Source organism: Bacillota bacterium, assembly GCA_009711825.1.
Lineage (GTDB): Bacteria > Bacillota > Proteinivoracia > UBA4975 > VEMY01 > VEMY01.
Genome location: VEMY01000021.1, coordinates 1 through 57,305, shown reverse-complemented (window position 1 = coordinate 57,305; position 57,305 = coordinate 1). Strand labels below are relative to the sequence as shown.

Here is a 57,305-nt window from a genome sequence, read left to right as displayed (position 1 = left end):
GAAATGCAATATCACGTCGACCAGGGACTTGCTCAAGTTGGGCGCCAGGTAATGCGTTATGTTGATACTGCTCGAGATGAGGCCCTACGGGCGTCCGGGCTACTGACCAGTGGCGAAAAGGTTGCGGCCGGCGCTACCACCATAGACATGAAGAACCGGCTGATTGAGAAACTGCAGGCCGAAGGCTTTATGACAGTCCAGTATGGTCAGGGGCCGGGGGCTTATCAGGTGCCTCTGGATGTTTACGCTAACATGGTCGCTCGGTCTACAACCCGTGAAGCCGGGAACATCGCTCGAGAGAACCAGCTTATAGAAAATGGCTACGATCTGGTTGAGATGTCCACCCATTACCCCACCTGTGAAATCTGTGCCCCTCTTCAAGGGAGGGTATATAGTATTAGCGGCGATGACCCTCGCTTCCCTCCCCTTTCCGTTGCTTTTAGTAGTGGCTACCACAATGTTCACCCTAATTGCCGGCATGTCATCGTGCCGTTCATTGAGAGCCTGCAAACACCAGAAGAGCTTGAGGCGGCTACCGTCAAGAGTAACCAACCAATGAAGGATACCCGGAGCCGCCAGGAGGTGGAGCTCTATAAAAACCAGCAGGCGCAGCATCGCCAGGCCAGGCAAGACCTATATCAATATGAGCGGTATAAAGCTCGTCTAGGTGACCATGCCCCGAAGGGTTATGTTGCGTTTCGGCGAATGAAAAACACAGCAGGTGCAAACTGGGAGCGCCTTGAAAAAACATATAGAGCGGCCAACCCAAAATATGATCGTGTTGAACTTAATGGCATTGTAATATCTAAAGACAGCCTGGCTAAAATATACCCAGATGCCGATATGCTTGAAATCCACTATCTGATGCGTGCACATGAGGAAGCACTCAAGCATGGTTTAGGCACAGGAAATGAAAAAGCAATCGCGATTAATATCAAAACCGGGGATAACCTATTTGCTATAGGCGGGACGTCGAATAGTGCTGCCATTGATGTGGACGCATTGCAGAATTCTCCGAAAAATAGTATAATATTTGTGCATAACCATCCAGGTAGCTCTAGTTTTTCTGGTAGTGACCTAGAGGTTCTCAATGTCTTTCCATCAATAAAATTTATGGGAGTGCAGGCTCATGATGGCACAATATATAGTGCTGCAGTGGGCAGCGGTCGACGGGTACGCTACCGTGAGGTAAATTATCAGTATGCCTCAATAGGTCCTAAGCATAGCGGGGTTACTCCCTGGAAGGAGCGATCGCATAAAATCATTGAGGAGTTATGCAATCATTTTGGTTGGCGTTATAGGAGGGAATTGCCATGACAAACAAAAAACCTCACTTTATCAACGACTTGGCGGATGAGGGGCCCCGTCCAGGAGAAACTTTTGATGGTTTCATAAAGAGAATAGAAGACTACGACGCAGAGTTGGAGCAAAAACACAAACAACCTGATGATTAGGCGCTAAGTGAGCTTTCGCTAAGCGCTATTTTTATGCCAGGAGGTGAAGATGTGGAGGATAAACAAGGATTACGGGGATTGAGTGTCAATGTATCCATGAAAGACACTTGGCATTTCCAACGGCTTTTGGAGCTGTTGGGCAAAGTGCTTACCAACGATAAGATTCCCAAGGAGGTGCGACAGGAGCTGTTCGAGGAAATTAACGTAACCTTTGAATCTGAATAATCGTCCTAAGCATGACGGTAAAAGGCTTATTTTTGTTACCTAAATTGCCCTACCTTGCCGGGCTTAAAATGCAAGGTCCCGCGGCCGGAGTAGACCGGCGATTAAACTAAATCTACGGGACAGGAAAGGAGCATCATGGATTTCTTAAAAGAACATCTTGGCGAAGAGCTGTATAACAAGGTTACCGAAAAGCTTAAAGGCAATGACAAAGTAAAACTCGCCAACTTGGCCAGTGGCGACTATATTGGCAAAGAGAAGTTTACATCTCTTGAAACCGCCAAAAAGAATCTTGAGGGCCAACTTAAGGATCGTGACACCCAGTTGGAAACCCTGAAAAAGTCTGCTGGCGATAATGAAAACCTAAAGGCTGAAATCGCAAAGCTTCAAAAGGCCAATACAGACGCTCAAGCAGATTTTGACGCTAAGTTGAAAGCCGCTCAGCTTGACTATCAGCTGGAGAACCGGTTATTGAAAGAGGGTGCCATCAACACCAAGGCTGTCAAGGCGCTGCTGGATCAATCCAAAATCAGTCTGGATGGTGAGAACCTGATAGGAGTGGATGACCAGCTGAAAGAACTGAAGGAAAAGGAAAAATGGGCTTTCGTTGAGCCTAAGACAGATGTCCCGGGCGCCGGGGGAAACCCTGCACCTGGTGAGCAAACAACTTCAAACCCGCTCCCGAAGGGAGTAATTTCATTTTAGGAGATGATTTAATTGGCAAGAACCAAGGCTATTTCCCTGCTGCAAGCTGTAGATACAAAGGCTGATCTGGCCGAAATCTACGGCATAGTCATTGACGGAGTCCGTAAGGAGACTCTGTCTGGGTTCCTTAAAAGCGATTTGTATCGCGGTAACCCTGCAACCGGCTCTGTGGAGTTCCGCAGATTCGTCAACGCACAGGCGAAAAACTACGGTACTGCGCGGACTGCCGGCAAAGGCGATGCAATCACTGCGCCGCCCGTCACTGTAAACCTGGACCAGAAAAAAGAGATCGTTGAAGAGGTTGCAAAGTTTGACCTGGATACCTTCGGCGTCACCTCTATTATGGCCCGCAGGGCAGCTAATCACATCGACACCACGACCACTGATTTGGAAACTGCATTCTTCACCGCCGCCGCTGCTGCTGCAACCGCCGCTGAGCCGGCCGGCAGCACAATTGCGGCCAGGGTTGAGGCGTTGATTCAGACGCTTGAAACTGTCAAAAATGATTACGTTACTGGCGTTCCGCGTAACCTAATCAGCATCATTGCCTCCCCCGCCTTCTACGGAGAATTGCGGACTTCCCTGGACAGCCTACCCGCATCTAATGTGGATACGGCTGCCGAAGAGTTTGCCATGTTCCACGGCGTCAGGGTCTACAGCAGCATCTACCTGCCCGCGGATGTGCAAGCCATTGCCATGGCCCGGGGCGCCGTTGCGCTGCCCGTGGTCACCTATCCGTACACTGACCCCGAGAAAATCCAGCTGTCTAACGACTACGCTGTCCAGTTGTTCTACAACTACGGTGTGAAGGCGCTCACTCCTGACCTACTCTTCAAGATCGTAGCTGAGGGAGGCGGCGAGGGCTAATGAAATACCAGCATAAGCACACCGGAACCATTGTGAACCCCGTTGACCCAATAGCGGCAGAAACCTTTAAACGCTCGACAGCCTGGGAGCCGTACAGAAAGCGGGCCGGCAAGAAGGCTTCAGATGAAAAGAAGTCTGAGCCTGTGAAGGAGGAAAAACCCAATGACGTTGGAGCAGGGGAAGAATAGTTATGTTACTGTAGCTCAGGCAGACGAGTATGTCACCGGCCATTACCGGAGTAATAGCAAAGACCGGCAACGATGGGTTGCCTTAGATGAGGCGGATAAGGAAGTCTTGCTCCTAAATGCATGCGCTGAAATGGAGCAGCTACCTTTTCAGGGACGGAAGGCTATACGAGACCAGGAGCTGGCCTTCCCTCGTCTCCCCTTTCAATATGGGCAGCTACTGGAGCCGCCTAAGAAAGTCCTGGCAGCTCAGATTGAACTGGCCCTCTGGATGAGTGATGATGATACGCAGGCGGAGACCTCGAAGCGGCAAGAGCTGCAGGATCAGGGCGTTACTGGCTTTAGCCTGGGCGATCTATCCGAAAGCTACGAAAGCACAGGTGCCCGCAAATCTGCCCTCCTCTGCCCTAAGACAAAGGCTCTACTCTCTTCCTACTTGTCCGGGGGGTATGCTACATGCTGACCGGCTATTTAACAGCTACGGCAATCCATAAGCCTCAAACTGACACGAATAACCGGGGGGAACCGGTATACGGCCCCCCTGTTAGTATCTCCTGCCGGTGCCAAGTAAAAACCCAGGAGATCCGCACTCCGGACAAGCAGGTTATTAAAGCTGACTATGTTTATTATGTCCGGGATGCTGTTGTCCCGGGGGATCTCTTAGACGGGCGTCTGGTTCAGCTGGTGGAGGAATGGGCGATGTTGGGCGGCAGAATCATGGGCTTTAAGGCGGTGGTCTGATGGCTAAACCGGGATTTATCAAGGTGGAGATGCATAGCAAAGAGTTGGACAGGCAGATAAAAAAAGCTCTGGCCCGTAGCCCTCATGAAACGGCTAAGGCTGTTACAGAGTGTATTCTAGATTTATCCGCGGCCAGCGCCAAGGCGGCCCCTATCGAATCCGGGGATTTGCGGAACAATTGCCATGGGCAGGTGCAGAGAGCTACTGTTTTTAAAGACCAACAGCCGGCTGGCGGCTACCCTAGTCCAGGCTTACACATTCAGGGAGAGGTTAGCTACTCCCTCCCCTATGCTTTACGCCAGCATGAAGATTTAACTCTTCGCCATGATCGCACAGACGGCCACAAAATCATGACCGGCAAAAATGCCGGCAGAACGATCAACATGGTTGCGGGCGGGCAAGCTAAATACCTGGAACAGCCGTTTGAGCAGCGTCTGCCCCGCTACATCAGGCGCGTACAGCGGATTGTGACGGATATACTGCGATGAACATTTTAGATCATGTTTTCGCGGTGCTCGGAATGCCGGATGTTGTCTTGGGTGTCTTGCCAGATGCCCCGGATGGGTGCATAGCCCTGTTTGAGTATGAACCAACGCCGCCGGTACATTACTTCGGCGGTATGCATATAACTCATGGTGTCCAGGCCAGGTGCCGCGACATCGATTCTGCATCCGCTTATGCCAAGGCAGAGGCGGTTGCTGCTATTCTAGGCCGATATTCAGATGATGTCATAAGCTCAACCCAGAGCACCCCTATTCTGGACATCGGTCAGGACGAGAAAAAACGCCGTGAATATACGGTGAACTTTACTGTTAGGAGGTACTAGCAATGGCATGGTATACAGGAGTTACAGGCAAAGTTGCCATAAAAGAAGGCACTGGCGATATCGAGGATATCGCTAGCATGAGCACTTGGAGTGTGGAGCTGACCAAAACCATGGTCGAGGCCAGACATTTTGGTCAAACGTCTGCGGAGAATAAACCTGGCCTAAAATCATGGTCTGCCTCTGCTGACGGCAGTGCTGATTTTGCCGATGACAGCGGCCAAAAGAAGCTGCTTGACGCATATAACAACGGCACACCCGTGGAGGCGTATTTTTATATTACGTCGGAGTTGTTCTTATCAGGAACAGCCTACATTGAATCGTTAAGTATCAGTGATGACGCTGATGGTAAGGCAGATATTTCTATCAGTTTAACCGGCACTGGTGACGCAGAACTTACTCTGCCTGTGGAGGTTTAGAAGATGATTATTGCAATTGGCGACAACAGCCACGAACTAAAAACCAACCTTGGTATTGCTAAAAAGATTGAACGGGTATTCAACCTGTCCCTGAACCAAATGTTTAGCAACCTGGACACAGCCACAACTGAGGAGCTTATGAAGCTCTTGGCAGTAGCTGCGGGCAAGTATCCTGGCGATAAAGATGGCTACCGCGATTTCTGTAGGGATCTAGAAGAAGTGTGGGGAGTTGCCAGACTGCAAATGGCAGTTGGCGAACTCATTGCTCACCTCATGTTCAGCGGCACACCTGAGGAAATGGAACGCCAAATACAAAAAACCGAGATCCCCGATGCGAAAAAAAACGAGCTCAGGGAGCTGCTGGGGCTCCCGATTGTGGAGCTGGACGAGGAATAAACTGGACCCAGCTGGTAGAGGATGCTTTCTTTATTGGCATCATGCCTGCAGAATTATGGGAGCTTGAATTGTGGGAATTCAACCACTGCATAAAGGCTTACAATCGAAAACAAAATGCTGCAGAACGGGAACGGGTTGCCACTGCATGGCAGACCGGCGCCTTCGCGGGCGCGGCCTTTAATGGAAAGCTCCGCAAGCTTAATAACTACCTTAAGGACAAAGAGTCAGTGAAAGCGCCTAAGGTTAGCAAAGAAAAATTTGAGGCGGCCGCGAAGGCTGCTGAAAGGAGGCGGCACGGTGGCACTTAAAGATGTCAGCGTAAAATTCTCCGCGGATACTACACAACTCAACCGCGGATTAAAACAGGCACAAGGTGGCATCTCCCGTCTGAATGGTGGTCTTTCCCGACTAGTGAAAACAGCTGCAGGCTTGGCCGGTATTTCCGTTGGTGTCGCCGGCCTTGTCTCGCTCATGAACACCTATCGGGGCATGAGAAACGCTGTGCAGCGCACCAATGAGCTGTTCCTGGACTCTGTCAAGTATGTGGAACACTGGGCCAGCAACACATCTCGCTCCTTTGGTATGGCCGAATCAACGGCTTATGAATATGCCATGACCTATGGTAACCTGTTCAAATCCATGACCCGGGATACAAACGAAAATGCCAAGGTGACTATCGCCATGATGGAGGCAACTGCAGTTGTGGCATCCAAGACAGGACGCACCATGGAAGATGTCGGGGAACGTATTCGTTCAGGGATCCTTGGTAATACCCAGGCCATTGAATCTCTCGGAATCTATGCAAATGTGGCGATGCTCCAGACAACGAATGCCTTTAGAAAGATTGCCGGCGATAAGAGCTGGAACCAACTAACGTATCAGCAGCAACAGCAGATCCGGACGCTTGCAATCTTAGAACAGGCCCAGAGTCAGTACGGAGACAGCGTGACCCATATTGCCGGCATGAGCTTGCCGAGACTTGGGCAAGCGTTTAGAGACATGACCAGCTACGCGGGCATGTTGGTAACCGCAGGGCTGCAGCCTGTGATAAACGCCTTAGGACGTATTGTGCATGCTGCGACCGCTGCCTTTAGGGCCTTGGCTAACCTTTTAGGTTTGGATTTGGCCGGTAATATAGTACCAGCCACTGCGAATGCTGCATCGGGCCAGGTGGCCTTAGGGGATGCAATAGATGATACAACCAAGGCGATGGAGAAACAGCAGAAAGCCCTGAAAGGGCTGGCAGGTTTCGATGAACTGAACATTGTCGGCACGCCCGACACAGGTGCTGGTGCAGTGTCTGCCGGAGCGGGCTTGTTTGGCCCCTCTCCCTTTGACTCCATCCCCATGCCTGAACTGCCTGAGATGGACGCTCCGGAGGTAAATACCGGCAAGCTTGAGAAGTCCCTCAAATACTTTACGGGGCTTTTTGATTTCACGAACATCAAGGAATCCTGGGCAAACCTAAAAACCTCTCTCACCCCTTTGGGTGAAAACATCGGTGCCGGCGCCCTGTGGCTTTTTGATAATGTCCTGGTGCCTTTTGGCGCATGGACTATCAATAACGCTGCGCCTGTTTTTTTAAACTTACTGGCAGGAGCTTTGGATTTTCTAAGTCCGCTGGTTGAAGGTTTCATGATTGGTGGGGCATGGTTCCTAAAAAATTTTCTTGGACCTATTGCTTCTTGGACTGGCGGAGTAATACTCGAAGTGCTTAATGATTTGGCCATTGTGCTGTCCGTCATCGGAGGTTGGATGTCAGATAACGTGGTAGTTGTAGGCTCATTGGTTGCCATACTGCTGAGCGCGTACGCAACCATCAAAATCCTTACAGCCGCGCAATGGCTTTGGAATGCAGCGCTTAGCGCAAACCCCATAGGACTAGTTGTCGCCGCGATTGCGCTTCTAGTTGCCGGGTTTATTGTTTTATGGAACAAATCTGAAGGCTTCAGAAACTTTTTTATTGGCTTTGGTAAGGTTTTAGTCAATGTCCTGAAAGGAATCGTAAACGCCTTCACGGGCTTGATCAACATTGTTACCGGTGGTCTTAACTTGCTTATGAAGGGCGTGCTCGCTCCGTTTAATGTCCTGATTAAGGGGCTGAACAAGATTCCGGGAGTAAAAATACCTACCCTCTCACTAAACATCCCAAAAATACCTGCCCTGGCTGACGGCGCCCATGTTACAGGGCCGACTATCGCTGCAATCGGCGAGACCAACCAGGAAGAAGTTGTAATCCCGCTTGAACGCGATTCCGGCTGGGCAGAAATCTTAGCTCAGAAGATTGACGAAGCCAAGGCCTCCGGCGGCGGCGGTGCAGAAGATGGCGGCGGCACTTGGATTTTCCCGTTGTACGTAGATGGCAAGAAGCTGTTTGAGTTTATCGTGGACGAAGCCAAACGCCGCAACATAAAGGCGGGTAAGACCGTAATGGTGGGGGTGTAAGCTTTGAGCGAGCAATATAAGCCGATTCGTAGCATCACCCCTGCTAACTTCCGTGGGAACGCCACTGGACCTGCTGTCACTGAGTTTCTACAGCCAAACAAATACGAGTGGTCAGAAGCCGATTTGTCGGCGCCGGACGCTGGCCGGACTGAGACGGGTAAACAGGCTAAGAAACGCATCGGTTCCATTGCGAGGCTGGATCTTGAATGGGTGATGGTCTCGCCTGCTGAAGCTGCCGCGATTCTTCAGGCATTCTACCCGGAATACCTACTCATAGAATACCTGGACGCAAGGTCAGGCCTTTGGCAAACCCGTCATTTCTATGTTGGAGACAGGAACAGCCCGCTTTACAATCTCAAAGAAGCAGCCTGGGAGAAAATCGTTTTCGGTGTCATTCAAGCTACCCCCTAACCCGTAAAGAAGGTGATACCATGCAGAACTTAAGCAGTAGCCAAAGAGAGCATCTAGAAAACGTTGGTGCGCTTGGTGTTACAATCACCGTTGACCCGACCGAGGGTAGCCAGGTGATAATCGAGACCGGAGACCTGATTCAAAACTCTCTATCCATTGAGCGTGGCTGGACAAGTAGTGACAGCTTAGAGATAGGTTGCGCCTACACCTCTGAGCTAAAGTTTACTCTGGACAACCAGGACGGCCAATGGAACAGCATCCGCTGGGAGGGCGCCAGGCTAACTGTTGTCCTAGACATCGGGGGGGAACCTCTCCAGACCGGTATATTTACGGTAGATGAGCGCCCGGGGAAGCTGACCACAATGCAAATCAGGGCACTGGATGATATGGCCCGCTTCAACCGGCCATACAACTCCACACTGCCCTTCCCTGCCACTTTGCAGCAGATCCTGGTGGACGCCTGCGCCCGGTGCAATGTCACGCTCTACACCCAGAGCTTTGACAATGATGATTACGTTGTAACTCAAAAGCCTGAGGGCGATGACTTCACCTACCACCATATTGTCAGCTGGGTGGCTGAGCTGGCTGGGTGTAACGCCTGGATAGATCACCTGGGCCGTCTGCAGCTCAGCTGGTATGGCGATAACCAAAGTGATGATCTGGAGATTGGGCCGGAAGACCGGTTCGATTATGAGTTGGCCGAAGAGGATGTTGAGATAACCGGTATAGTTTACCGGGCTCCGGCGGAGGGTGATGAAGAAGATATTGACTATGTCGCCGGCACCGACGATTATGCGCTGGTTATTGAGGATAACCCGTTGCTTCAAGAGAACTACGAAGCCATTCTATCGGCCCTGTATAACAAGATAGGCGGGTTCAAATACCGGCCCTACTCTTTCTCAGTGTTGGGATACCCGCATCTTTGGCCGGGCGACGTTATTACCAAACTCATTGATGCCGATGGCGACGAACTAAGCAGCGTCATCACGAACCATACCTATACTCTCAATGGCAACAGCCAAATAGACGGCAAAGGCGAGACAGAGACAGTTCGGGGCTACGCTACCGGTGCCCCTTTCACTAGTAGCCAAAAGCGTGTTCTTCAGACAGTCGCTCATGTGGAAGCGGAGCGCCAGGCGTCTGCAGTAGAACAAACAACCCTGCAGCTCAACCAACTCATGGCTAACTCTCTAGGCTATTACGAGACTATAGTCCCCCAGGAGAGCGGCGCAGCTATCAAATATATCCATGACGTAGCAGAGCTGGAGAACAGCCAGAACATCTGGAAGTATTCCGCAGATGGCTTCGCTTGGACTGATCAAGGCTGGCAAGGTGGGAATCCATCTTGGCAGTATGGTGTGACTGTAGGCGGAGGGATGGTTGCCAAAACGCTGGCGGTTACAGGTATTCATGCTGACTGGATTCAAGTAGGAAGCGCCGGTCCATATATTACTGGGCAGATAGCTAACGCGGAACAGTCTGCAAAGGACTTCGCTGAGCAAGAAGCTGGAGCAGCGTTCAGCAGTGCCCAGGCTTTATTGAATTCTCTGGCTGATGGCGACTTGCCTGGCGGTTCGTTTATCAATGGGCGGGAAATTTACAGTCCGGTTATTTATGGGCTAACAATTGCCGGGATGAATGGGATGTTTGACCAGCTTTGGGCTGGCGACACCCAGGGCGCGCATCTTCACATGGGCGATGATGGAGACCTCCCGTTTTTAACCATGTATGACGGGGAAGGGGTGGCTGTCACGGAGTTCAACCCCTCGGGCCTACTGATGTGGGAGCGAGGAGCTATACGGTTCCCCTACTTTGGTTCAGCCGAACGAGCAGAAATCCGGACACTCAATACAGCCAACCGCCAAGTCTTGATGTTAAAAGGGAACGCTGGTTCCGGCGTAAGTCCGGACAGCGGAGGAGTCAATATCTATGGTCCGGACGACACAACTAACCCAGGACAGACTATCCTTTATGGTGGCGGGTCGGTCGCACTAAGAGTTTTAGACAACCAAAACGTAGAAATCCGCGGACGACTGGATATGTCTGGGAATAGTATCGACAACATCGGCTACCTTAACGGAGAAGGTTCCCTGAATATGCGACTGGACAGGTCGGACTATATCTTTATGAGAGAGGGAACAGCATCCCCCACTATTCGGTTTTGGCCAGGCAGCGGAGATGTGCAATTTGCCGGAGACCTAGCGGTCGGAGACATGGAGCTGAACAGCAACCGGAGCATAATACTGCCTTATTGGAATGAGACGGACATGGCCGCATCCCTACGGGTCGTCCGGACAACCGGTAGGCGTTATGTGATGCTACACGCATCCGAGTGGGGGAGTGGCGGTTCATATATGTATCTTTACCATGGAGACGACCCCAACAACCCGGGTCAAATACGTATGTATTCATCGGGGGGATGGACGGAGATTCATCATCCGGATAGGTCCGTTGAGTTTAATAGTGGAATTGGACTCGGACGAAGTGCTTATCCAGGCTATTCAATCGACGCGAACAGCATGATTCGAGGACGAGGCGCAGGGCTGTTTAACTCATATGTTCAGGCCGACGGCGGGTTTAGGTATGGGAGTTATCAAGGGGTAACAAACACATCGGCTGTATTTTTACGCAACCTGCAAGGTGGCTATTGGACGGTGGATGTTCGCGGCGGAATCATCACTCGGATGCAGGCAGCCGGATAAGGAGGGAATAAAATGTTAGAAGCAGCACTAAGAATCCAGGAGCTCCGAAAAATCCGAGAGCAAACCCAGGAGCGATTGGCCGAACTGGATGCGGATATATCCGAGGCCGAGCAAGAATTTATAAACGACCACGGCCAGGAATTGCCGCGTAACTTTGTGGTCCGGACCGAAAACAACACTGTCATTATCGAGGAGGGATAACATGGCTAAAGCAGAACCAAAACCGAAGCCTGACGAGGCGAATCAAGAGTCCCGCTGGGTTGACCCTTATGAAGCTATTGATGTGTTTCGTAAACGCTTGGGCGCATTGTGTTACGAGTTTAAGGATGTTGACCCGGCAGTGCAGGCAGAAGTACTGATGCACACCGGGCTACGTCTGCAAGATAGTGCCCGGCAGGTTTCTGAGGACAGGAAGCACGCCAGGGCGCTCAGTCAACTGCAGGCGCAGAAAAAGGAGCAGCCGGATCAGGATAAGCCTAAGTCCAACGGCAAACCTGATTCTCGGAGACAAGTGCCTATTGAACCAAACTCCCACGAAATCGAAAAAAAGCAGGATCAGCCGGATCAGGATAAGCCTATCCCCGAGGAGCCAAAGCCCCGGAGGCAAGTGCCGGTAAAACCCAAACCGGACGGCAATCTGAAGGCCAATGCTAAGGACGGCCAAAACAAAGATAAAGGAGAGGATAACAGTGGCAAAGGTAATGATTGACCCCGGACACGGTCCCGGAAGCGCAAACCGGGGCCCTACCGGATACTACGAGTACCAAGGTATGTGGGCGCTGAGCAATCACCTTAAAGCCGCCTTGGAGCGTTCTGGTGTTAAGGTTGGTTTGACTCGTAAAGAGAACGAAAACCCGACTGTGGCCAACCGCGGGAAAGCCGCCAGGGGTTACGATCTCTTCATCAGCGAACACTCGAACGCCTTCAACGGCAGCGTTCGGGGCTGCGAAGTGTTCTATTCTCTGCAACGTCCAGGTGACAGGAAGCATGCAGCCGCTTTGTCTGCAACAGCTGCCAAACTCATGGATAATAATGACCGGGGCCCCAAAACCCGCCGGTATTCTGACAGCCAGCCGAATCTTGATTGGTATGGCGTGATTAGGAATGCTGTAGCTGTGGGATGCAAGCATGTTTTTATCGCTGAGTCCGGGTTCCATGACAACAGGCAAGATGAGGCGTGGCTGAAGCAGGAAAGCAATCTCCAAGCTCTCGCAGAAGCTCAGGCAGAAGTGATCTGTGGCATCCTTGATGTTAGGTATGTTGCGCCGGGTGAGGATGGGGACAAGCTCTTCCGCGTCCAGGTAGGAGCCTTCGCGGTCAAGGCCAATGCCGACAGCATGTTTCATCGGCTAAAAGCCGACGGCTACGATGCGTATATGGTCAAAAGCGGGCTGCTGTATCGAGTCCAGACCGGGGCTTTTGCCGTTAAATCTAACGCTGATAACTTGGCCAAGAAGCTAAAAGCTGATGGCTATGAAGTCTATATCACTACCAAGGCGGGCAAGCCTGCTACGCCTGGCAAAGCGAAGCCCGAAGAAATGCGGGTTGGAGACAAAGTAAGAGTCAAAAAAGGGGCCAAGACCTACACTGGCGGAGGTTTGGCCGCTTTTGTGTATACCACTGTTTACGATGTGATTGAGGTGCGGGGGGATCGCGTAGTAATTGGCCTTGATAAAGCTGTAACGGCCGCGATGCATGTAAAGGACTTGATTAAGCAGTAAGTTGCTGAAAGGACGTGGCCAGATGGACCCATGGATGAACGCCCTGGGCACAGTGGGATTCCCGATCGTTATCACTTTCTATCTGTTGACGAAACTGGAGCCTGCAATCCGGAGCCTGGAAAAAACCGTTACTGTGCTGACAGTTGTTGTTGCCAAGCAGAACAACATTGATTACACCGACGCCTGCAAAATGGTTGGAAAGGAGGAAAATTAAATGTTGGAGTTTGTATTGAACTGGTGGGGATTGCTGGTTCTCTTCATCGCCGGAATCGTTTGGGCAATTCTAGATTGGCAGTCACTCAAGAAAAAGATTGTCAGCCTAATCTTTGTAGCTGAAGAACAGGCCCAGGCAAAGGTTCTTGTATCCGGAAAAGATAAAGCCGTATGGGTTAAGAAAAATGGATATAAGTATATGCCTGGTTGGCTTAGATTTTTCATCAGCGAAGATGCTTTCGGGGCAATCGTCCAAAAGGTTTTTAACGAGCTTGTAAAGTGGGCTGAACGCCAGGAACTAAGTAAAGAGCATAGCTAAAGAAAAGGCCCTCTCTCGCTTTTAACCGCGCGGGAGGGCTTTTTTCTTAATAAGAAGGAAATTATTTCATTTATGACGAATATTTTAACAAAGGAGGGGGTTACTTGAGTTCAAAAGCTGTTACCTTTGAATTTTTTCAGCTAGTTTCACCAAACGGAGCGGACATTGGAAATGTGTTTCAGCGATTATCGAGAAGTCAATCTACTGTTACCTACAGACGATACAAAATCAGATTGGAAAATTATACGGTAGATGAAGACGGGTACCACATTGGGACAGGAGCGCTCGTTAATGCTATTGCGTTGCCACCCAAAGCGAAAATTAACAACCCCGGCATCCAGCCATTAGGTCTTGCCGATGATGAAGGTGTTGCAAGCCTCACATCTTTTCTATTTGCGCCAGAAAATAACACACTTGTTATTCAGCGCAATAACAACGGCATGAGAATCGGGAGCTTTTTGCATTTAGTTCAAACAGTAACGGGGCAAACACTTGAAGCAAATATGTACTTAGCAAGGGATACAATCGCAAAATTGAACAGGTTTAATTCAATCACCAACATACTGCTTAAGGTTGTACAACCTCGTTCACCAGAAGCATATGAACACACATCTCTTAAATCAGCAAGTCAAATGGCTGGCGATTACAATGCTAAATCTATTACAGTTACGTTAAGTATGGGGCGAACTAGACATACTCATGATATACTTAATAATATTTTCGCAAAGATAAGAAGCATACCTCGAGAGGAACAAACCATTGAAAGATTAGTGGTTTCAGGAAGAGAAAATGATGACGATGTTTTGTATCCGCTTGACCTTCTTAAAGACAGGTTAAAGGTTGTTATTGATGTGTCGCTAGAGGACCGTGAATTAAAAATGCATTCCTTAGAAGAAGCGGTAAAACTGGCTTATCTTGCCAAACAAGAAGATATGGCTTATTACCACGCAGGGTAATCATACCCGTAGAGGAGGTGCTGTTGAGTGATCTCAGGTAAAACTGAAGCGATCTGGGAAAAGTGGTATCCCTGGATATTTGCGTCCATCTCGGCGATGTGTTCTTATTTTTTTAATCTTAGCACGAATATAATAACGGTTTTTTTATCTGAGATAACAACCGTGGCAGCCATTTTTATAGGCTTTTTAGGGACTTTAGCTGGTATTCTGTTGACCACACAAAGCAAGGCAGTATCATTTATGAAAGAAATAGGAAAGCTTGAACCTGTGCTGGGTTATATTTGGGGTTCAATCAGGTTGCTGTTCTTACTTATTATTGTTTCGGTAGGATTGCAAGCTATAAAACTTCCAAACGGGTCTCTTTTTAGTCTTATTTGGGTTTTTATCTTTACTGTTGCAATTATTTCAGCATACAGAGCTCTGGATATTTCTTTGTCGCTGCTTAGATCTGTGTCAAAGTGTAAAGATTAGATTACCAATGGTGTGCCAGTCCCAGGAAGTTACTAGTTAGCGCAATGCCTGCAACGATTGGACAAGAATATATAAAGGATTAAAGAAAAAGCCCTCTTCCAGTTACGGAGGAGGGCTTTACGTGTTTACTTAGCCATTATAACTACACCAAACACTTTATCAGTAACAAAAAGGTTCGGATTTGAACTGATTGGTGGAGGCGGCGGGAGTCGAACCCGCGTCCGAAGGTCAAACAACAGAAGTATCTCCGAGCGCAGTCCCTGCATTAGTTTCGTCAGCCGCGGCTTCCAGGGACCGAATCCGCTTCGACAAGTCTCCCTAAATTTCCCGCAAACACCGGAGACAGGTGTTGTTGGTAGCCTGCATTAGCGTCGCCCTTATCAGTCCCCGCAGACAGGAGACAGACAGGACGGCTGCTTTATCTAAGCAGCGAAAGCGTAGTTATCGTTGGCAGTTAAAGCCGTTTCCAGTTTTTAACGAGGCCCTGGCCCTCGGCTCGCTCCTTCTGCCATTTCAAACCCCCGTCGAATCCAGTACGCCCCCGGATTCAAGCAGGCTAAATGGCCTGGACAATTATTATAACATCTTTTTGACGGAAAATCAAAATCAAGTATAAACTGTTAGATTATTTTTCCAGAATATCCAGTAGGTATTTCTCCTTAAACTTATAGGGGAGGAATACTGGTGACTATTGATGTGATTCTCAATAACTGGGTAGTTTTACTGGTGTATTCTACAGCGGGCATTATTGTGCTTCGGCTGGCAGGCCGTCAATTTGCCTTTATTGCGCCTTGGTTAGTATTCTTGACACATTTGTTAGGCATCGGTTTAGGTGTTGGCGCCGCAGTCAACGAAATAGGCATCAGTCTTACTCTTGCCTATGTTATACCCCATGGCATATTTGAGCTCACAGGTTTAGCGCTTGCTTGTTTCGTAGGCAGCAGAGTGGTGGAGCACCGACAAGTTTGGCGGCCATTGCTACCGATCGCCGCCGCCCTTATCGTCGTCGCTGCTTTCATTGAAGTTCATATAACTCCATACCCGATTATTGCCTGGGTACGCTAAGACCCGCCGGAACAAGCCGGCGGGCCAACTGCAGCCGGCCCAAGGGCTAGCGCAGTATCTCCGTACTGATATAGTTTATTCGATTCCATAAAAATTATGCTACCGCTTTATGCCAACACCCCAAAAAATTTTTTTAGGATGCAATTTAAATCCAATACCGGTGGATAACGTTCGAGATGCGATATTGTCATCGAGAATATGGACAAGCGGTATTTTGCCTGTTTCCAGGACCTTCGCTGCAAGGTCTAAAGCCAGTTTGCGTCCAAAACCCCGTTTTCTATACTGGGGCAGTACTTTCAGCGAACCCAGATTAACAAAGTCATCGGTCGCATTATAACATACCGACCAACCGGCCAACTGGCCATCCACCCGAATGGCACTGCTGGGAAAACGGTTGATGATGTCCTGAAAAAAAGGCAGACTATCATCGGAACGGTAGGTCCAATGCTCATTGACAAATTCGGCATCAGCCTGGGTGAGACTGTCCAGGGTCTCAACCTGGTGGGCAGCAAAATCTTCTTTTACCAATGTGTAGACGCCACAATCCTCTTCAATTTCGATATCCTGAAAATGTTTTTCGACTTGCGGAAGGTTGTCCACAGGGACCCCAAAAAAATGATATTTTTTCTGGGATGGCAGCTGGGCCAAGAGCTGATCGAGGTCGTCCGCTTCACCATAGAAACGCAGCGCCCAATCTGTCATTACCAATGCGTTGGGGCGATAAAGAATCTTTGTTCCGGTTCCCAGTTGTTCAAAGAACAATTGCTGTCGTAACGTATATGTTAATTCCGGTTCCTGTGACAACCAATTGTTGATTTCGTTAAAATCCAAATAATTCATTGCACTTCTTCCCTTCCCAGTATCTTGAGTCTGGTGTATACTTTTATCGACACTATTATAAAGGATGGACTGCTATGAAACAATATGCGCCATATCTGGCGGGCATTGGCTTCGCCAGTATTTTTGGTTTATCGTTCATGTTCACCCGGGGCGCTCTGGAACATCTTGCCCCTTTTCATCTTCTCGGTCTGCGCTTCGCGATGGCAATCACCTTTTTCACGCTTTTGCGCTTGACGGGTCTCATTAAGATTTCGACCCCGCCGCAAATTTACAAAGACTTGCTGCCCCTGGCCATTTTTCAACCCCTGATCTATTTTTCCGCTGAGACCACCGGCGTGCTGCTCACTTCCGCTTCCTATGCCGGCATGATGATTGCAGTAATCCCCATCTTTGTAGCGATTCTTGCCGCCACATTCCTAGGGGAACGCCCCAGCCGCATCCAAACCTTGTTTATCCTCACATCGGTTGCCGGCGTGATCTTCATAACAACCATGGACAACCAAAGTAATGTTGATGCCAATCCGCTGGGAACCCTTGCCCTATTGGGCGCGGTCTTAGCCGGCGCCTGCTACAACATAACATCCAGACGCGCTTCAGCAAAATATACACCTGTTCAAATAACATGGGTGATGATGTTGATTGGCGCTGTTACATTTAACACCATAGCAATCATCCAGCATCTTATCGGGGGCAATTTATCGGCATACTTAACACCGTTACCACTAATCTGGCCAGCAGTTCTCTATCTTGGCGGCCTTTCCTCTGTGCTTGCTTTCTTCCTGATTAACTTTAGCCTCAGTAAGCTCACAGCGGCCCAAAGCTCAGTCTTTGCCAATTTAGTAACTGTCATTGCAATCACCGCCGGGGTATTGTTTAGAGGCGAGGCATTTTACTGGTACCATGCCCTTGGCGCCGTTGCCATCCTTGCAGGAGTTTGGGGCACCAACCGGCACGCAGCTTCCCGCTTCCGGAAACAAACCACAAAAAGTGCATAGGCGCCTGCAGGCGCCTATTTTATAATTTGAGGATGTAGCGCCACATCAACAGAAAGTGGCTGAAACTACCGGCCATCACAAACAGATGAAATATTTCATGGAACCCGAAATGACGATGTAGGTTAGGCTTTTTCACGGCGTAAATCACTGCGCCGATGCTGTATAGAATACCTCCAAATACAAGCCAGAAGATGCCGCCGATGGGAACAGAATGAATCAGAGGATAAAAGGCGACGACGGCCAACCAGCCCATGAACAGATAGAAAGAGGTCGCAAGCCAGCGCGGGGCGTCCAGCCAAAAAATCTTCAGCACAATCCCGGCAATTGCCAACCCCCAAATGCTGCCGAACAAGCTCCATCCCCAACCGCCCCTTATTGCCACCAGACATACCGGCGTATAAGTCCCGGCAATCAACACATAAATCATCATATGGTCAATCCGGCGCATGATGGCACTACCTTTCTCTCCCAGGGGCAGCCAATGGTAGAGAGTACTGGCGGTGTAAAGTAAAATCATGCTGGCGCCAAAGATTGCAAAGGACACTACATGCCAAGCCGTTCCCTCCATATAGCCGAAGACAACAAGCAGCACTAAACCCGCAACGGCCAACAACGCCCCCACAAAATGGGTCAAACCGCTAATAGGGTCTTTCAAAGCTAGCTTCATATTATTCCCCCTCATACCCCTGCATGTCCCGGTAATTTATTATTCAAAACGGGAATAAACTTTTACAGGGGGTGTCTGTGTGTATTCACTATTACTATTAACCGCTTATCCTGCCGCCAGTTCGGGCGGTCTCAGATTACTTATTGTGTTTCTATTAGTATCACTCATTGCAGCAGGTATTTTGCTAATTGCCGCTATCTTTCGCAAGCAGCGGACTAAACACTATTATCTGGACATCTCGGTATTACTAGGCGTGTTATTATTCCTAGGCTTTGCCTTGCTGGGAACATGGTTCCTGACCTCATTGAACGTGCTCTATTAAGCCGGTACACCGTACCGGTTTTATTTAAATTGGTCAGGCGCCGGGTGGCCGGAGGTAAGTAAAAACATACCAGCCGACAAGAGCGCCAACCAGCACAAAGGCGAGTTTCTGTTTTTTGTTCTGTGCCCGGGCAAGTATTAACATCAGCGCGGTGGGTAGTCCCAGCGGAAGCAGCCAGCCCGCAAAACGCAAGGGGACTATTCCCAAAACAAAGTAGAGCAGATTATCAGAAAACCCGCCTTTCTCAGCACGATCAAACCAGAAAACTGTAACCGCGGCCACAACCAGTGCAAAGAAGTTCAGCATTGCTACCAGCGCTCCTTGTCCAATTTATTGACTTTGATATTCCGCATATTCTGTTCCAGCTTCGCCAGGGCGGACTTAACAACCGCCCTGGTTTCCGCGGAAACAAACAAGCGCCGGCGCTCTCTTTTCAACAATTTGATAATCAGTGTTTTTTCCTTGAGACTAAGCATCTCCGGACAGGATTTCCTCTATCTCAGTGAGGGTATCGTCAGTGAGCTTGACCTGTAAAGCCCCGATATTTTCTTCAATTTGCTCAGGACGGCTGGCGCCAATGATACAACTGGTGACATTGGGCTGTCGCAGAATCCACGCCAGCGCCAGCTGCGGCAATGAACAGTCCAGACTGTTGGCAACGCTTTGCAGTTCTTGGACCTTCTTCAAATTAGTATCCGTCAGCAGCTTGGCAAAAGAACTGCTGACTTTTCCTTCAGCGGCCCTGCTGCCAACCGGTGGCTGCTGACCCGGTTTATATTTTCCTGTAAGCACGCCCTGCGCCAGTGGAGACCAGACCACCTGGCCAACACCTTCCCTTTCGCACAGGGGAATGATTTCCGGTTCAATATAACGCTCCAGCATGCTGTACTGGGGCTGGTTGGAGACAATTGGATCAAGATTGTATTTTCTGGCTAGATGCAGCGCCTGTTGAATCTGAAGCGCTGACCACTCGCTGACACCAGCGTAAAGAATTTTCCCCTGAGTAATCAAATCGTCAATCGCCCGAAGGGTTTCTTCTATTGGTGTTTCCGGGTCAAAGCGGTGGCACTGCCAGAGGTCGATATAATCGACCTGTAAGCGCTTCAATGATGCATGGACCTGCTCAAAAATATGCTTACGGGATAACCCGCGGTCATTTGGTCCATCTCCCATGGGCCAGAAAGCTTTAGTGGCCAGGACAAATGAATCCCGGGGATATTTTTTTAACGCCCTGCCGACCACAACCTCCGCTTCTCCATGACGGTATACATTGGCAGTGTCAAAAAAGTTGATACCCGATGCATACGCCTTGTCGATACAAGCCTCGGCGGTTTGGTCCTCAACAGTGCCGCCGTACGTAAGCCAACTGCCGAGGCCGATGGCACTGAGCTTCACTCCTGCTTTACCTAGTTTGCGATATTCCATAGAAATCCTCCTTTCTCTGATATAGTAACAAAATGAAGCCGTTACTACAAATGAAAAACAGCCGTGAACGGCTGCTCTAATATTTCTGGTTGTCCCGAAAGGCACGTTCCATTTCCCGTTTTGCAGAACGCTCCGCAAGATCCTGGCGCTTGTCATATAGCTTCTTGCCCCGGGCTACCGCCAGCTCAACCTTGACCCGTCCACGGCGAAAGTACAGCCGTAATGGAATCAGGGCATAGCCCTTTTCCCTGCTGACGCCAATCAGACGCTTAATCTCCGACTTGTGCAATAATAATTTACGGGTGCGCAGGGGATCGTGATTAAACCGATTGCCCTGTTCATAAGGGCTGATGTGCATGCTATGCAAGTATACTTCGTTATTCTCCACCCGGGCAAAACTATCCCGTATATTTACTTTCCGACCACGTACAGATTTTACTTCTGTCCCCTGTAACGCGATGCCGGCTTCAAGTGTATCTTCAATATGATAATCATGCCTGGCTTTACGATTTTCGGCAATTACCTTAATTTCATCCATAAAAAAAACCACCTCTTAAATTGGGAGACACACGGCTGGGTGACCGTGTGTCCGGGTAAAGGGTTAATGGGTATAACATTGGGCACTTTTAGTTTAGCACACTTACCCAGGACGGTCAATATGATTTTGGGATATTTTTGCTTTTCTTGTAACAAAAATGTAACATAATTACCCCCAAAAAAAATTCTCGCTGTCAGCATATTGTAGTAACAAGCAACGGGAGGGATGCCATGATAACTGAAAACAGACTCTGGGAGGGCTAAACAGCTGCTCCAGAGATACATCCCTGATTCTAACACAAAAACAGTCATTTCAATCAAATGCTAAACTAACAACACAGTAATGTATCCGCAAGCAAATACTCTCCAGCACAACGAAAAATATCGCCAACGATTTAAGCAACACCATACCAGTATTTGTTCCAGATACTCTCGAGAATATTAGCAGGGATGAATCAAGAATTTATTTGGGTACCGAACATACTCATGTCCTGGAAAGGGAATGGGTTGGGCAAACACAACTAAAAAAATTAAACCTCCTATCAGATAGTTAAGCGGCCGCCCGGCCGCTTAACTATTTAAGAGCAGAAAGTCTAAAGTCCGCTCCTCCTTATTAACTTTAATCAGCTTCACCTTCACCGGGTCCGCAAGTCGGTATACCTTGCGCTTGCGTTCGCCAATCAAGCTGTAGAGTTTTTCATTAAAGTGATAGTAATCATCATGCATATTGCTTATATGCACAAACCCCTCTACGCTGTTTTTCAACTCCACAAATAGACCAAAGGCTGTGACTCCAGAAATTATCCCGTCAAAGGCCTCGCCCAAATATTGCTCCATGTACTCGACCTTTTTCATGTCCACTGTTTCCCGTTCAGCTTCTTCTGCCTGGCGCTCCCGCCTGGAACAATGGTCTGCCAGTTCATGCAGCTTTTTGATCTGGATGCGTCCTGCCTTAGAAGGCTGCACCCCCAGATAATAGCTAATGAACCGATGGACGAGCAAGTCGGGGTAGCGCCGGATCGGCGATGTAAAGTGGGTATAGAACTTTGCCGAAAGGCCGAAATGACCAATATTTTTGTCGGCATACCGGGCCTGCTTCATTGACCGCAATGTAATTGTGTTGATAAGCCGCTGATGCGGTTGACCTTCAACATTGCGCAGAAGCTGTTGCAGCGCCTTAGGGTGGATATCATCATACGATCCCTTGATGTGATAGCCAAAATTATGCACGAACTCATTCAGTTCCTGAATCTTTTCACCTGCCGGCTTCTCGTGGTTACGGTAGATAAAGGGTTTCCCTAGATGTTGAAAGTGTTCCGCCACGGTTTCATTGGCAATCAACATAAACTCTTCGATGATACGCTCGGCAATTGTGCGCGGCCGGGGGACAATTGCAACCGGCTGACCATTATCGCCAATTTCCACTTTTGATTCAGTAAAGTCAAAATCAATGGCGCCTCGCTTTTCCCGACGTTGCCCCAAAAGTAACGCCAGTTCCTCCATCAGTCTGAATTGTTCCACCAGCGGCTGGTACTTAGTGATTAACTCCGGGTCTTCCTCTTTGAGAATCTTATAAATCGCTGTATAGGTCATACGTTCTGCAGTGCGGATAACGCCCTTGCACAGCTCGTAATTAATCACATTACCGGAGCTGTCGATATCCATGATCAGACTGACGGTTAGTCGGTCCTGTCGTGGATTTAGACTGCAAATGCCGTTGGAGAGTTTCTCGGGCAGCATTGGAATCACTCGGTCCACCAAATAGACACTGGTTCCCCGGGCTTCCGCTTCTTTGTCTATTTTACTGCCGGGGCGAACATAGTGAGAAACGTCTGCAATATGCACTCCCAGGCGGTAGCCCTCGGGCAATTTTGTAACACTGACAGCGTCATCCAAATCCTTGGCATCTTCGCCGTCAATAGTAACGATTTGCTGGTCACGAAAATCTGTGCGTCCGACCAAATCTTTATCTGCAATTATCTCAGGGACCTGCTCCGCCTCGTCCAGAACTTCTTGGGGAAACTCCAGAGGCAGGCGATGCTTATAAATAATTGACAAGATGTCGGTACCCGGCGTGTCCTTATGGCCCAGGCGTTGAATAATCCGCCCTTCGGCATTGCGCCGCCCTTCCGGCCAGCTGGTAATCTCAATAACCACTTTTTCCTGATCGGCTGCGCCGCTGAAATCTTCCTTTGCTACGAAGATATCCTGTCCAATCCGTTTATCATCGGGGCGGACGAATCCGAATTTTTTGCCTTTCTCGAACGTGCCGACAACGGTTGAGTTGGCCCGCTCCAGAATACGGATTATTTCACCCTCGGCACGGGAGCCGGAGCGCTTGGAATGCAATCTCGCAACAACCCGGTCATTATGAAGAGCACCGTTGGTATCAGCGGCATTGATATATAAATCTTCTGTATCAGGCTGATCGGGTATCACAAATCCAAAACCTTTGGCATGTCCTTGCAAACGTCCAACGATAAGATTCATGCGCTCAGGAACCCCATAACGGTCCCAACGGGTACGAATGACCTCGCCAGTACGTTCCATTTCATTGAGCAATTGTACAAACTTGTTGCTCTCTGAATCTTTTATATCAAAGGCAGCGATTAACTCCGGATGGGTCAACGGCTTATATGCATTTTTACGCATAAACTCTAAAATTTTTTCTTTCAAAATTTCACCTCTTTTTATGATTATTACGAAGGAAAAAAACATGCTTAAGCGAACTATGTAAAAAGTAGCAATTTTACAGGGGGTATTATTATGTCGTTATTTACCGCCAACAATAGTTTTACACAACAAATCAGTCATTATGAAATTGAAATCACTTTTTCTCCCCCCACCGGGCGCTTGCGCTGCCATGCATCGGTATTGCTGACAGCGGAAAAGAATTGTTCAGATTTCTACTTTGTGCTGGGTGACTTCTGTGAAGTGGAGACCGTTTGTTATCTTGGACTGCCCCTTATTTTTAAAAAACGTAAGCTTTCAGGACAACAGAATCTGCTGAAAATCAAGCTTCCCAGAAAAGCGGACATCGGAGAAAAGCTAACGCTTACGTTTACATATACCGGCGCGCTGAAACCCTCTGATTCCCGAGGTTGCATAAACACCGAGCTCTGTGAGCTTCCTCCCGAAAGCAATTGGTACCCGGCTGTGCCCGGAATACAGAAATACACAGCAAATATTACAGTCATAACGCCCGGTCCGATGCGGATTATTGCAACCGGCAACATGGCCGAGGAGAAACGCCTTGATACCCGCTATCAGACGCATTGGGCGAGCGGCGTCCCCGGCAGCGGGTTGCACATTGTCGCTGGGCAGTTCAACCGGACCGAGCGAAAGGGGCTTGCAGTTTATTATCCCCGTCCTCTGGTAAATCAAGCGCGCTCACTGGCCAATTCCGGCGAGAAAATAGTCGAACACCTCAAGCAGTTGCTGGGTGAGCATCCCGCCGGAGAATGCACCCTGATTATTATAGAGCAAGAGCGACCAGAAGCGCATGTTTCCACTCAGCTTAATACAATCAGCTCTGGCTTGCTTGCCCGGGAGACCACCGAAAAAAACACCCGGGAAAAGCAAATCGTTTTATTTCGAATGGCCGCCCGGGAACTGGGCAGGCGATGGCTGGAAGCAGCATTGCCCAGTCAGAACCCGGCCGATACCTGGTATCTCACAGCCCTAGCTGAATACACCAGTTGGATGCTGGTTGAAGCGGAGTATGGCGTTGAAGTTCGCAATCAGATAATGGCTGAAGCAAAGCTGAACGCTAAATACGCTGGGTCAATTCACTCAGCCTGCAGCCGCTTTCCCTCACTTCCCGATTGGTTGCTGAGCAAAGGCAGTTGGTTAATGCGTATAGTGCATTGTGCCCTGGGCAATCAATTTTATCCTTTGATCCAAGAAGTCTTTTCCCAGCATGACAGAACAGCGCCTGAAGCCAAAGTCTTTTTCTCCCTGCTGGCGCAAAAGGCCGGAACAAATTTTGACCATCTCTATCATGAATGGGTAGTTTCGTCAAGAAAGCTGATACTAGAACTTGACGCGCCCCGCACATTTACTGATGAAAACGGTCAGTGGCAGCTGGTTTTTTCGCTGGTAAACAGAGGCAAGCTTCGCTGGCAGAATGAGGTGGAAATGCAACTGATTTCCGAAGACGGCTCCAAAGAACTGAAGAAATTTACAATCAGCAACGAACCGTTTTTGATCAGCAGCCCGTCAAGGGTCACCGAGATTGAAATTGACCCCCAGCGCAAGCTGTTGAATTGGGCAAAGACAACGAAATACACTGTATAAGCACGAGGGCTGATCACTCAGCCCTCTTTAATATTTACAATCCCAGCTGGTCGCTGATTGAGAGCATTGCGTTGTGGGCTAAACTGACAAACTCCTCCAGTTCAATCCCCAACTCTTCCTTGCATCTAGCGATCTGCTCCCGGTTTGCGCCTCTGGCAAACTGCTTTTCCCCAAACCGATTGAGAATAAATTCGGTGTTGATGGCTGCCAATTTTTTGTCCGGATGGATCAAGGCCGCCGCGACAATCAGTCCCGTAAGCGGATCGGAAACATACAGTGCGCTGTCCAGAAGTGACTGGCGGGGTAGTCCATGGATGTCATTATGCACACGGACAGCTTGGGCAATATCCGCATCGACGCCAAGGTCCGTCAGCAACTGGGCTCCTACAAGACTGTGTTCTTCCGGTTTGTCTGCGGTTTGGTCGTAATCGATGTCATGCAGCAATCCTGCCAAGGCCCACTTTTCCTCGTCGCCCCCCAGCTTCCGGGCCAAGACTCGCATAACTGCTTCCACAGCATACATGTGTTTCAGCAGGTTCTTGTTTTTTACATGTTTCTTAAGATGCGCTAGCGCTTGAGCTCGTTCCATGTCAAACCTCCTTGGTCGCCATTGTAACATATTTTTCCACCGGCGCGCAAACCGGGTATTTAAGCACTTTGAACAACAATTTCCCGTTCAAGCCAGCTGCCACGGCGCAGCCAAACGAAAAGCAACCACCATTCTACCACAACGGAGAGCGAAATCGCCCACCATATGGCTTCCACCGGCCAATTGAGCCAGAGACTGCCAGCCATGGCAATCGGTATTTTAATCAACCAGTTGGCAACAGTGCCCGCTACAAATGTCGGCATTGTATAGCCGGCGCCTTTGAAAACGCCGCCAACGACACCTGTGCTGGCACCCAACATCAGCCCGATACCAATAATTCGCACATAGCTGATTCCGGATGCCAGCGCCTGGGGGTCATCAGCCAACAATAAACGCGTGACCGGCGAAGCCAACACTATATAGGCAAAACCGATAGCCACTTGCACCCAGATACCGAGAATAATTAAGCGTCGAGATGCCAGCATAGCAAGACTTTTGTCTCCCAACCCAAGGATCTGACCAATCAACGTAGTTGCAGCCACACTGAGTCCGCTGAGAAACACAAAAATCAGCCCTACTATCCGCTGACCGGCCCCAAAGGCCGCACCGGCCGCTGGTCCGTACCCGTTCATCACCAACCAGAACATAACAGTGCCGGTAGCAGAGCGGGCGGCCGATTGGAGACAAGCTGGAATCCCGATTCCAAGTATATTGTTGACAATCGAAAAGTTAAAGGGCGCCAACAGTGAACGAACATTTAATTCCCGACGACGGAAAAGCAGGAACAAGAGGATAACTACCGATATTGCGTTGGATATGAATGTTGCCCAGGCAGCACCCTGTACCCCCAGAGCGGGAAACCCCAACCAGCCAAAAATAAAAAGCGGGTCAAGAATAATATTCAAAGCATTGGTGCCCATCATCACCAGCATCGGAGTCTTCGTATCGCCAATGCCATTGAGACTGGCGCTGATGGATACCGTAGCAAAAGTAAAAACAAGGCCGGCGGCGGTTATCTGCATATAGGGTACCGCTCCCGCAAGTGTGACTAAATCGTCGGTAAACAGCAAAAGCAACGGCTCGGCGAAAATTACGCCTAAACCGCCAACAACTGCCGCCATGGCTAGAGACAGCCAAAAACTATGAATAACCACATGGGACATCAAACCTCGTTTTCCTGCCCCTTCAAAGCGTGAAATCATCGCTACAGTGCCGATGCTAATGGCCTCTGAAAGGGACATAAACAGCCATAAAACAGAACCCGCCAAAGCGGGAATTGCCACCTGCAGGGCGCCGAGGCGGCTGATCCAAGCCACATCGGCCAAATTGAACCCCATATGCAAACCAGTACCCAGCATAACCGGCCAGGATAATTTCCAAATATCCTTGTACAGCGATGCGGGATTCAACCCCAACAACCGCTGCTGTTCAGTTGCTTCAGACATCTGCATCACTCTTTCTGCGTATATAGAAGAAAACAACCCGGGACAATCAGTCCCGGGGCAAGGCCAGGGGAGAAACTTCCTTTTCCATAACCAACCAATAATCAGGCGCATGCTCTTTGACAACCTGCTCCAAGAGCGGACGAATCTCCCGGTACGAGTCAGTAGGTACAGCCGCTGTCAGGTAATTGCATTTGCATTCACAGTGCCGGGCGAGAATTCCAAGCAACAAGTCCTTAACCACAGTTGGCTGGGCGTCTACATAATGCAGATGCATAGTATCGTCTTGGCAGTGGGCGATAATCACACCGGTGATTACCCCGCCGGAATCACATGCATACACCCGGCCCTGTTCCAACAACTGATTTAAATAGGCCTTGGAAAATTGCCGGTACGTATAGCCATTGTTAAAGATTAGGCCTTCGCTATGCCGGTAGGTCATGCTGTATTGCAAGTATTGCCAGATATCATCTAGAATTTCAGGTGATGCCGGCTCAAGGGATTGGCGGGAGTCGCAAAGCTCAGACCGCATCTCTTCCCTGTATGCCACGGCCCAGGTTCCGCGACGGACAAAGTTTAAATTGCGCTGCAAAGCTGCCTGGGTCTCCCAGTTCTCTGTGGAAGTCAACATCCGCACTGTATTGCAACCCTTTTCCTGGGCAACCTGTATCAACCCGATAACAAATTGGCGACCGACATCCTCCCGTTGAAAATCCGGAAGCAACCGAATCCCCAGTATCTGTGCTTCGGTTGGAGCAGGAAATACAAGCCCGCAAAAACCGACGGTGCGACCTTCCCGGCGGGCTATGTACAGACCTCCGCGTTCCTCCCAGGTGTTGTAGACGTGATTAATAAAACTCGGGTCATAGTGTTTGCCAATCTCTTCGACAATCTGCCGGTCGTTATCGCCGGCGCGGGTAATTTCAATCATCTTCCAGACCTCCCATTTGATTGCGTATGAATCTTTCGACCCCTGCACAAACTTCTGCACGCTGCTTGTCAACTAGTAAAAGATGACCGCCGCCCGGTATCCACATAATCTGTTTGCACCGGGACCCCAAGTTCTCGTAGATGTATGAAGCGCTTTTGGGCATGATGGTTTTGTCATTATCCCCCTGAACAACCAGGGCAGGCACCTTCACCTGCGGCAGTTCCCGGCGAAAAGTTCGAATCATGCGCATTAGCTGGTCTACACTGGAGACCGGTGCCATATCATAACGCCAGGATGGCAGCTCAAATTCGCGTCTGCTGCCCATAGAGACATAACGGCGAAAGTGTTTCAGAATAAAAGCCCAATGGGTGAGTCGGGCACGGGGCCAAATTGGCGCCGCAATACTGACATAGCCCGCCACCGGCAAATGTCCGGCGGCAATTCCAGCCAAAACCCCACCCATAGAGAACCCAATTAGCCAGAGATGAGAACAGCTCTTGGCCAGAGCAGTCGCTTCTGCTTCCACCGCGGCCAGCCAATCTTGCCACGTATAACGAACCATAGATTTTGGCTCTGTACAGTGGCCGGGCAAAACCATTCCGCGCACGGTATACCCATGATTGGCTAGGTATTCCCCCAGGGGTCGCATATTCAGCGGTGAACCGCTGAAGCCATGAATCAACAGGCAGCCGGTTTTCCCTCCCTGCAAGAGGTAGGGCGCCAACAGATGTCCGGCGACATACATGTCCATTCCTCCTCTTCAAATAATTATACCCCGGCAGAGAAGTTTAGACAATAGAACGACCCAGTTTTAACTGAATTGAAAAACCCCCGGATTGACATCCGGGGGGATCATTAGAATTTATCAGCAATATACAGGAAGAGTGGCGCAAACACCAAAGAAACAATGGTCATCAACTTAATCAAAATATTGATTGACGGCCCGGAAGTATCCTTCAAAGGATCGCCGACGGTATCGCCGACTACGGTCGCCGCATGCACATCGGTGCCCTTGCCGCCATAAGCGCCGCCTTCAACATACTTTTTGGCGTTATCCCAGGCGCCACCGGCATTGGCCATGAAAATAGCCATCAAAACACCACTGACCAAGGCGCCGGCCAACAGGCCGCCCAGGGCCTCGGGTCCAAGGACAATACCGATGCCCAAAGGTACCACCACGGCCAACAGCCCAGGCAAAACCATTTCCCTAATCGCAGCTGCAGTGCTGATATCAACACAACGGGCGTAATCGGGGCGAGCCTTGCCTTCCATGATACCGGGGATTTCCTTGAATTGACGCCGCACTTCTTCGATCATTTGAAACGCGGCCTTACCCACAGCTTCCATGGTAATTGCAGAGAACAGGAAGGGCAACATGCCACCAATCAAGAGCCCCGCGATTACCGAAGCGGAAGTAAGGTCGATAGTGTCCAGATTGACTGCCTGAGTATAAGCAGAGAACAGGGCAAGCGCCGTCAACGCTGCCGAACCGATTGCAAAACCCTTGCCAATAGCAGCAGTGGTGTTGCCCAAGGCGTCCAGTTTATCGGTAACCTCGCGAACAGATTCAGGCAGCTCTGCCATTTCTGCGATTCCACCGGCGTTATCAGCAATTGGACCGTATGCATCCACAGAGATTGTCATACCGGCTGTAGCCAGCATGCCCACGGCAGCCAAGGCAATGCCGTATAAACCATAGGCGGTGTTTCCGTCGGCCGCCAGATTGAAAGCAGCTAAAATCGCCACTGCGATGACAATGATCGGCAGCATGGTGCTGCGCATTCCAACCGCCAGGCCGCTGATGATATTGGTAGCCGGACCTGTCTTAGAGCTGTTGGCAATCCCCTGAACCGGTTTGAAATCGGCGGAAGTGTAATATTCAGTAATCCGACCGATAACATACCCGGCCAGAAACCCGGCAACAATTGCATAGAAGAAACCAATCGAACCAGTGAGCCAGTTATTCAGGAAAAATGCTGCCACCAGGAGCAAACCGCCGCTGACCAAGGTGCCTCGATCCAAAGCAGCGCTGGGACTCTTTCCTTCTTTCACTTTGACAAAAAAGGTCCCGGTGATCGAAGCGATAATCCCCATGCCGGCCAACATCATGGGCAGGAGAACCGGGCCGGGCTCATTGACGAATGCCACAACAGCCAGCGTCATCGCTGCGATGATTGAACCAACAAATGATTCGAAGAGATCGGCGCCCATTCCCGCCACATCGCCAACGTTGTCGCCAACATTATCAGCGATAACTGCCGGGTTACGGGGGTCATCTTCGGGAATACCCGCTTCTACTTTACCAACCAGGTCGGCGCCTACATCGGCGGCCTTGGTGTAGATACCGCCACCTACTCGACCAAAGAGCGCGATGGAACTGGCGCCAAGGGCAAAACCGTTGACGATGGCAGGCTCTCTGAACACTATGTAGAGCACGCCAACTCCCAACAAGCCCATACCAACAACAGCCATACCCATAACAGCACCACCGGAAAACGCGATGGATAGGGCCGGGTTCAGGCCCGAGCGGGCAGCGTGGGCGGTTCTGGCGTTGGCCTTGGTCGCAATTCGCATACCGATATTACCGGCCAGACCAGAGAAAAACGCTCCCACAAGGAATGAAATTGAAGTATAGAAACCAACCAGGTAATCCTGCTGCGCAAGGCCGATGGCAAAAACCAGACCGATGGCAACAACAATCACGAACAAAACCAAGCTACGATATTCACGATTTAAAAAGGCCATAGCCCCTTCGTTGATAGCTTTGGCCAATTCCTGCATCCGTTCGGTACCGACCTCAGCTTTGGATATCCGCTGGGTTAAAACATAGGCATAGACAAGGGCAACCACGCCCAGCACAGGAACAAGATATAGCAAGGGCTCCATATGTTAATTCCTCCTGACTTTGTGTGATATCAAAAAGATACCCCCAACGCCCTCGAAGGGCGTAAAGGGCATTAACTAACTATAAAGGCAAGAATGATTGAACTAACCATAAACAAAATTGCCACGAATGTGGTAACGCGGGACAACTTTTCTTCCAAACCCTTTTTCTTACCAAAAAAGGACTCGGCAGCGCCACCGCCTACTGCGCCAGACAAACCAGCACTTTTACCGGATTGCATCAAGACACCGACAATAACGCCGATGGCCAGAACCACATGCAGCAATTTTAGAATAATGTTCTCCACCAATGCCACCTCCCAAATTCTATAAGACCACAAGGTATTTTATCACAGGCCTGGCCAAAACACAACTGCAGGGGCGTTGATTGCCCCTGCAGCAGAATTATTTGGCCAAGGCTGCCCTGCCCTGGTAGACAGCAACAGCGTCAAGCTCTTCTTCAATCCGCAGCAATTGGTTGTACTTGGCAACACGGTCGGTGCGTGAGGGTGCACCGGTTTTAATTTGCCCAGCGCCGGTGGCGACAGCAAGATCGGCGATAAATGTATCTTCTGTTTCTCCGGAGCGGTGGGAGATTACCGAAGTAAATCCAGCGCGTTTTGCCATTTCGATTGCAGCTAATGTTTCGCTGACAGTGCCAATCTGGTTCAGTTTGATGAGGATTGAATTGGCGGCTTTCAGTTCAATGCCTTTGGCAAGCCGGGTTGGATTGGTGACGAAAATGTCGTCGCCCACCAATTGTACCTTGGCACCCAGGGCTTGGTGTAGCTTAATCCAGCCATCCCAATCATCTTCTGCCATGCCATCTTCAATTGATATTATTGGATATTTTTCGACCATTTCCTGATAGAATTTGGTCAGTTCATCACCAGTCAGTGACCGGCCTTCTCCAGCCAAATGGTATTTGCCATCCCGGTAGATTTCAGTAGCAGCTACATCCAAGGCCAGCACCACATCTTCACCGGGTGTATAACCGGCGGCCTCAATTGCTTCAACAATTACCTTCAAGGCCGATTCATTGGAATCTAGATTGGGCGCAAATCCTCCTTCGTCGCCGACAGCGGTATTAAGACCGCGGCTCTGGAGCACTTTTTTGAGGTTATGGAAAATTTCTGCGCCCATACGCAAAGCGGTCCGAAAATCCTTTGCCCCCACGGGCATAACCATGAATTCTTGAATATCCACGTTGTTATCGGCATGCTCTCCGCCGTTGAGGATGTTGAGCATCGGCACCGGCAGCGCCTTGGTGGCTACTCCGCCCAAATAGCGATAGAGGGGCAAATCCAGAGCCGCTGCAGCAGCCCGGGCCACAGCCATGGAAACGCCCAGGATTGCATTGGCGCCCAACTTGCCTTTATTTTCAGTGCCATCCAACTCCACCAGCATGCCATCAATATGTTCCTGGTTCAAAGCATCGTAATCCAGCAGAGCGGGAGCAATAATTTCGTTTACATTCTCCACCGCCTGGGTTACCCCTTTGCCCAAATATCGGGACTTGTCGCCATCGCGCAACTCGACAGCTTCAAAAGCGCCGGTGGATGCCCCAGAAGGTACAATCGCCCGTCCCATAAAACCGCTGGCCAAAACCACTTCGACCTCTACCGTTGGGTTACCCCGGGAATCCAAAACTTCCCGGGCATGGACATCAATAATAGTCGTCATATCACTCACTCCTTAACTAGCAGGCTTTTGCCTGTCATTTGATCGGGTTTATCCAAACCCAAAAGCTCTAGAATTGTTGGCGCAATATCACATAGCGCCCCGCCATCCCGCAAATTGCCTGTGGCGCCGGCCATTAACAACGGGACAATATTCGCCGTATGGGCGGTGTGGGGATTGCCCTGGGCATCACGCATCTGATCAGCATTGCCATGGTCGGAAGTGATTAAGAGCACTGCGCCTGCCTCCCGCGTCGCTTGCCAGACTCGCTCCAGGCAACTGTCAACAACTTCGCAGGCCCGAACAGTGGCCTCAAAATCGCCGGTATGGCCAACCATATCCGGGTTGGCATAATTTAAAACCACCAATTGATATTTTTGCTGAGCGATCTGCTCACAAACCGCATCAGTAACCGGGATAGCACTCATCTCCGGCTGCAAATCATATGTCGCCACCTTTGACGAAGGGATAAGCACCCGATCCTCACCCGGCAGCTTAGTCTCGTCGCCACCATTGAAAAAATAAGTGACATGGGCATATTTTTCTGTTTCGGCGATTCGCAATTGCTTCAGGCCGGCATCCGCGACCACCTGCCCAAGGGTGTTCTCAAGCACTTCCGGAGGATAGGCCACAGGTAGCGGGAAGGTTTCGTCATACTGGGTCATGCACAAAAAATTTACCTCTGGAAAAATACGCCGCTTAAACTCCGCAAAATCTGTATCGGTAAGAACGCGGGTTATCTCCCGGGCCCGGTCAGGACGGAAGTTAAAGCAGATAACATTGTCTCCGTCTGCTATCAGTCCATCTGAATCAAGCACAATCGGCTCAACAAACTCATCGGTCTGGCCCTGGACGTAGGCGACGCGAACCGCTTCTACCGCGTCTTCTGCCTGTCGGCCTTCGCCTTGAACCATGGCAGCGTAGGCCTTTTCCACCCGTTCCCAGCGCTTATCTCTGTCCATGGCATAATAGCGGCCACTTATTGTGGCAATCGCGCCAATACCAATGCGCCTACAGGTCGTTTCAAGCCATTCCAGGAACTGAACCGCTGAAGTGGGGGCAACATCGCGACCATCCAGCCAGGGATGTACCCAAACCTTTTCTACCTTGTTGAGCTTGGCCATCCGCAACAATGCCTCTAAATGATCGGTATGACTGTGCACGCCGCCATCGGAAAGCAGACCGATAAGATGGACAGTGCCGGACATTGCCTGCTTCAGCCGAGGATTGTTGATAAACTTCCCCTCCTGAATGTCGCGGCTAATCCGGGTTAAATCCTGGTACACCACTCGGCCGGCGCCGATATTCAAATGTCCAACCTCGGAATTTCCCATCTGTCCCGGGGGCAAACCAACATCGAGGCCGCTGGCTTTTAAAGTGGTATACGGAAACTCTGTCTTCAGTTTTCGATAACTGGGGATATGGGCAGCTTTAATTGCATTATCATGGTCCGGACCCAGGGCCCAGCCGTCTAAGATCGTCAGGACTACTTGTTTTGTCACAATCATCAATCCTTATACTTGACAATTTGGGCAAATCCGGCCGGGTCGAGACTGGCGCCGCCAACAAGGCCGCCGTCAATATCCGCTTCTGCCATCAGGCCGGCAATATTATCTGGTTTAACACTGCCACCATATAGAATACGCACTTTATCCGCAGCTGAACCAAAATCAGTGCGCAATAAATTCCGGATAAAACCGATCACTGCCTGGGCGTCACCGGGAGTCGCTGTGCGGCCGGTACCGATTGCCCATACCGGCTCATAAGCGATTATTATCTGCTCTAAATCACCAGGCGTCAAATTGGCCAGCGAACCACGAATTTGTTGTTCACAAACCGCTTCCGTCCGTCCTGCTTCTTTTTCGGTCAAGGTTTCCCCTACGCAAACAATTGGTGTCAGTTTATGTTTCAAGGCAACAAACAATTTTTTATTAACATCTCCGTCGCTTTCGCCAAAATACGCGCGGCGCTCCGAATGTCCAAGAATTACATAACCGCATCCCAAATCGCTAAGCATGGGACCGGATACTTCTCCAGTATAGGCGCCCTCTGCTTCCCAATGCATATTCTGGGCGCCAACATTGATTCCGGTGCCAGCCAGGCGTTGGCAGGCCACAGCCAAGGTTGTAAACGACGGGCAAACAATAATTTCCACATCACCTACGGCGGCAAGTTCTGCTTTCAATTGATTCAATAGAGACTCTGCTTCACCGGCGGTGACATTCATTTTCCAGTTACCAGCTATAACCGGGCGTCTGTTCATTACTGTCCCTCCAACAAAATCGTAATCCCCGGCAGTGATTTTCCCTCTAGGAACTCCAGGCTGGCGCCGCCACCGGTAGAAATATGATTCACTGCATCAGTCTTGCCTAATTTCTCCAGCGCAGCGGCGGAATCGCCGCCACCGACCACAGAAAAAGCTTTGCTATCGACCAATGCCTGGGCAACGGCCTCTGTGCCATGGGCAAAGGCATCAAACTCAAACACACCCATGGGACCGTTCCAGACCACTGTGGCAGCTTCCTTAACCACCTCAGCAAACCGTCTCCTGGCCAGGGGACCAATATCAAGGGCCATCCACTCATCAGGAACCCCCTGTTCAGCGCTGACAATTTGTCGGGCAGCTTCGGCAGAAAACTGATCTGCTACCAGCAGGTCCGCTGGCAGCAAGAATTTGACACTTTTTTCCCCAGCCTCAGCCAACAAATCCCGGGCAAGCTCCAGTTTATCTGCTTCAACCTTGGAAGCGCCCATTTCAATTCCTTGGGCAGCGAGGAAGGTATTGGCCATACCGCCGCCGATAATCAGTGTATCCGCTTTGTCCAGCAGATTTCTGATGACGCCGATTTTATCCGAAACCTTGGCTCCGCCAATAATCGCCACAAACGGACTCCGGGGAGCGCTAAGCACGCCACCTAACATCTCAATTTCTTTTTCCATCAACAATCCAGCATAAGCTGGTAGATGGGCGGCCACGCCGACAGTGCTGGCATGGGCGCGATGGGCAGTACCGAAGGCGTCATTGACATATACATCCGCCACAGAAGCCAGATCTTTTGCAAAATCAGGGTCATTCTTTTCTTCGCCAGGGTAAAAGCGAATATTTTCCAACAGAAGCACGCCGCCCTCGGGCAGTTGAGCCACTGCAGCCTGAACCTCTGAACCGACACTACTGTCCAGCTTACTGACTGGGGTTTCAAGCAGCTCACCCAACCGTTTTGCCACCGGCCCCAGGCGCAATTCTTCCTTGACCGTTCCTTTGGGCCGCCCCAGATGTGTCACCAAGATAAGCCGGGCGCCTTGCTTGCGCAGATGTTCAATCGTAGGAAGTGCCGCCCGAATCCGGGTATCGTCAGCAATTTCGCCGTTGGACATCGGAACATTAAAATCTACCCGCATCAACACCCGCTTACCCCCGACATCAAGGTTACGGATTGATTTACACTTCATTTCTCCACCTCCATCGAACCCAAGGGCGCTTTCACAGCGCCCTAAAGTCCTCGGTCAGCCATCAGTTTAATCAAATCTACTACCCGTCTTGAGTAGCCCCACTCATTGTCATACCAAGAGACTACTTTAATCATATTGTCAATCACAGTTGTGCTCTGAGCGTCAACAATTGAAGAGTAGTCAGAACCCTTATAGTCAATTGACACCAAAGGCTCGTCGGAATAACCCAAGATGCCTTGCATTTCACCTTCAGCGGCTGCTTTTAATGCTTCGTTTACAGTCTCAGCATCTGCCGGTGTTGCCAACTCGGCAGTAAGATCTACAACTGAAACAGTAGGAGTAGGCACCCGCAGGGCAAAACCGTTCAGTTTGCCTTTCAGTTCCGGCAGCACAAGGCTGACAGCTTTGGCCGCGCCGGTGGTGGTGGGGATAATCGAAACCGCGGCTGCCCGGGCCCGACGCAAATCGCTGTGTGGCAAATCAAGCAGGCGCTGATCATTAGTGTACGCATGAACGGTGGTCATCAAGCCCTTAACCAGTCCAAATTTATCATTAAGTACCTTGGCCACAGGCGCCAGACAGTTGGTGGTGCAGGAGGCGTTGGACACAACATGATGTTTATCCGCCTGGTATTTGTCGTCATTAACTCCCATGACAATAGTGATGTCCTCTTCCTTGGCCGGAGCTGTGATAATAACTTTTTTGGCGCCACCGGACTGAATGTGGGGCAACACCTTATCTTTGGAACGGAAAATACCGGTAGCGTCAACTACAATGTCCACACCATGCTTTTGCCAGGGAATGTCGGCAGGATTTCGCTCCGCACTCACAGCCAGTTCTTTTCCGTCGATGATGATTGAGTTTTCACCCGCCTCAACCTGGGCCTCAAATGTTCCGTATGTTGAGTCATACTTTAGCAGATGGGCCAGAGTCTTGGCGTCCGTGAGATCGTTAATCGCCACAATCTCAATCTCCGGGTTGCGATGGGCAATCCGAAACACCCTTCTTCCGATTGCACCAAAACCATTAATCCCTACTTTTACAGCCACAATAAACTCCTCCTTCTATTCATGTAATAATATTAATACCCAAAAAGCGGGTATTGCACAGATTAACGGGAGAGATTTAATAGCGCGTCGGCGGCGCCTTGATCAGTTATCAGGATATGCTGCCGGTGGTGGGCCGCCACTGCCCGAATTGCCCGGGCCTTGTCGGCGCCGCCAGCAACCGCGATAATCATATTAATGCCGACAAGGTCACTGAGCCGCAAACCGATACTGTTAACCTGCCAGACAATTTCTCCCTGAGCGTTGAAATAGTAACCGAAAGCCTCGGCAACCGCCCCCAAATCCTCTAACCGGGCCAGCTGCTCTCGACGCGTATCCCGACGCCGCGCCATTTCTTGGGCATCGCCAATACCATGGATGAGCACAGAAGCGTTTCTAATTAACTCCAAAACCTCGGCGATTCGTTGATCCCTGGCCAACTCCTCCATGGCTTGAGGGCTGAGATTGTCAGGCGCATGCAACAATTTGTACTTCCCGCCCAGGGCCTGGGCAAGTTGGGCAGCAATTGTATTGGCCTGGATTTCTACCCGCTCCCCAAGGGCGCCTCTTCCCGGGACAACAGTTACCTTTTGCCGACTGGTGCGAGCCATTTCCGCCACATATGCCATTGTGGTTCCACCGGTAATCGCCACCACATCATCGTTCTTTAGCTCTTTTTGAAGCAGACGGGCTGCCGCACGCCCCAATTCCCGTCGGACCAGTGGGTCACGATTGCTGTCTCCGGGGACAATAATCACCCGTTCTATGCCCAAGGCATCACCCACCAGTTCTTCCAGTCGTGGCAGGCCCAGAACTTCCTTGACATAAGGGGTCAGCGCCAGGAAAACATCCTCGCCGCGTTTACTGAGAACAACGCCGCCGATGCCGGCCTCAACCAGCCCCAGCACCTTAAGGACATCCACTTCGGTGCGGATAACGCGTTCACCGATTTTGAGTACATCAGCTAGAGTACGCCGCCCTACCGGCGCGAGCTGGGCAATCGCCCGCAAGACCATATAGCGACGCTGAATCACTGTCTGCAATTCAGGAGCGATGGCCTTTTGGACATCAATAAACTGATCCATAGAGCACCCCCCCGGGTCGCAAAGTGTCCCGCCAGGCATTTTTCGTCCCAGCAGGGGCAAAAAAATATCTGGATTAATTATAGCATTACTTGCCATCACCAACAACCCCTAACTTATTATTGGTGCTGGCGTTTACATACGAAGAGATTGTATAATAAATCGAGGAATCAAGCTATATAGAAGGGCTGGAAGAAAAATGACGATGATAATTGGCGCCGGCGCTGCCGGCCTCTTTGCCGCCATGGCAATCTCCCGGGCAGGGGGCAAACCGCAAATCTTTGAACACCAGTCCAAAGTAGGGAACAAGTTGGCAGTCAGCGGCGGCGGTCGCTGCAACCTCACCAACAGCGGTGACTTGCTCAATGGGCTGATGGATACCAAGTTTCTCCGTCCTGCCCTTACACAGTTTGATTTTTATGCCCTGCAGGCGGAGATGGCCGAACTGGGAATCAATATACATAGCGAAGACAACGGCAAATGTTACCCTAGTCAACTCAATGGTCGCGACCTGGCAGACAGGCTTTGTCAGTTCCTCGCCGACAAGGGAGCAGATTTCCATTACCAAGCCAAACTCACAGATATCAACTGTGTGGACGGGAAGATAGTCCAGGTAAAAATCAACGATGCACCAATTCAATGCAAGCGGCTAATCCTTGCTCCTGGAGGCGTGAGCTGGCCCCAGACAGGCAGCAACGGAAGTTGCTGGCCGCTGCTGGCACGACTGGGACATACCGTCCGCCCGCCACAGCCAGCACTGGTGCCAATCCGAACCCAGGAGGGTTGGCCGGCGATGGTTTCTGGAACCAGCCTGCGAAATATTGATGTCTCGGTTCTGATTGGCGGCAAAGTTGCCGCAAATAGCCGAGGCAATGTACTTTTTACTCATTTTGGTCTCAGCGGACCAGCTATTTTGGACAACAGTTGGGCTGTCGCTCAAGGCCTATCCCGCCGGCAAACGATTATCATCTCCCTGGATTTGCTACCGGATCTGGGCACAGACACAATTTGCCGTCACATGCAAAAACATGCGGAGAAAACCGTTGTCAACGCCCTGGGCGAACTCCTGCCCCGAAAACTGGCCCAGCAACTGGCCCCCGATACTCCCGTTAAGGGACTGGCCACATCGACTCTGCAAAAACTAGCCGGCAACCTGAAGGATTGCCGGTTGGAAGCCGTCAGCACTTTGGGCATGGACAAAGCAATGGTCACCCAGGGGGGAGTGCACTTGCGGGAAGTCAATCCCCGGACCATGGAATCTAAAATTGTTTCCGGCCTATTCCTGGCGGGGGAAGTCCTGGATTACCACGGGCATACCGGGGGCTTCAACCTCCATGCCGCCTTTGCAACCGGTTGGCTAGCTGGCAGCGCCATCACCGCCAGCGCCCCTTGCCAGTGACGTGGTCGACTACAACCTCCACAACACTCAGCCCGCCGTGATCTTGTGAAATACATTCTGGCATTACAGAAGGCGCAAACCGCTTCATCAGTTCAATCAGAACCAACCGTTTTTCTTCTTTGGACTCCAACAGGCGTGCCCGGCCAAAAGCTGTGACACTTAAATAACGGGTAGTATATTCCTCAGCAATAATTTCCGCGGCGACAACAGCCTGCAGACAGACCCGCTGGTCTTGTTCAAGACAGTCCAATTTGAACCCCTCAGAAGCACAATGAAAATATACCCTTTCCTTAAAAATAACGTGGTTAACCGCTGTTATGTATGGATACCCCAAAGGGGAGTTAAACGCGACCGATATCCAATCGGCGTCAGCCAGCAGTGTCAGCAGCTTCTCCCGGGGCAACTCCAGATCCGAACGACGCATCACTGGAAACATGACATGTAATCCCTCCTCAAAAATTGAAAGGAGCGACAGCCGCTCCTTAATCCCAACGTTTTCGTAAAGTTGAACTGGCAATTCCCAGTTCTTCCCGGTATTTGGCAACAGTGCGGCGGGAAATACGTATCCCCCGCTCTTTCAATTTCTCAGACAATTGCTGGTCGGTCAGAGGTCGGGTCGGGTCCTCTTGTTCCACCAAATCCTGCAATTCTTTCTTGGCGCCGGTGCTGGAGGTGCCACCTCCATCACTGGTTTCAAGATTGACCGAGAAGAAATACTTCAACTCATACAATCCCCGGGGAGTCTGCACATATTTGCCGTTAATCGCCCGACTGACTGTGGATTCATGGACCTCAACGGCTTCTGCCACATCCCGCAAGCGCAGGGGGCGTAAAAATTTAACCCCTTTTTCAAAAAAGTCCTGTTGATACTCTATAATAAATTCGGTAATCTTGTGCAGCGTAGAGCGTCTTTGCTCCACCGCTTTCAGCAGCCATAACGCCGAATTAAGTTTGTCCCGCAAAAAGCGTTTGGTTTCATCCGAATCCGCCGCCTTGAGCAACCGCTGATAAAAAGGATTGATTCGCAGTCGCGGTGTGTAGCTGTCGTTAACCATCACCATCCATTTGCCACCTACATCCAAGACGGTGATATCTGGAACGATATGCCCGGCATCCCGCTCACTGGTGACACTCTGCCCCGGCTTCGGGTCTAGTGTTTTAATAAAGTCCACCGCTTTTTGAATCACCGCCGGCGTAACATCCAGGGCCTCTGCTAAAAGTGGAATCTTGCCTTTCGCCACAACAGGCAGGTAATCATTGATAATCTCCCGGGTGCATGGGGGTATGTCGTCCCGTGATTTTAGCTGGAGAAGCAGACACTCCTGGAGATCACGGGCGCCAATACCGGCGGGCTCAAGCCCCTGCACTACTGCCAGGGCGGCATCTACAGCTGCCGGCTCTACTTGCAAAATTGCAGCCACTTCCTCGCAACATATATTAAGGTAACCACTGTCATCCAAATTGTTGACGATATAACGGGCGATCCGGGCAGTTTCCGGGTCCAAGTTGACAAGACTTAATTGCTGATGGAGGCGCTGCTGCAAGGTATACTCATTGCCGGTAACCAGTTCAAATTTATTTTGTTTATCCGCGGCCAGGGGCTCACCGGTGTCCCGGTCCTGAAAATACTGCTCCCAGTCCAGGTCAAACAACTGTTCATCCACCTGTTGCTCCTGCTCGCCATTGTCCTCCTCCGTGTCCTCAATTTCCAAAAGGGGGTTTTCCATATATTGATCGTCCAGATAAGCGGTAAGCTCCAAAACCGGTAGTTGCAGCAACTTGATTGCCTGCCGCAGCTGGGGTGTCATTAGCAGTTTCTGCGTTTGCTTGAGTTCTAGATTGTATTCCAGTCGCATTGCTGCACCTCCCGTACTGTGATACATATATATTCGCTTAAACCCAGCTAATTCCTTCCCACACTCCGTTAACAAACAATACCACATTAGTAGATAATGCTTGACTTTATATTTTGCATCTGCAAAAATAGTCGTTGGGTATAGTTTTTTGAATCCAGACTCTAGATATGCTAGAATAATTATGCGCTGGAGGGAGGTATAACAGCATGAAAAAAGATATTCATCCCAAATATCACAAAGTCACCGCAACCTGTGCATGCGGCGCAGAATACGAAACCGGCTCTACAAAGGAAAATATCCGTGTGGATATTTGCTCCAAATGCCATCCTTTCTACACCGGTGTGCAAAAAATCGTTGACTCTGCCGGCCGGGTGGAAAAATTCAACCGCAAATACAATCGTTAATATCCGTCACTGGACGGATATTTTTTTATAAATTTAGCCAGGAACGAGGTTCTAATTGAACCGCTCCTGGCTAAATGTCACTCGGATTACTCAGCTTCCCCGGACACAGGACCTGTCCCCCTGTCCGGCCTCCCCCTGTCCGGCTCCAAATAGACGGTTCGGGATGGGAAGGCAACACTTACTCCCTCCTGCTCCAGTATCTCCATGATGCGGAAATTGACATCTTCTTTGACCTTAAGAAATTCTCCCCAATTGGTTGTCTTGCTGAAACAGTAAATAAATATGTCGAGACTGCTGTCTTTAAAGGCATCGAAGTTTACAAAAATCGTCTCGGGATGAATATCTTTATGGCCGACTAACATTTGCTTAATTTTAGTGACCACTGTCTGCAGTTTTTCCCTGGGTGTGGAATAGGTCACGCCAAGATTAAAGGTTATCCGCCGCCGCCCCATCTGGCTCCAATTTGTGATGGGCTGATTGGCCATTGCCTTGTTGGGCACCGTAACCAATGCCTGGGCAAAAGTGCGCACCTTTGTGCTGCGAAAGGTTATATCTTCAACGGTCCCTTCAACCTCGGGCGTCAGTATCCAATCACCAATATTAAACGGCTTTTCGGCGATAATCACCATCCCCCCCAGGACATTGGCTATCGCGTCCTGGGCTGCCAGAGCGAAGGCAAGACCGCCAATCCCGAGACCGGCAATAAAGCCGTTGACATCAAATCCCCAGCGCTGGGCGATGATTGTAGCGCTGATGGCTATAAACACAATCCGCAAAACCTTGGAGATAAAGGCCAGCAGAATTCTATCGAAACCATATTTGTTGCCAATCCTCAGGAACAGATCTGAAGATGTGCTGGTTAGATTATAAAAACCGGCCGTTATCACAATAATCACAACGGTGCTGAATAGGGTGTTCAACAAAGGCAGATATTCAATGTTTTCATGGGCGTTAAGCAAGTATAAGACAGCGAAATACACGCCCAGACTGTTTATGAACCAAAAGCAGGGCCCCTTGAAAGATTGTACTACCCTGGTATCAAAATCCGTCTTGGTCCGGGATGCGAAAAACAACAGCACCCGCACCATGTAACGCGAAAACAGCTTAGCCCCGATAAAAAAAATTAAAAATAGGCCAAATGCAAATGTGTATTCACGCAAATAGTTTTGCCAAAACTCCAGAACCTGTTGCCATTCCACCGCGGCTCACTCCCCACTGGTTATTTATATTATATTTCTCTTAGAAAAACAGATATCCTTTTCTTGACAACGAAACCGCTCTCGCGTATAATATAGATAAACATAAATATTTACAGAGGTGAATGTCGCTTGAAAACTGCGGAGATGTTAAAGTGCCTGGCAGTACTTAGTGATTCTACCCGGTTCGCTATCATTCAAGCGCTGCTGGCCGGCAAACAATCTTGTTGCACACATATATCCGAACATGAACTTGGCGGCTGCGTAAGCGATCTTGTCAATGTCACCAAGCTTAGCCAGCCAACAGTATCACACCATCTAAAAATTCTTGAACAGGCCGGGTTGGTCCGCAAAGAAAAACGCCGGACCTGGGTCTGCTACTTTCCCGAACATCATAACCTGGCCGCCGTTGCCCATTGGCTTAGTTCTCAATTAATTCACAAATAAGCAGGAGGTGCAAGCAAATGTTTTATGATGCAGCGCAGGTCCCCGATTACTACCAGATTGCCCGTGCAGACCACCTGAACCACATTGAAATTTCCCAGAAATACAGACGGGAACCGGTTGCCAAGCGAAAGCCGGCCGGGTGCAAACTGAAAGTTGCCGGCAGATGTGTTTATGCCACCATACAGCCCAGTCATCGACTGGGCTGTCTCTTTTTGTTAACCGATAATCTGCAAATGCTTAGGGAACTTGGTCAGCGTCTCACATCCGTCGGCGGTGATAACTACATCGTCTTCGATGCGCACGCCGCCACGACCTGGCAGGTAGATTCCGGGCTCAATTGTATATGCCATACCCAGGGCCAAAAGATCATCGTTTTCACCATTCATTGAGGGGTATTCATGCACATCGATGCCAAGACCGTGTCCGACCCGGTGGGTGAAGTATTCACCGTAGCCGGCGGCAGTGATTACTTCCCGGGCCGCCTTGTCAATATCGCCTACCCGCACTCCTGGAGCACTGGCGGCAATTGCCGCCTCATTGGCCTTGAGAGTGATTTCGTAGATTTTTTCAAACTCGGGAGTAATCGATTTAAACGCAAAAGTCCGGGTTATATCTGAGCAGTAACCTTTATGAACCACGCCCAAATCAAACAGAACCAAGTCACCGGCCTGTAAACGGGTATCTCCGGGACTACCATGAGATTCGGCTGATTTGGCGCCAAAAAGAACCATGGTCGGGAAGGACATCCTCGCTACACCTAATTTTTTCATATTGTATTCGATTTCGGCAACCACTTCCATCTCGGTTTTACCCTCCGCCAGCGCGGCAACTCCAATCTCCACCGCTTTGTCGGCCAGGGCGGCAGCTTCCCGCAGGACTTGAACTTCCCCGTCACTCTTGATATTGCGCAGTTCACGTAACTTGGCTTCCACTGCTGAAAAGCGGCAGCCGGGGAAAGTTTTTTGCAGCGCCTCTGCCCGGAACAGCGGCAACTGCTCCTTCTCTACAGCGATTACCGGCTCAGGGCCAACCCGGTCGCCAACAATTGCAGCAATTTTTTGCCAAGGGTCCTCACTATCATTGTAGCCAATGATTTCATAAGTCCAACCTTCGCTCTTCGCCCGGGCCACTTCCATCAAAGGGCAGACTAAGACAGGTTCACCACTGGGAAATACCAGCAGCCCCAATAGCCGCTCATGGGGTTGACAATAAAAATTGCTGAGATAAAACACATTCAGGGTAGAGTTGACAAATGCAAATGAATACTGGTTCGCCGCCAACCACTGGGACAAAAGCTTTAACGCACTGTTCATTTACTTCACCCGCTTCCGTATGTTCTTATCCTCAATTCTACGCAAAAATTTACCCGCTGACAACTAATCCGGGACGTACGTCGAAAGCCGGGGGAATCCCCGGCTTAAAGACTACTCAGTAAAACTTTCCACCAACTCAACCAAAGCGTCAACTGCCTGCTGGGCATCGTCGCCGTTGGCACGAATGGTAATTTCAGTTCCCTGGGAGATGGCCAGAGACATTACGCCCATAATACTCTTGGCACTGACTTCTTTCTCGCCTTTGACAATGGTAATTTCGCTAACGAACTGACCTGCTTTTTGAACAAACATGGCCGCAGGGCGGGCATGCAGGCCCGTTTTGTTGGTTACTGTTACATTGCGCTCCACCATTATAGTTGATAACCTCCTTTATTCCTTATCTGCTTCTGAGAATAGATTATACTATAAAATCTTCGGTACGTCAGGGTAAAATTTCATCCGCCAGTTTTTGCAATCGTCGCAGACGATAATTGACTGCAGATTTATTTAAGGGAGGGGTTGCTGCCGCCCCTAACTCTTCAAGCGTCGCTTCTGGGAACTCTAGCCGCAATCGTGCTACCAGACGCAATCCCGGGCTTAGTGAATCCAGCCCCACCGTTTGCTCCAGACGGCGAATGGACGCGATCTGACGTTGGGCGGCATTAACTGTTTTGTTGAGGTTGGCCGTCTCGCAATTCACCAATCGGTTGACATTATTGCGGATATCCTTATATATCTTGGCGTTTTCAAAAATCAGACGGCCCTGATTAGTGCCTATCAAACTAAGCAAGTCGGCGATTTGCGCTGAATCCTTGATGTAAACAACAAAATTCTGCTTGCGCTGAATGTTGCCGCTCTTGATTCCAAACTCCGCCAGCAAAGTCTGTATAAAAGATGCCTGCCGGGAATATTCGGTGGCAATTTCCATATGATAACCGCTATGTTCAGGGTTACTGACTGACCCGCCAGCAATAAAACAACCACGGAGATAGGCACGCTTACAACACCGTCTGACAACCAGCCTACTGTCGGTATCGGCCTTTAAGCTGTTATCAGTTCCCAAGATACCCAATGCCGCGACCACCGCCCGCGACTTTTGTTGATTATCTATTTGCACTAGGTAACTGAGATTTTTACGGAGGCGTATTTTTTTCCGGACCAGGATCCGTGGCTGGATTTCGAACTCCAGTTTAAACATATTGTAAAGCCGGCGGGCGATGGCGGCGTGCTCAGTGCCGACATTCAAATACATCCTGTTGCCCGCGCTCAACTGCAAATTGCCATTAATCAAAATCAAAGCCGCCAACTCGGCACGCCGACAGCACTCGGACCGAAGCGGCAACCGGCTCAATTCCCCCTTGATATTTGCGGCAAAGGACATTTCTCCACCTCCTAACCGCTGACGACCAGCAAAATGGCAATCGCCAAATTGTATACGGCATGGGCAAGCATGGGCGCCAATAGATTGCGGCTTGCTTCATACAGCCAGGCCAGCCCCACCCCGAGAATCAGAATCTGGATAAACGGAACCCAATGGAAACTGAGATGAATAACTGTAAAGGCCAGTGAACTGAAGAGTGCCGCACCCCAGAAACCCAAATTGTTTCGAACGCCACCAAAAATGAATCCCCGAAAGACCAGTTCTTCAGTTACGGGCGCCAGTATAACCACTAAAAAGCCAAAAACAAGCATCCCGCTTAGGGTTTGAAACTCCATAAATTGCTCGATGATTGCCTGGGTGGGAACCTCTTCCACAAAGTGGCTCACCACTAAACCATAGAGCCAGGAAGCGGCCAGCAGCCCCAGTCCACCGCCCAGTCCCTTTAACCAGGGAATTCGGGAAATGGCGCCTAGACCGAGATTGCGCCAGGCCTCTTTTCCCCGGACGCCCCGAGGCAGAAAAATGAGCGCAACCATCACCGCGCCCTGGGCCAGGGCCGCCAACAATATAGCAAGCATTGGCGATAGCGGGACCAATAAAAAGCCCAATAGACTGGTGAGGAAAATCAAGGCAATCAGGGCTGCCACCAACAACAGAATATACACAAACACTTCTCTGGCGCCCCAGGGTATTGCCCGCCAATCAACTTTAGCCATTCTGTCGCTCCTCCCATGCCTGCATTTTTTGGACCCGGGACTCCCATAACAGCAGATCAAGCAAACGCTTGGGCCGCTCCAGGTCGGCAGCTAAACGACTTACAATTGCCCGGGCAAGTTTCTCCGGATTATGCCAGGCAACATGGTCTATATGAACAAGGTTATCCTCAATAATCCGTACGCGTTGACTGCGCAGACGCTCCCTGTCAATCTTCACAGGCGCTGCCCCCTCCTGGGCATAACGGGCAAGCACATCTGCCGGCAGCGGTTTATTATTTACCACCACATACCCAAACAATCCGCCTCCCACATGCTCCTGCACAGCCTGCAAATGGTCAGCCGCTGTATAATCTCGGGTTTCGCCCAGCTGGGTCATGATGTTGCACACATAAAATTTCAGCGCCTTGCTCTTGCGAATTGCCTCGCTGACCCCCGGAACCAACAAATTCGGTAGTATACTGGTGTAGAGGCTGCCCGGGCCGACAATGACTGCATCAGCGTTAGCCAGCGCCTCGATAACATCTGGCAAAACCCGGCAGTCGGCAGGGACAAGGCGCAACTCCTTGATTCGGGTCGAACTTGCTCCAATCTTTGACTCACCCCAAATTACCTCGCCCGACTCGGTTATTGCCTGCAGGCGCACATTATCAGTGGTAACGGGCAGAACAGTGCCCCGAACAGCTAAAACCTTGCCAATTTCACGGATCGCCCCCTTGAAGCCCATAATCTTTGTCATCGCTGCCAGAAACAGATTTCCGAAATTGTGGCCGGCGAATCCGCTCCCGTTCTCGAACCGATACTGAAACAATCGCTCCAGCAAAGGTTCAGTATCAGCAAGCGCCACAAGACAGTTGCGAATATCACCCGGTGGTGGCATATCAAACTCGCCTCGTAAAATGCCGGAGCTGCCACCGTCATCGGCAACGGTGACGACGGCGGTAATGTTACTTGTATAGTATTTCAAGCCCCTGAGCAACGTTGACAGTCCAGTGCCACCGCCAACAACAACCACCCGGGGTCCGCGGCGCAGATAGCGGGCCTGGTAGAGGGTATCAACCACCTTATCATTTCTGGGGGCAAGCCCAACAACCAATGTGCGGATTAGCTTGATTACTGCGTACCCCATCAATCCCAATCCCATCCCCAGGAACAGCACTGCATAAACACTGGCATTGCCGGTGATGGAGACTAAGCTCAGAAGAATTTCAGCAATTGCCATGAACAGTCCGGGCACTGTAAATACCATAGCCATAAAGCCGGCAATGATCAGGATAAACCCCAAAAGAAAGAGGAGCAGCCAACGCTTTATTCCCAAACCCGGGTACAAGAGTTTAATAAGCCAGCGCAATCCGCCACCTCCTAATCCTTTTCAATATCCCTGTGGACAGCTACGGCGTTTTGTCCCAGTTCCTGCAAAAATGCGCAAAACAAATTGGCCAAAGTTACTGACCGGTGTTTGCCTCCGGTGCATCCGATAGCCACTGTCAACTGAGTTTTACCCTCTTTTATATAACAAGGTATGAGAAACTCCAGGAAATCTTTCAGTTTTTTAATAAATTGCTGGGTAACTGTCCACCCGAGAACATAATCCCGCACCGCCTGCTGCTGACCGGTAAGCTCCCGCAAGGCCTCTTCATAATGGGGATTGGGCAAAAAGCGCACATCAAATACTAAATCTGCGTCCAGAGGCAAACCGTACTTAAATCCAAAGGAAACCACGGATATGTTCAAAGTTTTTCCCGGGCCGCTGCTGGTGAAAAGAGAAAATAGTTTTTTACGTAAGTCTGCGGCCGACATACGTGAGGTGTCAATGATGTAATCAGCTCGGGAGCGCAGCGGTTCCAAGCGCTTGCCCTCCAAGGCAATGCCCTGACTGATGGTGGCCCCGCCGCTCAATGGATGGTCGCGCCTGCTTTCTTTAAAGCGCCGCACCAGTGTTTCAGAGTTTGCTTCCAGAAATAGAATCTGGGCAGGGTGGGCCAAGCTGGTGACAAACTCCTCCATTTGATCGAAGAAATGCCCCCCCCTGATATCCACCACAGCCGCCACCCGTTCTACACGGGTTGATTGTTCGCACAGCTCGATGAATTTCGGCAATAATTGTGGCGGCAGATTGTCCACACAATAATAACCCATATCTTCAAATGCGTGCATCGCCACAGTCTTACCAGCGCCGGACATCCCTGTAACAATTACTAGATCCATCAATTCACCCCTCATCCACCAGGCGTTATAATTTAACTTTCGCCGATAAGCAACTTTTTCCTGCTAACCCATATTCACTATTCTTTCCGAATCAATCCTCAGCTCGCGGGCAAGGGACAGACCGGGGCCGAATCTCCCCACCTGTTCCGGCTTATGTGCATCGCTGCCCAGAACAAATCGGACATCTTTGACTGCCGCAGCGATTTTAAGATCCCTGGCTGTATTTTGAGTATGCCGGCAGTTAATCTCTAGCAAAGTCCCCCGGCGGGCACATGCCAAAGCAAGTTCTTTAGTGTCAATTGGCAGCCCATACCCAGGATGGGTGATGATGTCCACAGAGTTAGTTTCTACGCAATTGACCATTGCCCGTGTAAACATATCCCATAATTTATGGCGTTGGCTGCGGCTGAGCAAGGCCAGGTAGCGGAGCCCGTAAAAAGCCCACCAACTTGAAAGATCCGCCGGGCATACCCGGGGATGAAGCCCCACCAGCAATTTATCCAGGTTACCGGTCACCGCCCGGGGAACATCTAATTTCCCAGTCACAGAGATCACATTTGCCTCGATATTAAATAGCACCCGCAGATCATCGGCGGCGTTGCTCCGCACTGCCGCCTGGAGACGTCGCCAGCGTCGGCGTGGCACACCTACAAATAGTAAATTGGGGCCGTGCTCGGCAATGCCAACTTCCCGTAGGCCCAGAGACCTGGCGGCAGCAACATTTTCGTTAATGCTGCCGCTGGCATGGCTCCATCGGGTATGGGTGTGATAATCGGCAAGCGGACGCATCTTTATCACCTTCAGATTTTTGATAAGGCCGCTATGTTAAAACCGCCCGCAGGCGGTCGCTATACCACCGGAGTCGGCTGGATCTTCGTCCGTCTTCCCCGGTCCCGGAGAAATTTGTTTACTAAGTCCGGGGATGTATTCAGTACCTGCTCCGGCTTTATTCCTGCTTTCAGAGCCAGGTCAACGGCCCCGCTCAATTCGCCCACCTGAGTTGCAAAATGGGCGTCACTGCCGATACTGATTTTGCCACCAGACTTGGCCACCCAGGCGGCGATTTCGGAACAATTCTCCCGACTCCCTTTACGCACCGCTCCCTGCAAAGAAGTGTTATTAATCTCCAGGGCCACATTATTTTCAGCCGCCGCCCGGGCAACTGTCTCGGGATCAATCAGAAAGGCGGGGTTGCCGGGATGGACGATTACATCCACCTGGCCGCCGGCAATAGCGCCGACCATTGCCCGTGTATTTTCCTCCACGCTGGCGGGTCGGAAGCATTCGGCATGAAAACCGGCCAGCACTATGTCCATATACTTCTGAAATCGCTCCGGGAGGTCGATTGCTCCGTCGGTATCGATGATATTCGCCTCAATCCCGCGCAGTATCTCCACACCAAACATAGACCGGGGCAGTACCCGCAGATTAGAAAAGTGATAAACATGGGGGCCTCCCTGCATTGAGGGGCCGTGGTCGGTAATAGCAATTAACTCTAATCCGCTATCGGCAGCAGCCCGAACGTTCTCTAGTACAGTACTGTAAGCATGGCCGCTGGCCACAGTATGCACATGCAAATCAGCAACGATTTTCATCCAATTCCCCCCCTGACTCTAATGCTACTTTAACCCAACAGAGGCGTCAAGTTTCAGACTTTATCCCGCCGACGGATTTTGTCCCACCAGTCCCGAACCTTTTCGGGCACTTCCGGTGGCGCCAACCTAATCGCCTGCAATTGCTTAAGCAAATAGGAGGTACGAGCTTTTTCCCAGGGAATTCGGGCAGTCAGATCACGAAATTCATTATGCCAGAAGTCCACCAGCTTATCCCGAACACCTTGCCAACTGCCCAAGCTAATAAACATATACGCCGTGCCACCAAACCCCACCAGGCCAAGCAATGTAAACAGGCCTTTGAGGACACCGCCCCGGGTTGCCCCCGAGGGATCGGTTGTAGACTGAAGCCGAGGATCCTGCTCAACCCCTCCATTGCCGCCGCCATTTTCCATCTGCAGCGGCGCCACTTCCGGCTCACCGTAGAGAGTTATATCAACAATATCAGCAAATTTCCGGGCCCCTGCCTCAGCATGTTCCCGGTTATTGTTATAAGCGCCAATCTCCAGCAATAACGCCCGGGAATGCAAATCTTGATTGTAATCACCCCGGGCGTAAAAAACACCTTTAACCAAATCCGGCCACTGGCTGTCGGAAACAGCTTTCAACTGCCAGGCAAATTCTTCATTTACCCTGTATGCCGGATTTTGGGTTCCCACCACCAGTAACACCTGGGTAATCTGCATGCCATCGATTTCTTCATAGTACTCCCCCCAAGGGGCAGCATCCCGGTGCACGTCAAAAATTGCGTCCACACCCTGCTCAATCAGGTTTTGCGCGGTTACCCGGGAACGACGATATGAGCCGCTGTATGGAAAATGGGTTTCCTGGCTATGGGTAACCTCAATCGAATTATCCTCCAGCTGCAAGCTGAACTCCCGCCCGACAGCATATATACCCCCCGGTTGTTGATCGGTGGAGGCAAGTCCATCGCTGGGAATATAAGATTCCCCACTGTGGGTGTGGTAAACCGCGATATGGTTATGCTCAGTGCCGGGGAGGCCCTGTTCCTCGGCTTGTTGGCTTGGTATTGCAAGCGATGGTTGATTGGCCGTCGGCTGCGCCCACGCCCGCAGCCGGGAATAATCAACTCGGTAAACTTCATACATCGTATTGTCTGCAGCTAAAAATCGGTCTCCAACATGAATCCTGATTCCTGTGCGCAGCAAAACATTATGCTCCTGGTCATAAAGCGTAAACCAGCGACCTTCCTCCACCTCATAATCCGGTGTGGCCAGGGCTGGCCCGCTTACACACAAAAGAATACAGATTGCAAGCGTCAATCCTTTGACCATAATCCAACCTCCCTCATTAGATAATTTTTGTCAGTGACCTGAAAATTAACCAACAAAAAAGGCGATTATTCATCGCCCGGTAAATAAATCTTAAATGTTGTTCCGCGTCCAAGCTGGCTGCGCACCTGAATTTTCCCACCCAATTCGTGAATATATTTGTAACTCACGGCCAAACCAAGGCCCGTTCCCGTATCTTTGGTTGTAAAAAACGGCGTGCCCAATCGGGGAAGATTGGAGGGATCAATCCCGGAACCGGTGTCGGTAATCGTCACCAGCAGTCCCCCATCTTCAGACCGCCTAGAAGCAACCGTCACTGTGCCTCCATCCTCAATCGATTCGATGGCGTTCTTTAGAAGATTGACAAAAACCTGGCGCAATTTATCGGCGTCAACCATCAACCTGGGCACCGGCTCCAAATCAGAATACAGAGTCACATTGTCTTTATAGGTGTATAAGTCCATAAGCGAAACAATATCGACCAAAATTTCGTTGACATCAACCTGAGCAACTGCGCTGTCCGGCTGACGCCCCAAGGCAAGATATTCATTGAGAATAATCATAATTCGTTTCAATTCCCGCTTGACAAGCTCCAAAGTTCTTGTGTTGGCATAGCGCTCAGGAAAGGCCTTTAACAGGTGCAAATAGCCGTCAATGACTGTGATTGGATTTTTCACCTCATGGGCAAGGGCTGCCGCCATTTTACCCATAGTGGAAATTGACTCCAACTGTTGCAACCCTTCTAGATTTAGGGCCCAAGTCGTCTTTAGTTTCATATAGCGTACATGCTGCCAAACCAGTCCGGCGAACATCATCACCAACAGCCCGATTACCAGTTCACTGCCGAGACCGGGGGAAATTACCCGGTTTAAGTAATTGACATGGTTGATTGCCGATACGATTGCCCCGGCTCCCCCGGGACCGGCGGTGGCGAAATAGTGATTTCGGTTAGTAATGGCATCCAGGTGACTGATTCTTTGCAGACCGCCCTGGGAAACGTCGATTTGCTCTAATAATTGGGCTTCAAAAAGCGTGTTGGCTGCCCTGGTGTTGGTGCCGAGCACCTGCTCGCCGTTGGCGTCTATAATCCATAACCCTAAATCAGTATTTAGCGGAACCGGCCTTAGAAAGCTACGCATATAGTCCAGAGACACAAGACAGTGAAGATAGCCAGTACAGTGACCATTTCGGTCAAACAGCGGTACAACCATTAACAAATAGTCGTCGGAATGACTGAAGAATTTGGTTGCCGGCTCCTGCAGCGAAGTGTGTTCCGCCGCCTGACAATCATGATCGCTCCAAATAATCTCTGCGGTGTAGGGCAACGTTAATCCGGTTACAATCAAATGGTCACTGCGGGCATTAAAAGCTTGAACGTACTCTGTCATCAACTCCGGGTCATAATCACAAAAGTCCAGATAATGATTGATTGAAAGCACCTTCAACTCGATGGTATCGATAAACCGATCCAGCGCATCGGTGATCATGCGCATTTCCTGTCGGACGCTGGTTTCGAACCGACTCATTGAAATATACCAGCCGAAGGTAAGTATTATGAGAATTAAGCTGATTGTCAAGACCGTCAAAACCTGCCAGAAATCTTTATGCAGTTTAAAGATTATCCTTTTTAAAACATTCACGGACATTGCCCCTCAACTGAAAGATTTGCACGAAAACTTCACACACTCTTATTTCTAGAAAACACTGATAATTCCTTCCCGGACAAAATAAAATGACCCAAAAGGGTCATTTAAGGCATCACCGTTTAAGCATTACAAAAATAACAAACACCTAGCGTCCCCGGGCCACCATGGGTCGCAATCGCAATCCCAATATCATACAGCATAACTTCCGCCCTGGGCAGCCGGGCTTTTAACGCTTCCGCAAATTGGGCTTGTTCTTCTCTGGCGCCCCCTTGCCCGACAGCAGCCACAAAGCCATGCCCATCCCAATCCGGGCACCCGGCTACAACTGTCTCCAACAACTGGCTCAGGGAACGTTTGCGGCTGCGGCTGCGACCGGCAGTAGATATCTTGCCATCCGTGACTTCTAACAGCGGCTTAATATTTAATAGTGAGCCAGGGTCGCTTCCAAACGGGTACGTCCTCCTTTTAAGACATTGCTCAAAGTATCAAGAACCAGGTGAATCATCACCCGTTCCTCCACCTTCTCCGCTGATGCCAAAGCTTCTTGCCATGTCCCCCCGGCCGCCAAAGTCTTGGCCGCAGTTAAAGCCTGCAGTCCTCCGCCCATACTAACGGAATTTGTGTCAAATACTTGGATTGCCGGATTCTTAACAATCTCTGCTCCAGCTACCGCGGAATTATAAGTGCCGCTTAAACTAGCTGCAATGTGAAAAGACAGAATCACATCCGCCCCCTGGAGCAAATGCTTATAAACCCTGGCAAACTCTCCGGAAGCCGGTTGAGAAGTTGTTGGCAGCTCCGGCACCTCGGCAAACTTTTTAAACATCTGATCGGGAGCCATATCTACTTTGTCTTTGTACTCCTTGCCTTGCCAGTGCACCAAAACCGGAACCTGCACTACCCCATACTCAGTTAGTGCTGCATTAGGGATGTCCAACGCTGAATCAACAACTATTTTTACTCTTGTCAATAAACCCGACCTCCTTTTCCTCTCATATGTAGGACGCCGCCGAGCGAGAAAAGTGTCAAAAAAAAACCGGCTGAGCCGGTTTTTAAAGATGTTTTTCGATTTTGGCCATTAAATCGGGTTTCGCTTGAAATCCGACAATTGTCTCGACTACTTCACCATTTTTAAAGACCATCAACGTCGGAATGCTTAAAATGTTGTATTCGGCAGCCACAGTTGACTCATCATCCACATTAACTTTTACAACTTCCAAACGGTCTGCCAGCTCATCTGCAATCTGCTCCACAACCGGCGCTACCATTCGACAAGGACCACACCATTCAGCCCAGAAATCCACCAAAACCGGGCGCTCCGAGGCCAAAACCGTATCCTTAAATTCTCCGGCAGTAATTGATTTAACCATTAGTCTTCCTCCCTGAAATTTTCTTCGATATATTCGGCGGCACTTAGCGCAGCAATACAGCCATCGCTAACCGCAGTAACTATCTGGCGCCAACGTTTACTGCGCACGTCGCCCACAGCGTAAACACCGGGTAAATTAGTCTGCATATCCTCATCAGTTTTAATATACCCATCTGTGTCAACAATCAGCCCTGTCCCCTCCATGGGACCCATGGGCTGGCGACCTACAAACACAAACACGCCATCAACATGCAAGGCCTGGGGCGGTCTGCCGCCTTGCTGGCTGTTTAAGCTCAACCCGGTCACCCGATTGCCATCCCCATGAACTTTACCGACAACGGTATTCCAAATTGGCTCGATTTTAGGACTGGCCAATAGTCGCTGCCGCTGTACCGGCTCGGCCCGCAGTTGGTCCCGGCGATGTATTAAATAGACCTTTTTAGCGAATTTGGTTAAAAACAACGCTTCTTTAACTGCTGTATCCCCGCCACCGACAACTGCTACCGTCTTATCCCGGAAGAATGCGCCGTCACAGGTTGCACAATAGGACACACCGCGTCCAGTATATTCTGCCTCGCCCGGCACAGAAAGCAGTCTTGGGGTAACACCTGTGGCGATAATAACGGCTTTTGCCTGAAAAGCACCTTCAGAAGTTCTCACGGTCTTAATCTTGTCATTGATCTTTAACTCCCGCACCGGCTGAGACACAAACTCGACACCGAACCGCAACGTCTGGCTGTACATATTAGCCGACAAATTGCCACCTGAAATAGGGTCAATAAACCCGGGATAATTCTCAATCTCGTGAGTCATCATAACCTGACCACCGGGGCCCTGTCCCTCCAAAATCAGACAATCCATCATTGCCCGGCCGGCGTACAAACCAGCGGCAAGACCTGCCGGACCGCCACCGACAATAATTAAGTCATAAAGTTTATCAGTTACCATCTTACTCCTCCTATACCCCCACAGGGTATATATTATCAGAACATACGCAGGGTGTCAATGATTATTTTTCCATATTTCTGGTGAAAAGCAGGAAATTATAAGTATAATGACGAACTCTCCCCTAAAATCAGGTAAGGGTGAGTGACATAGGTAAGTTTATTATAATCGTTCTGGTATGCATCTGCCAGTTATTATCAGGATGCAACGGCAATAACGGTCAGATGGTCGGTCCTTTGCCGGAGTTTTCCACCGACACAAACTATACCAGCAGCCACCGACGCATTCCTACCTCCACCCATGGGCGGGTGGGGCGAGTTGATGATTTCCGTTGGGAACAAACCCGAAACAGCAATGAGTTTATCCACATCGGCGATTTTAAAGCCACAGACAATGCAAGTCTTCCCGCTTACAAAATTCGCTATTCCCAAGACAAAATGGCGATCCAAATTTACGCCCAGGCCTGCGCACAAAAAGAGTGGGATCAGAAATTGGCGGAATATGCCCTTGGTTCACCATTGATTGGCATAATCACCTGTAGTTTTTCTCCCGATGAACTGTATTTTGAGTTTATCATCGAATTCACTTCTCCTGTCCGCTATAGAACCTGGTATTACCAGGACCAAGGTTACTTCACCATTGAGCTTTCCCCGCAGTGATTAGTTAACGGCGGCGTAACGAGCAAGAGCAATAGAGAAGGGGTGTTGAAACGATGAAGTTGACTCCGGAATCCAGGGTCGGCGATATCCTAGCTGCCCATCCTGAGACTGAAGCGGTTTTTACCGAGCTTGGGTTTACTGAACTCCAGAATCCAGTTATGCGGAAAACCGTAGCTAAGTTTGCCACTTTGAAAATTGCCAGCTCCCGCAAAAACGTTGACCTGGACCTGCTGATTCAGCGTCTAGAAACGGCAATAGAGTAGGGTAACCACTCTCATGGCTACCCCCTCATCAAACCGCACGTGCCCTGCTAAGGCATACGGCTTACCAATGTGTTTTGGCCTGAACTAAGTCGTTGCAAGTCTTTGGGCATATTCCATTTTACGAACTCGGTCAGGAGTGTAATACTCCCGGCCTTTTTCTTTTGCGCGTTCGACCTTCCTTGCATGGTGCTTCCTCTGCTTCTCCTTCATCCTCCTGATGTAGTCCTCAATTGTGAAGCCATACTGTTTTGTGTAATACAGCCAGTAGGCAGGCACTAGGCCAATCTTTGCGAAGTATTCG

The 57,305-nt window shown here is 50.1% G+C and carries 65 protein-coding genes and 1 other RNA gene (1 of these 66 running past the window's edge); 30 read left to right on the top strand and 36 right to left on the bottom strand.

The genetic code is table 11. The features are described from left to right. From FH749_07880 to FH749_07780, 21 genes are all read left to right on the top strand, one after another. A protein-coding gene (locus FH749_07880) for a hypothetical protein (protein ID MTI95394.1) crosses the window boundary here: on the top strand, positions 1-1,317 show its 3' portion. 438 nt of this gene lie to the left of the window's left edge; the window shows 1,317 of its 1,755 coding nt (coding positions 439-1,755); its start codon lies off the left edge, out of view; it ends in the stop codon at positions 1,315-1,317. Positions 1,318-1,814: 497 nt separating this feature from the next. Next, positions 1,815-2,381, top strand: coding sequence for a hypothetical protein (locus tag FH749_07875; GenBank protein ID MTI95393.1), 567 nt, complete (start codon positions 1,815-1,817; stop codon positions 2,379-2,381). 12 nt (positions 2,382-2,393) lie between these two features. Further along, positions 2,394-3,248 (top strand): hypothetical protein, encoded by an 855-nt coding sequence (locus tag FH749_07870; GenBank protein ID MTI95392.1) that lies wholly within the window; start codon positions 2,394-2,396, stop codon positions 3,246-3,248. Further along, a complete protein-coding gene (locus tag FH749_07865) occupies positions 3,248-3,436 on the top strand; it encodes a hypothetical protein (GenBank protein MTI95391.1) in 189 nt (62 codons plus the stop codon). The genes FH749_07870 and FH749_07865 overlap by 1 nt, the downstream gene beginning before the upstream one ends. Further along, positions 3,411-3,896, top strand: coding sequence for a hypothetical protein (locus tag FH749_07860; GenBank protein MTI95390.1), 486 nt, complete (start codon positions 3,411-3,413; stop codon positions 3,894-3,896). The genes FH749_07865 and FH749_07860 overlap by 26 nt, the downstream gene beginning before the upstream one ends. Further along, positions 3,890-4,174 (top strand): hypothetical protein, encoded by a 285-nt coding sequence (locus FH749_07855; GenBank protein ID MTI95389.1) that lies wholly within the window; start codon positions 3,890-3,892, stop codon positions 4,172-4,174. Before FH749_07860 ends, FH749_07855 begins: the two co-directional genes overlap by 7 nt. After that, positions 4,174-4,662: a hypothetical protein gene (locus FH749_07850; protein MTI95388.1), complete on the top strand. Its 489-nt coding sequence runs from the start codon at positions 4,174-4,176 to the stop codon at positions 4,660-4,662. Before FH749_07855 ends, FH749_07850 begins: the two co-directional genes overlap by 1 nt. Beyond that, positions 4,659-5,000, top strand: a complete 342-nt coding sequence (locus FH749_07845; protein ID MTI95387.1) for a hypothetical protein — start codon at positions 4,659-4,661, stop codon at positions 4,998-5,000. Before FH749_07850 ends, FH749_07845 begins: the two co-directional genes overlap by 4 nt. Positions 5,001-5,002: 2 nt before the next feature. After that, positions 5,003-5,416, top strand: a complete 414-nt coding sequence (locus tag FH749_07840; protein ID MTI95386.1) for a hypothetical protein — start codon at positions 5,003-5,005, stop codon at positions 5,414-5,416. Between the two features lie 3 nt (positions 5,417-5,419). After that, the gene (locus FH749_07835; protein ID MTI95385.1) at positions 5,420-5,812 is read left to right on the top strand and encodes a hypothetical protein; all 393 of its coding nucleotides are present in this window, start codon (positions 5,420-5,422) and stop codon (positions 5,810-5,812) included. A 68-nt stretch (positions 5,813-5,880) separates the two neighbouring features. After that, positions 5,881-6,120: a hypothetical protein gene (locus FH749_07830; GenBank protein MTI95384.1), complete on the top strand. Its 240-nt coding sequence runs from the start codon at positions 5,881-5,883 to the stop codon at positions 6,118-6,120. Beyond that, positions 6,110-8,257 (top strand): hypothetical protein, encoded by a 2,148-nt coding sequence (locus FH749_07825; GenBank protein ID MTI95383.1) that lies wholly within the window; start codon positions 6,110-6,112, stop codon positions 8,255-8,257. The genes FH749_07830 and FH749_07825 overlap by 11 nt, the downstream gene beginning before the upstream one ends. Before the next feature lie 3 nt (positions 8,258-8,260). Next, a complete protein-coding gene (locus tag FH749_07820; protein ID MTI95382.1) occupies positions 8,261-8,668 on the top strand; it encodes a hypothetical protein in 408 nt (135 codons plus the stop codon). A 20-nt stretch (positions 8,669-8,688) separates the two neighbouring features. Beyond that, on the top strand, positions 8,689-11,370 hold the full coding sequence (locus tag FH749_07815) for a hypothetical protein (GenBank protein MTI95381.1): 2,682 nt from the start codon (positions 8,689-8,691) through the stop codon (positions 11,368-11,370). Positions 11,371-11,382: 12 nt separating this feature from the next. After that, on the top strand, positions 11,383-11,571 hold the full coding sequence (locus tag FH749_07810; protein MTI95380.1) for a hypothetical protein: 189 nt from the start codon (positions 11,383-11,385) through the stop codon (positions 11,569-11,571). A gap of 1 nt (position 11,572) precedes the next feature. Beyond that, positions 11,573-12,079, top strand: a complete 507-nt coding sequence (locus tag FH749_07805) for a hypothetical protein (GenBank protein ID MTI95379.1) — start codon at positions 11,573-11,575, stop codon at positions 12,077-12,079. Further along, positions 12,018-13,091 (top strand): N-acetylmuramoyl-L-alanine amidase, encoded by a 1,074-nt coding sequence (locus FH749_07800; GenBank protein ID MTI95378.1) that lies wholly within the window; start codon positions 12,018-12,020, stop codon positions 13,089-13,091. Before FH749_07805 ends, FH749_07800 begins: the two co-directional genes overlap by 62 nt. A 22-nt stretch (positions 13,092-13,113) precedes the next feature. After that, on the top strand, positions 13,114-13,305 hold the full coding sequence (locus tag FH749_07795; GenBank protein ID MTI95377.1) for a YvrJ family protein: 192 nt from the start codon (positions 13,114-13,116) through the stop codon (positions 13,303-13,305). Further along, a complete protein-coding gene (locus FH749_07790) occupies positions 13,306-13,623 on the top strand; it encodes a hypothetical protein (protein MTI95376.1) in 318 nt (105 codons plus the stop codon). 104 nt (positions 13,624-13,727) lie between these two features. Next, on the top strand, positions 13,728-14,579 hold the full coding sequence (locus FH749_07785; protein MTI95375.1) for a hypothetical protein: 852 nt from the start codon (positions 13,728-13,730) through the stop codon (positions 14,577-14,579). A gap of 27 nt (positions 14,580-14,606) precedes the next feature. Continuing rightward, positions 14,607-15,050, top strand: coding sequence for a hypothetical protein (locus FH749_07780; GenBank protein MTI95374.1), 444 nt, complete (start codon positions 14,607-14,609; stop codon positions 15,048-15,050). A 191-nt stretch (positions 15,051-15,241) separates the two neighbouring features. Here FH749_07780 and ssrA read toward each other — a convergent pair. Further along, positions 15,242-15,593: a transfer-messenger RNA gene (gene ssrA / locus FH749_07775) on the bottom strand. A gap of 135 nt (positions 15,594-15,728) precedes the next feature. Between ssrA and FH749_07770 the strand changes: the two genes are divergently transcribed. Then, positions 15,729-16,115, top strand: coding sequence for a hypothetical protein (locus FH749_07770; protein MTI95373.1), 387 nt, complete (start codon positions 15,729-15,731; stop codon positions 16,113-16,115). 99 nt (positions 16,116-16,214) lie between these two features. Here FH749_07770 and FH749_07765 read toward each other — a convergent pair whose 3' ends face one another. Beyond that, on the bottom strand, positions 16,215-16,955 hold the full coding sequence (locus FH749_07765; protein MTI95372.1) for a GNAT family N-acetyltransferase: 741 nt from the start codon (positions 16,953-16,955) through the stop codon (positions 16,215-16,217). Positions 16,956-17,029: 74 nt separating this feature from the next. Here FH749_07765 and FH749_07760 point away from each other — a divergent pair, with 74 nt between their 5' ends. Further along, positions 17,030-17,950: a DMT family transporter gene (locus FH749_07760; protein MTI95371.1), complete on the top strand. Its 921-nt coding sequence runs from the start codon at positions 17,030-17,032 to the stop codon at positions 17,948-17,950. 19 nt (positions 17,951-17,969) lie between these two features. On the opposite strand, the gene FH749_07755 is transcribed toward FH749_07760, so the two are convergent. Continuing rightward, positions 17,970-18,617: a hemolysin III family protein gene (locus FH749_07755; protein MTI95370.1), complete on the bottom strand. Its 648-nt coding sequence runs from the start codon at positions 18,615-18,617 to the stop codon at positions 17,970-17,972. Between the two features lie 79 nt (positions 18,618-18,696). On the opposite strand from FH749_07755, the gene FH749_07750 reads away from it, so the two are divergent. Continuing rightward, positions 18,697-18,939 carry a hypothetical protein gene (locus FH749_07750; protein ID MTI95369.1) on the top strand — a complete coding sequence of 81 codons (243 nt, stop codon included), beginning with the start codon at positions 18,697-18,699 and terminating at the stop codon, positions 18,937-18,939. A 33-nt stretch (positions 18,940-18,972) separates the two neighbouring features. Here FH749_07750 and FH749_07745 read toward each other — a convergent pair whose 3' ends face one another. The 4 genes from FH749_07745 to rnr all read right to left on the bottom strand — a co-directional run bounded on the left by FH749_07745 (position 18,973) and on the right by rnr (position 23,619). Further along, positions 18,973-19,245 (bottom strand): hypothetical protein, encoded by a 273-nt coding sequence (locus FH749_07745; GenBank protein MTI95368.1) that lies wholly within the window; start codon positions 19,243-19,245, stop codon positions 18,973-18,975. Positions 19,246-19,407: 162 nt separating this feature from the next. After that, complete coding sequence (locus FH749_07740; GenBank protein ID MTI95367.1) at positions 19,408-20,364, bottom strand: aldo/keto reductase; 957 nt, start codon at positions 20,362-20,364, stop codon at positions 19,408-19,410. 76 nt (positions 20,365-20,440) lie between these two features. After that, the gene (gene smpB / locus FH749_07735; GenBank protein MTI95366.1) at positions 20,441-20,902 is read right to left on the bottom strand and encodes an SsrA-binding protein SmpB; all 462 of its coding nucleotides are present in this window, start codon (positions 20,900-20,902) and stop codon (positions 20,441-20,443) included. A 569-nt stretch (positions 20,903-21,471) separates the two neighbouring features. Further along, positions 21,472-23,619: a ribonuclease R gene (rnr, locus tag FH749_07730; protein ID MTI95365.1), complete on the bottom strand. Its 2,148-nt coding sequence runs from the start codon at positions 23,617-23,619 to the stop codon at positions 21,472-21,474. A 48-nt stretch (positions 23,620-23,667) separates the two neighbouring features. Here rnr and FH749_07725 point away from each other — a divergent pair, with 48 nt between their 5' ends. Further along, a complete protein-coding gene (locus FH749_07725; protein ID MTI95364.1) occupies positions 23,668-25,197 on the top strand; it encodes a M1 family metallopeptidase in 1,530 nt (509 codons plus the stop codon). A 34-nt stretch (positions 25,198-25,231) separates the two neighbouring features. On the opposite strand, the gene FH749_07720 is transcribed toward FH749_07725, so the two are convergent. The 12 genes from FH749_07720 to FH749_07665 form a co-directional block, all read right to left on the bottom strand. Beyond that, on the bottom strand, positions 25,232-25,786 hold the full coding sequence (locus FH749_07720) for an HDIG domain-containing protein (protein ID MTI95363.1): 555 nt from the start codon (positions 25,784-25,786) through the stop codon (positions 25,232-25,234). A gap of 59 nt (positions 25,787-25,845) precedes the next feature. After that, complete coding sequence (locus FH749_07715) at positions 25,846-27,342, bottom strand: MATE family efflux transporter (GenBank protein ID MTI95362.1); 1,497 nt, start codon at positions 27,340-27,342, stop codon at positions 25,846-25,848. Beyond that, complete coding sequence (locus FH749_07710) at positions 27,278-28,159, bottom strand: GNAT family N-acetyltransferase (GenBank protein MTI95361.1); 882 nt, start codon at positions 28,157-28,159, stop codon at positions 27,278-27,280. Before FH749_07710 ends, FH749_07715 begins: the two co-directional genes overlap by 65 nt. Then, positions 28,152-28,910 carry an alpha/beta fold hydrolase gene (locus tag FH749_07705; protein ID MTI95360.1) on the bottom strand — a complete coding sequence of 253 codons (759 nt, stop codon included), beginning with the start codon at positions 28,908-28,910 and terminating at the stop codon, positions 28,152-28,154. The genes FH749_07710 and FH749_07705 overlap by 8 nt, the downstream gene beginning before the upstream one ends. Before the next feature lie 104 nt (positions 28,911-29,014). Next, positions 29,015-31,036 (bottom strand): sodium-translocating pyrophosphatase, encoded by a 2,022-nt coding sequence (locus FH749_07700; protein ID MTI95359.1) that lies wholly within the window; start codon positions 31,034-31,036, stop codon positions 29,015-29,017. Positions 31,037-31,116: 80 nt separating this feature from the next. After that, positions 31,117-31,353, bottom strand: a complete 237-nt coding sequence (gene secG / locus FH749_07695; GenBank protein MTI95358.1) for a preprotein translocase subunit SecG — start codon at positions 31,351-31,353, stop codon at positions 31,117-31,119. A gap of 94 nt (positions 31,354-31,447) precedes the next feature. Next, positions 31,448-32,725 carry a phosphopyruvate hydratase gene (locus FH749_07690; GenBank protein ID MTI95357.1) on the bottom strand — a complete coding sequence of 426 codons (1,278 nt, stop codon included), beginning with the start codon at positions 32,723-32,725 and terminating at the stop codon, positions 31,448-31,450. 5 nt (positions 32,726-32,730) lie between these two features. After that, positions 32,731-34,230: a 2,3-bisphosphoglycerate-independent phosphoglycerate mutase gene (locus FH749_07685; protein ID MTI95356.1), complete on the bottom strand. Its 1,500-nt coding sequence runs from the start codon at positions 34,228-34,230 to the stop codon at positions 32,731-32,733. After that, positions 34,230-34,985, bottom strand: a complete 756-nt coding sequence (locus tag FH749_07680) for a triose-phosphate isomerase (protein ID MTI95355.1) — start codon at positions 34,983-34,985, stop codon at positions 34,230-34,232. Before FH749_07680 ends, FH749_07685 begins: the two co-directional genes overlap by 1 nt. Beyond that, a complete protein-coding gene (locus FH749_07675) occupies positions 34,985-36,172 on the bottom strand; it encodes a phosphoglycerate kinase (GenBank protein ID MTI95354.1) in 1,188 nt (395 codons plus the stop codon). Before FH749_07675 ends, FH749_07680 begins: the two co-directional genes overlap by 1 nt. A gap of 41 nt (positions 36,173-36,213) precedes the next feature. Next, entirely contained in the window at positions 36,214-37,221 is a 1,008-nt protein-coding gene (gene gap / locus FH749_07670; GenBank protein ID MTI95353.1) for a type I glyceraldehyde-3-phosphate dehydrogenase, read from the bottom strand. Positions 37,222-37,283: 62 nt separating this feature from the next. After that, positions 37,284-38,399: a hypothetical protein gene (locus FH749_07665; GenBank protein MTI95352.1), complete on the bottom strand. Its 1,116-nt coding sequence runs from the start codon at positions 38,397-38,399 to the stop codon at positions 37,284-37,286. 100 nt (positions 38,400-38,499) lie between these two features. Here FH749_07665 and FH749_07660 point away from each other — a divergent pair, with 100 nt between their 5' ends. Beyond that, a complete protein-coding gene (locus FH749_07660; protein ID MTI95351.1) occupies positions 38,500-39,699 on the top strand; it encodes an aminoacetone oxidase family FAD-binding enzyme in 1,200 nt (399 codons plus the stop codon). Here the strand turns inward: FH749_07660 and FH749_07655 are convergent. Both FH749_07655 and rpoN read right to left on the bottom strand, forming a co-directional pair. Continuing rightward, complete coding sequence (locus FH749_07655; protein ID MTI95350.1) at positions 39,674-40,135, bottom strand: hypothetical protein; 462 nt, start codon at positions 40,133-40,135, stop codon at positions 39,674-39,676. The two genes, FH749_07660 and FH749_07655, sit on opposite strands and share 26 nt — an antisense overlap. 46 nt (positions 40,136-40,181) lie before the next feature. Next, entirely contained in the window at positions 40,182-41,642 is a 1,461-nt protein-coding gene (gene rpoN / locus FH749_07650; GenBank protein ID MTI95349.1) for an RNA polymerase factor sigma-54, read from the bottom strand. Between the two features lie 119 nt (positions 41,643-41,761). Between rpoN and rpmE the strand changes: the two genes are divergently transcribed. Next, on the top strand, positions 41,762-41,959 hold the full coding sequence (gene rpmE / locus FH749_07645) for a 50S ribosomal protein L31 (GenBank protein ID MTI95348.1): 198 nt from the start codon (positions 41,762-41,764) through the stop codon (positions 41,957-41,959). An 86-nt stretch (positions 41,960-42,045) separates the two neighbouring features. Here rpmE and FH749_07640 read toward each other — a convergent pair whose 3' ends face one another. After that, on the bottom strand, positions 42,046-43,047 hold the full coding sequence (locus FH749_07640; protein ID MTI95347.1) for a mechanosensitive ion channel family protein: 1,002 nt from the start codon (positions 43,045-43,047) through the stop codon (positions 42,046-42,048). A gap of 255 nt (positions 43,048-43,302) precedes the next feature. Between FH749_07640 and FH749_07635 the strand changes: the two genes are divergently transcribed. Continuing rightward, the gene (locus FH749_07635; protein MTI95346.1) at positions 43,303-43,602 is read left to right on the top strand and encodes a winged helix-turn-helix transcriptional regulator; all 300 of its coding nucleotides are present in this window, start codon (positions 43,303-43,305) and stop codon (positions 43,600-43,602) included. Between the two features lie 215 nt (positions 43,603-43,817). On the opposite strand, the gene FH749_07630 is transcribed toward FH749_07635, so the two are convergent. The 14 genes from FH749_07630 to trxB form a co-directional block, all read right to left on the bottom strand. Next, entirely contained in the window at positions 43,818-44,915 is a 1,098-nt protein-coding gene (locus FH749_07630; protein MTI95345.1) for an aminopeptidase P family protein, read from the bottom strand. 111 nt (positions 44,916-45,026) lie between these two features. After that, a complete protein-coding gene (locus tag FH749_07625) occupies positions 45,027-45,287 on the bottom strand; it encodes an HPr family phosphocarrier protein (GenBank protein ID MTI95344.1) in 261 nt (86 codons plus the stop codon). Positions 45,288-45,357: 70 nt separating this feature from the next. After that, complete coding sequence (gene whiA / locus FH749_07620) at positions 45,358-46,296, bottom strand: DNA-binding protein WhiA (GenBank protein MTI95343.1); 939 nt, start codon at positions 46,294-46,296, stop codon at positions 45,358-45,360. A gap of 11 nt (positions 46,297-46,307) precedes the next feature. Beyond that, the gene (locus FH749_07615; GenBank protein MTI95342.1) at positions 46,308-47,012 is read right to left on the bottom strand and encodes a CPBP family intramembrane metalloprotease; all 705 of its coding nucleotides are present in this window, start codon (positions 47,010-47,012) and stop codon (positions 46,308-46,310) included. Then, positions 47,005-48,264, bottom strand: a complete 1,260-nt coding sequence (locus tag FH749_07610) for a YvcK family protein (GenBank protein ID MTI95341.1) — start codon at positions 48,262-48,264, stop codon at positions 47,005-47,007. Before FH749_07610 ends, FH749_07615 begins: the two co-directional genes overlap by 8 nt. Positions 48,265-48,371: 107 nt before the next feature. After that, positions 48,372-49,232: an RNase adapter RapZ gene (gene rapZ, locus FH749_07605; protein MTI95340.1), complete on the bottom strand. Its 861-nt coding sequence runs from the start codon at positions 49,230-49,232 to the stop codon at positions 48,372-48,374. 48 nt (positions 49,233-49,280) lie between these two features. Continuing rightward, entirely contained in the window at positions 49,281-50,006 is a 726-nt protein-coding gene (locus FH749_07600; GenBank protein ID MTI95339.1) for a histidinol-phosphatase, read from the bottom strand. 59 nt (positions 50,007-50,065) lie between these two features. Further along, a complete protein-coding gene (locus FH749_07595; GenBank protein ID MTI95338.1) occupies positions 50,066-50,812 on the bottom strand; it encodes a phosphatase in 747 nt (248 codons plus the stop codon). Positions 50,813-50,865: 53 nt separating this feature from the next. Further along, on the bottom strand, positions 50,866-52,125 hold the full coding sequence (locus tag FH749_07590; GenBank protein ID MTI95337.1) for a hypothetical protein: 1,260 nt from the start codon (positions 52,123-52,125) through the stop codon (positions 50,866-50,868). A gap of 65 nt (positions 52,126-52,190) precedes the next feature. Further along, positions 52,191-53,768 carry a hypothetical protein gene (locus tag FH749_07585; protein MTI95336.1) on the bottom strand — a complete coding sequence of 526 codons (1,578 nt, stop codon included), beginning with the start codon at positions 53,766-53,768 and terminating at the stop codon, positions 52,191-52,193. A 119-nt stretch (positions 53,769-53,887) separates the two neighbouring features. After that, complete coding sequence (locus FH749_07580) at positions 53,888-54,187, bottom strand: hypothetical protein (protein MTI95335.1); 300 nt, start codon at positions 54,185-54,187, stop codon at positions 53,888-53,890. A 2-nt stretch (positions 54,188-54,189) separates the two neighbouring features. Next, on the bottom strand, positions 54,190-54,828 hold the full coding sequence (locus tag FH749_07575; protein MTI95334.1) for a DegV family EDD domain-containing protein: 639 nt from the start codon (positions 54,826-54,828) through the stop codon (positions 54,190-54,192). Next, positions 54,821-55,138 (bottom strand): thioredoxin, encoded by a 318-nt coding sequence (gene trxA, locus FH749_07570; protein ID MTI95333.1) that lies wholly within the window; start codon positions 55,136-55,138, stop codon positions 54,821-54,823. The genes FH749_07575 and trxA overlap by 8 nt, the downstream gene beginning before the upstream one ends. After that, entirely contained in the window at positions 55,138-56,085 is a 948-nt protein-coding gene (gene trxB / locus FH749_07565) for a thioredoxin-disulfide reductase (GenBank protein ID MTI95332.1), read from the bottom strand. The genes trxA and trxB overlap by 1 nt, the downstream gene beginning before the upstream one ends. 137 nt (positions 56,086-56,222) lie before the next feature. Between trxB and FH749_07560 the strand changes: the two genes are divergently transcribed. Continuing rightward, a complete protein-coding gene (locus tag FH749_07560) occupies positions 56,223-56,741 on the top strand; it encodes a hypothetical protein (GenBank protein ID MTI95331.1) in 519 nt (172 codons plus the stop codon). Between the two features lie 53 nt (positions 56,742-56,794). Continuing rightward, positions 56,795-57,004: a DUF1858 domain-containing protein gene (locus FH749_07555; GenBank protein MTI95330.1), complete on the top strand. Its 210-nt coding sequence runs from the start codon at positions 56,795-56,797 to the stop codon at positions 57,002-57,004. Positions 57,005-57,305 lie beyond the last annotated feature (301 nt).

What these genes read in the sequence shown, in the direction of transcription:
- FH749_07850 (MTI95388.1), top strand. Translation starts at nt 4,174, where the DNA reads ATGGCTAAACCGGGATTTATCAAGGTGGAGATGCATAGCAAAGAGTTG.
- smpB (MTI95366.1), bottom strand. Translation starts at nt 20,902, where the DNA reads ATGGATGAAATTAAGGTAATTGCCGAAAATCGTAAAGCCAGGCATGAT.
- FH749_07680 (MTI95355.1), bottom strand. Translation starts at nt 34,985, where the DNA reads ATGAACAGACGCCCGGTTATAGCTGGTAACTGGAAAATGAATGTCACC.
- FH749_07640 (MTI95347.1), bottom strand. Translation starts at nt 43,047, where the DNA reads ATGGTGCGGGTGCTGTTGTTTTTCGCATCCCGGACCAAGACGGATTTT.
- rapZ (MTI95340.1), bottom strand. Translation starts at nt 49,232, where the DNA reads ATGAGGGGTGAATTGATGGATCTAGTAATTGTTACAGGGATGTCCGGC.
- FH749_07710 (MTI95361.1), bottom strand. Translation starts at nt 28,159, where the DNA reads ATGATTGAAATTACCCGCGCCGGCGATAACGACCGGCAGATTGTCGAA.
- FH749_07615 (MTI95342.1), bottom strand. Translation starts at nt 47,012, where the DNA reads ATGGCTAAAGTTGATTGGCGGGCAATACCCTGGGGCGCCAGAGAAGTG.
- FH749_07675 (MTI95354.1), bottom strand. Translation starts at nt 36,172, where the DNA reads ATGAAGTGTAAATCAATCCGTAACCTTGATGTCGGGGGTAAGCGGGTG.
- rnr (MTI95365.1), bottom strand. Translation starts at nt 23,619, where the DNA reads ATGTTTTTTTCCTTCGTAATAATCATAAAAAGAGGTGAAATTTTGAAA.
- FH749_07585 (MTI95336.1), bottom strand. Translation starts at nt 53,768, where the DNA reads ATGTCCGTGAATGTTTTAAAAAGGATAATCTTTAAACTGCATAAAGAT.
- FH749_07790 (MTI95376.1), top strand. Translation starts at nt 13,306, where the DNA reads ATGTTGGAGTTTGTATTGAACTGGTGGGGATTGCTGGTTCTCTTCATC.
- FH749_07665 (MTI95352.1), bottom strand. Translation starts at nt 38,399, where the DNA reads ATGGCAAGTAATGCTATAATTAATCCAGATATTTTTTTGCCCCTGCTG.
- FH749_07835 (MTI95385.1), top strand. Translation starts at nt 5,420, where the DNA reads ATGATTATTGCAATTGGCGACAACAGCCACGAACTAAAAACCAACCTT.
- FH749_07690 (MTI95357.1), bottom strand. Translation starts at nt 32,725, where the DNA reads ATGACGACTATTATTGATGTCCATGCCCGGGAAGTTTTGGATTCCCGG.
- FH749_07845 (MTI95387.1), top strand. Translation starts at nt 4,659, where the DNA reads ATGAACATTTTAGATCATGTTTTCGCGGTGCTCGGAATGCCGGATGTT.
- FH749_07660 (MTI95351.1), top strand. Translation starts at nt 38,500, where the DNA reads ATGACGATGATAATTGGCGCCGGCGCTGCCGGCCTCTTTGCCGCCATG.
- FH749_07685 (MTI95356.1), bottom strand. Translation starts at nt 34,230, where the DNA reads ATGATTGTGACAAAACAAGTAGTCCTGACGATCTTAGACGGCTGGGCC.
- FH749_07875 (MTI95393.1), top strand. Translation starts at nt 1,815, where the DNA reads ATGGATTTCTTAAAAGAACATCTTGGCGAAGAGCTGTATAACAAGGTT.
- FH749_07595 (MTI95338.1), bottom strand. Translation starts at nt 50,812, where the DNA reads ATGAAAATCGTTGCTGATTTGCATGTGCATACTGTGGCCAGCGGCCAT.
- whiA (MTI95343.1), bottom strand. Translation starts at nt 46,296, where the DNA reads ATGTCCTTTGCCGCAAATATCAAGGGGGAATTGAGCCGGTTGCCGCTT.
- trxA (MTI95333.1), bottom strand. Translation starts at nt 55,138, where the DNA reads ATGGTTAAATCAATTACTGCCGGAGAATTTAAGGATACGGTTTTGGCC.
- FH749_07630 (MTI95345.1), bottom strand. Translation starts at nt 44,915, where the DNA reads ATGAACAGTGCGTTAAAGCTTTTGTCCCAGTGGTTGGCGGCGAACCAG.
- FH749_07725 (MTI95364.1), top strand. Translation starts at nt 23,668, where the DNA reads ATGTCGTTATTTACCGCCAACAATAGTTTTACACAACAAATCAGTCAT.
- FH749_07600 (MTI95339.1), bottom strand. Translation starts at nt 50,006, where the DNA reads ATGCGTCCGCTTGCCGATTATCACACCCATACCCGATGGAGCCATGCC.
- FH749_07715 (MTI95362.1), bottom strand. Translation starts at nt 27,342, where the DNA reads ATGCGCCTGATTATTGGTTGGTTATGGAAAAGGAAGTTTCTCCCCTGG.
- FH749_07805 (MTI95379.1), top strand. Translation starts at nt 11,573, where the DNA reads ATGGCTAAAGCAGAACCAAAACCGAAGCCTGACGAGGCGAATCAAGAG.
- FH749_07590 (MTI95337.1), bottom strand. Translation starts at nt 52,125, where the DNA reads ATGGTCAAAGGATTGACGCTTGCAATCTGTATTCTTTTGTGTGTAAGC.
- FH749_07860 (MTI95390.1), top strand. Translation starts at nt 3,411, where the DNA reads ATGACGTTGGAGCAGGGGAAGAATAGTTATGTTACTGTAGCTCAGGCA.
- FH749_07610 (MTI95341.1), bottom strand. Translation starts at nt 48,264, where the DNA reads ATGGCTATGGTATTTACAGTGCCCGGACTGTTCATGGCAATTGCTGAA.
- FH749_07815 (MTI95381.1), top strand. Translation starts at nt 8,689, where the DNA reads ATGCAGAACTTAAGCAGTAGCCAAAGAGAGCATCTAGAAAACGTTGGT.
- FH749_07755 (MTI95370.1), bottom strand. Translation starts at nt 18,617, where the DNA reads ATGAAGCTAGCTTTGAAAGACCCTATTAGCGGTTTGACCCATTTTGTG.
- FH749_07840 (MTI95386.1), top strand. Translation starts at nt 5,003, where the DNA reads ATGGCATGGTATACAGGAGTTACAGGCAAAGTTGCCATAAAAGAAGGC.
- FH749_07705 (MTI95360.1), bottom strand. Translation starts at nt 28,910, where the DNA reads ATGGACATGTATGTCGCCGGACATCTGTTGGCGCCCTACCTCTTGCAG.
- FH749_07655 (MTI95350.1), bottom strand. Translation starts at nt 40,135, where the DNA reads ATGTTTCCAGTGATGCGTCGTTCGGATCTGGAGTTGCCCCGGGAGAAG.
- FH749_07795 (MTI95377.1), top strand. Translation starts at nt 13,114, where the DNA reads ATGGACCCATGGATGAACGCCCTGGGCACAGTGGGATTCCCGATCGTT.
- FH749_07745 (MTI95368.1), bottom strand. Translation starts at nt 19,245, where the DNA reads ATGCTGAACTTCTTTGCACTGGTTGTGGCCGCGGTTACAGTTTTCTGG.
- FH749_07865 (MTI95391.1), top strand. Translation starts at nt 3,248, where the DNA reads ATGAAATACCAGCATAAGCACACCGGAACCATTGTGAACCCCGTTGAC.
- FH749_07635 (MTI95346.1), top strand. Translation starts at nt 43,303, where the DNA reads ATGTTAAAGTGCCTGGCAGTACTTAGTGATTCTACCCGGTTCGCTATC.
- FH749_07765 (MTI95372.1), bottom strand. Translation starts at nt 16,955, where the DNA reads ATGAATTATTTGGATTTTAACGAAATCAACAATTGGTTGTCACAGGAA.
- FH749_07855 (MTI95389.1), top strand. Translation starts at nt 3,890, where the DNA reads ATGCTGACCGGCTATTTAACAGCTACGGCAATCCATAAGCCTCAAACT.
- FH749_07720 (MTI95363.1), bottom strand. Translation starts at nt 25,786, where the DNA reads ATGGAACGAGCTCAAGCGCTAGCGCATCTTAAGAAACATGTAAAAAAC.
- FH749_07555 (MTI95330.1), top strand. Translation starts at nt 56,795, where the DNA reads ATGAAGTTGACTCCGGAATCCAGGGTCGGCGATATCCTAGCTGCCCAT.
- rpoN (MTI95349.1), bottom strand. Translation starts at nt 41,642, where the DNA reads ATGTGGTATTGTTTGTTAACGGAGTGTGGGAAGGAATTAGCTGGGTTT.
- FH749_07760 (MTI95371.1), top strand. Translation starts at nt 17,030, where the DNA reads ATGAAACAATATGCGCCATATCTGGCGGGCATTGGCTTCGCCAGTATT.
- FH749_07810 (MTI95380.1), top strand. Translation starts at nt 11,383, where the DNA reads ATGTTAGAAGCAGCACTAAGAATCCAGGAGCTCCGAAAAATCCGAGAG.
- trxB (MTI95332.1), bottom strand. Translation starts at nt 56,085, where the DNA reads ATGGTAACTGATAAACTTTATGACTTAATTATTGTCGGTGGCGGTCCG.
- FH749_07800 (MTI95378.1), top strand. Translation starts at nt 12,018, where the DNA reads ATGCTAAGGACGGCCAAAACAAAGATAAAGGAGAGGATAACAGTGGCA.
- FH749_07625 (MTI95344.1), bottom strand. Translation starts at nt 45,287, where the DNA reads ATGGTGGAGCGCAATGTAACAGTAACCAACAAAACGGGCCTGCATGCC.
- rpmE (MTI95348.1), top strand. Translation starts at nt 41,762, where the DNA reads ATGAAAAAAGATATTCATCCCAAATATCACAAAGTCACCGCAACCTGT.
- FH749_07740 (MTI95367.1), bottom strand. Translation starts at nt 20,364, where the DNA reads ATGGAATATCGCAAACTAGGTAAAGCAGGAGTGAAGCTCAGTGCCATC.